This is a genomic window from Streptomyces sp. NPDC006687 (genome assembly GCF_040636215.1).
GTDB lineage: Bacteria > Actinomycetota > Actinomycetes > Streptomycetales > Streptomycetaceae > Streptomyces.
On the sequence record NZ_JBEYJJ010000009.1, the window covers coordinates 217,664 to 273,494 of the forward strand.

The window sequence follows — 55,831 nt, forward strand, 5'->3', positions numbered from 1 at the left end:
CTGGACCTCTGGTTCGCCAACTCGGAGTTCTGAGGCCCCCGCCCGGGGGCCGGATCCGCGATGCGGATCGCCCCCGGGTGTGTCAGCGTGGGAGCGGACGTCCCGCGGGGGCGGGCCGGCCTGATCTGCTTGTCGTCGTCGCGCTGCGCGGCCTCGGGCTGAAGGGATCCTCTCGTGGCGTCTGCTGCTGACCCGCCGTCCCCGGCCCTCTCGGCCGAGGTCGCTCCCGCACGGGGAGGGCCTCCCGGGGAGGGTCCGACCCACACGTGGGCGGTGGGCCTGCTGATGGCGACAGCCCCCTGCTCGGTGCGCGAGGCGAAGCAGATCCTGCTGGCGGCGGCCGAGCTGGCCCGTGTCACGGCGGTGGAAGTGGCGGCGGCGATGGTCGCCGGCACCCTCGGGATGCCGATGCCCGTCGGGATCGAACGGGCCCTGCGCCGCGCCCTGGAGGCGGCCCGCACCCCGCCCCGTCGCGGCGCCGTGCAGACGGTGGGGATCCTGCCGAGCCGGCTGCGCACCGAGGAGGTCCTGTCCCGGCTGCGGGGCTGCCAGGCCCGCCTGGCCGCCGCCCCGACGGATCCGGCGACCCTGCGCGCGATGGACGACGTCGCCTACACCCTGTGCGTCCTGATGGGCCGCCCCAGCACGCACCAGGCGGTCCTGGCGGCGGAGGAACACCTGGCGGAGGCCGCCGACTGACACCGGCCCCGGGGCCCCGGTGGAGGGGCCCCGGGGGGCGGGTCACCAGCGGACGGGCAGCCGCTTCACTCCGCGGATCAGCATGCCGGGGACCCAGGGCAGCTTCGCCTCGTCGGCGTCCACGGTGAGCTCCGGGAAGCGCTCCAGCAGCGAACGCAGGGCGACCCGGCCCTCCAGGCGGGCCAGCGGGGCGCCGAGGCAGTAGTGCAGCCCGTGCCCGAAGGCGATGTGCCCGCGGGCGTCGCGGCGGATGTCGAAGCGGTGCGGGTCCTCGAAACGGGCCGGGTCGCGGTCCGCGTCGGCCATGGTGATCAGGACGGTGGAGCCCTTCGGGATCACCACTCCGCCCATCTCCACGTCCTCCAGGACGAGGCGCTCGGTGCAGGTCTCGACCGGGCCGTCGTAGCGGAGCATCTCCTCGATCGCACCGTCGAGCAGACCGAAGTCCGCACGCAGGTCGGCGAGCTGGTCGGGGTGGGCGAACAGCGCGCGCATCCCGTTGCCGATCATGTTGACGGTGGTCTCGTGGCCGGCGATCAGCAGCAGGACGCACATACCGATCAGTTCGGACGGCGAAAGCCGGTCGCCGCCCTCGTCCACGGCGTGGATCATCGCGCTGAGCAGGTCGTCACCGGGCTCGGCGCGCTTGGCTTCGATGAGCCCGGTCAGGTACCCGATCATCCCCTCGTACGCGGCGGCCTCGGCCTCCGGGCTGGTGCGGGCGACCGCCTCGTTGGACCAGCCGCGGAAGGCGTCGCGGTCCAGGCCGGGCACGCCGAGCAGCTCACAGATGACGGTCATCGGCAGCGGGAAGGCCAGCGCGTCGAGGAGGTCGCCCCGGCGCTCCTCGTTCGCCTCCATCGCGTCGAGCAGTTCGTCGGTGATCTCCTGGATGCGGGGCGCCAGCGCCTCGATGCGGCGCGGGGTGAACGCCCGGGCCACCAGGCGGCGCAGCCGGGTGTGGTGCGGCGGGTCGGCCATCAGCATGTGGGCCAGCGCCGGATTGTCCTGCTCCACGTTGATGATCTGGCTGATGTCGCCGGAGCCCATCCAGTCACGGCTCAGCCGCGGGTCGTTGAAGGCGGTGCGGCACGCCTCGTATCCGACGATCAGCCACCGGTCCTCGCCGTCCGGCGTACGGACGTGATGGACGGGGCCTCGGTCGCGCAGCTGCGCGTAGACCGGATACGGGTCGCGGACGAAGTCCGGACTCAGTTCCAGCAGGTCGACCATCCCAGTTCCAAGCGACATCGCAATCCCCCTGAATGCACGTGTTGCCCTGCACAGTGACACACGCCGAATGCGTGTATCCCCCACAGTAGTCATGGGGTGAACGGGGAGACGGAGCGGGCCCTCTCCCGCTGCCCGGGAAGCAGCGGGAGAGGGCCCTGAGGGCTCTGACGCCTTGTCAGCAGCCGAAGTTGATACGCCGGAAGGTGGCGTAGTGGTCGGCGGTGTAGTAATCCTCCTGGTACTGCCGTCCCGTGACGATCCGTCGGGCGCCGCGCGTGTACACGCCGGGGGTGATCACCGTGTACTCGTGGTAGTAGCCGCTGCTCTGCGCCGGCAGGACGCCCTCGCGGTTCTGGAAGACGACGCCGTCCTGGGAGTACGGGAAGGGGCCGCCCTGGTCGATGAGTTCGAGGGTGTCGTACGCCTCGGCGGGCAGGGCCGAGTAGCAGACGCTGCCGACCGAGGCGGCGACGGACGCGGGGGCGGAGGCGGGGGCGGCCGTGGCGGCCGGGCCGGTGAACAGGGTGGCGGCGACGGCGGCCGCGGCGGCCAGGGCCGCGAAGCGGGGGGAAATCCTCATGCGCCCCACACAACGCGCGTAGAGCGGGGGGCGTCAACGCCAACTGGCGGGTGTTCCACGCCTGTTCACCGAGGTGGCACCGGGTGCGACCCCAACTCCCCCGATGCTTAAGGCGCCGTTTTCCTGAAGGTGTCGTTCCGCGCGGCAGTCCTGCCGCGGACGGCGCCCCGGGGCCGCCCGGGCGGGCGGCCCCGGGGCGCGGGTCATGCGCCTGCGGCGGGGTCCGTGCCGTGGTCCTCGGGGAGGCCGGTGCCGCCCAGGCGGGTGAGGAGGCCGCTCAGTTCCCCGATGTCGCCGGCGGCCCACTCCGGACCCCCGAAGACATCGGCGGCCACCTGCTCGGCGGCCTTGAGGGCGTCGGCCAGCCGCTCGCGCCCGGTGTCGGTGAGCGCCGCGTACGCCACGCGGGCGTCACGGGCGTCGGCCTCGCGCACCACCAGGCCGATCCGCTCCAGGGGCGCCAGCCCGCGGGTCACGCCCGAGGCCGTCAGCCCGAGCGCTCCGGCGAGGTCCACCCGCCGCATTCGGCCGCCCTCGGCCCGCCCCAGGTGCAGCAGCACCAGGAAGTCGGCCAGGCTCACCCCGAACAGGGCCCCCAGTCGCGAGTCGAACCGCCGCACCAGGGCGGTCTGGGCCTTCACCAAGCGCAGGGACACATCCAGCACATCACTCATTGCTACCTCCTTGACTCCTCAAGCATATCCCAGAAGCTTGCGGAGTCAAGGACTTGTGCGGTTCCCTACGGCCGGGAGGCCGGACCGTCGTCCCCGTGATCGGCCGGGGAGAGGTGGGCGACGACCTCGGCGAGTTCCTCGCACGCCTCCTGGATCTTGAGCCGGACGTTGTTCTGCTCGGTGACGAGGGCCGCCAGCAGCAGACCGGTCAGCGCCGCCGCCCCGTTGAGGGCCTGGAGGTTGACCATGAGCTCCAGGAGGCTGCGGCCGGTGAACGGCCCGGCGTGGTCGGTGGCCGCGCCGATGGACAGGACGGACACGAGCAGGGCGCACGGCGCCGCTCCGGCCAGCTGGAACCGCACGGCGGCCCAGATGAGCAGCGGGAACACCATGAACAGCAGGGACAGGCTGCTGTGCGTGACGATGACGGTGGCCACGGCGGTCGCGGCCATCAGGGCCACCGCCTCGGCCACCCGGTAGGGGTCGCGCGGCAGCCGGGCCCCGCGCAGGGCCAGCAGCAGCGGGGTCACCAGCAGCACCCCCATGGCGTCCCCCGTCCACCAGGCCGCCCAGGTCGGCCAGAAGCTGCTCATCGGCAGGTTGCCGGTCAGCACCAGGGTCCAGGCCCCGGCGGTCGCGCTGAGCAGCATCGGCACCAGACCGCCCAGGAAGACCAGGGCCAGCCCGTCGCGCAGCCGGTCCAGCTCGGGCCGGAAGCCCACCCGGCGCAGGAGCAGCAGGGCGCACACCGGGGCCAGCACGTTGCCCGCGACGATGCCCAGGTCGGCGAGGTGGAACGCGGAGATCGTCTCGATGGCCAGGTAGGTCCCGAGGGCGAATCCCGGCCAGACCCGCAGTCCGAACCAGAGCAGGGCCGCCACGGCGATGCCCGTCGGCGGCCACAGCGGGGTGACGACCGCGCCCGCCACCACCACCTGCCGCAGCAGGCCCAGCCGGCCGGTCGCGTAGTAGGCGGCAGCGACGGCGAGGACCAGCAGGAGCGTTCCGCACGCACGGCGCCACCGCCACGTACGGCGCCGTTGCAGGGGGCGCACCACAGCATCAGACAACAGCACGGGCGTCCCGGCCCGGTGTGACACGCGTCAGGCCATCCCGGGGGCCGGTCCGCCCCGGCCGTCCGGCTCGTGCGGGTGGCTCGCGCCGGCGGGGGCGTCGTGGCTGAGGACGAGGACCGCCGCGTCGTCGGCGTGGCCGGTGGAGTCGGCCACCTTCATCACCTCGGCGGCCAGCTCGCCCGGGTCGCCGCCCGCCCGCTCCCGGACGATCCGGGACACCCGCTCCAGCCCCGCCTCGATCGGGAACGACGGCCCTTCCACCACGCCGTCGGTCAGCAGAACGATGGACCCCGCCGCGGTCAGCCGGCGCCGGGTGACCGCGTACGCGGCGCCGGGGGTCAGTCCGAGCGGGGGCCCGCCGGCGTCCTCGGCGATGCCGTGGCGTCCGTCGACGGTGGCCCAGACGGCCGGGACGTGCCCGGCCCGGGCGCCCTGGAGCTCGCCGGTGCGCGGGTCGAAGCGCAGCAGGCTGCAGGTGGCGAAGAGTTCGCAGTCCATCGACAGCAGGACGTCGTTGGCCCGGCCCAGCACCTCCCCCGGGTCGGTGACGACGGCCGCCACGGCGCGCAGGCAGACCCGGACCTGTCCCATGAAGGCGGCGGCCGCCACGTCGTGGCCCTGGACGTCGCCGATGGAGAAGGCGAGGCCCCCCTCGGGGAGCCGGAAGCCGTCGTACCAGTCGCCGCCGATGTCGAGGCCGTGCTGGGCGGGCGCGTAGCGGGCGGCGGTGCGCAGACCGGGCAGGACGGGCAGGGAGGCGGGCAGCATCTCGCGCTGGAGGGCTTCGGCCAGCTCCACCCGGGCGTGGTTCAGCTGGGCGCCCTCCCGCGCCTGGGCGGTGAGCCGCCCCAGCATGGTCAGCAGATGGGCGCTGTCCGGCCGAGGGGGCCGCCGGCGCGGGGTCACGGACGACTCCGGGGTATGTCCATCTGCCTCTCTGCTCCCGCTGTGCGAAAGACCCAGGCACATCATATTCGGGCTCGCCGCAGGCCGCCCGGCGGCGGAGTCCGGCGGGATCCGGCCGGGTGCCCGGCCGGGGCTCCCCCGGCCGTACGGGAGGCCGCGCCGGGATCCTCGTACGGCCTCGTACGAAGAAACGACGAGTTCCGGCCGCGTCGCCGCTGACGGGACATCAGGCCCGCCCGGCCGCCTGGGTACGCTTCGTGATCACCCCGGCCGACCACCGGGGCCCCTGGAACCGCACCCCCCAGCCGAGGAGCAACGTGCCCCTGCCCGCGAACCGCCGTCCCCTGAACCGACGCCTGGCCGTCAGCGCCGCCCTGCTGGCCGTCGTCGCCGGTGTGGCACCCGCCACCGCCGCCCACGCCGCGACCGCCCCCTCCGCCGGGGCCCTGCGCACGGCCGGACCGGCGCTGCCGGCGCCGGACATGGAGGCCGTCGACCAGGCCCTGCGCAACACCCTCGCCGCCGGAGCCCCGGGCGCGCTGGCCCGGATCACCGAGGGCGGCCGCGCCCTCACCGCGACGGAGGGCATCAGCGACAAGGCCACGGGCGCGGCCATGGACACCCGGGCCCGCTTCCGGATCGGCAGCGTCACCAAGACCTTCTCGACGGTCGTGCTGCTCCAGCTGGTGAACGAGAAGAAGATCGAGCTCGACGCCCCGGTCAACCGCTACCTGCCCGGGCTGCTGCCCGACGACCGGATCACCGTGCGCCACCTGCTGACCCACCGCAGCGGGCTGTCGGACTACACGAACGCCATGTTCGACAAGACCGTGCCCGGCTTCGAGGCCGTCCGCAACCGGGTGTTCAGCTACCAGGAGCTGGTGAAGCTCTCGCTGGCCGAGCCCCGGACGGCCGAGCCCGGCGCTTCCTACCAGTACTCGAACACCAACTTCGTGGTCGTCGGCATGCTCATCGAGAAGGCCACCGGCCACCCGGTGGCCAAGGAGTACGAACGGCGCATCATCAAGCCGCTGAAGCTGCGCGACACCTCGTACGTGCACCCCGGTACGCAGATCGCCGGCCTGCACACCCACGGCTACCTCACCCCGGACGAGGCCGGCGCCCCGCTGGTCGACTCCACCGAGCAGACGGTGTCCTGGGCACAGTCCGCCGGTGCGATGATCTCCAGCCCGGCGGACCTCAGCACCTTCATGTCAGCCCTGGTGAGCGGCAAGCTGGTGGCGCCGAAGCTGCTGGACCAGATGCTGACCATGACCCCGACCGACGCGGCCGGGACCCGGTTCTACGGGCTGGGCCTGCGCCGCTACGACCTGTCCTGCGGCACCTCGGTGTACGGGCACACGGGCACGGTGCAGGGCTTCTACACCTACGCGTTCACCACGCGTGACGGCGCCCGCAGCATGACGGCCATGGCGAACACCTCGAACCGGGGCACCGCCAACACGGCCCTGGGCGCCACCCTGGAGGGGGCGTTCTGCGGCAAGAAGCCGGCCGCCGCCGCCAAGGCCCGCGGCTTCGCGTCCGCCCCGGCCGACGTGGACCTGCCGGAGCGCGACGTCCGCTGACCTCCTCCGCCCCCGGGGGCCGTCGCCTGGGGATCAGTCCCGGGTGGCGGCCCCCAGGGCGTAGGCGAGGGCGCCGAGGGCCAGCCAGGACGTGGCGAACAGCCAGCCGCCCACCACGTCCGAGGGCCAGTGCACCCCGAGGTAGACGCGGCTCAGGCCCACGGCCGCGCCCCAGAGGACGACCAGGGCGACGGCGGCCCGGGGCGGGCGCGCGGAGCCGCGCAGGCGCAACGCCGCGAGCATGATCCCGGCGGTCAGCGCCCCCGCGGTGGCGTGGCCGGACGGGAAGGCCCAGTCCGTGGCGTGGACGGCCCAGTCGGCGGCCGGCGGCCGTGGCCGGGCCAGGAGGTACATCACCACGCGCCGTACGGCCTGTCCGGTGGCGAGGCACAGCACGAAGGCGGCGACGGCCGTGAGCCGCTGCCGGGCGGTGCGGCCCGCGTACAGTCCCGCGAGGACGGCCAGGGCGTACGGCACCGCGCCCGTGCCGGTGTCGGTGACGGCCCGGGCCACGGACAGCGCGACCGGCGGACGGTGCCCGAGGGCCCAGGCGTGCGGGCCGGAGTCCCAGGGCAGCGGCCCGGCCGGTGCGAGCGTCACCCACAGGGCGAGCAGGGCGAACGCGGCCGAGGCGGCGAGCGCCGTCCACCCGGCGGGGGGAACCTTCCGCAGGCGGGCCGGCCGCCGCGCGTCGTGGGCGGGGTCGGCCATGCGTACCCCTCTCGCGGTCGGTCCACGTCGGAGGGACGGGGCGTGGTCCCGTCCGCCTCCCCCGCACTGTAACGAGCGCGACGCGTGTGACGGCCGTGACCTGCGGACCGGGGCGCGTCGCACGGGCTTCGGAAGCCGGTGGCGGAGGCCGGTGGCGGAGGCCCGAACCCGGGGTCCGAGGCCGTCGGCCAGGACCGCTGTGGACGCCGGGGTCCGAGGCGGCCGAGGCCGGTGGCCGAGGCCCGACCCCGGGGACCGAGGCCGCAGGCCAGGACCGCTGTGGACGCCGGGGTCCGAGGCCGGGGTGGGGCGGGCGCCGGTGTCAGAGGCCGATCCAGTAGCGCCGCTTGGGGCCGATCAGGGTCTCGCGTACGTCTTCCAGAACCCCGCCCGCCCGCTCGATGGTGCGCTGCGAGGGCTCGTTGCCCGGGTCGCAGGTCAGCAGGACCCGGTCCATGCCCATCAGACGGGCCTCGTACAGGACCTGGTCCAGCGCCCAGCCGGCCAGGCCGCGCCCGCGCGCCGAGGGGCGGACGCTGTAGCCGATGTGGCCGCCCGCGTCGAGGAGGAAGGCGTTGAGGTAGTGCCGCAGGTCGATGGCGCCCAGGTAGGTGTCGCCCTCGGCGATCCACCAGTAGGTGGCGTGGACGCGGCCCTGTTCGACGGCTGCCGTGCGGTCCGCCTGGCGGTGCAGCCGCGCGGTCCAGTCGGCGAAGCCTTCCGGCGTGTCGACCTCGTCGGCGGAGCCCAGTCCGGCGCCGTCCATCGGGGCGTCCGGGTCCCATTCGGCCTGCGCGTCGAGCCAGGAGGAGTGCAGGCGCGGGGAGGGGGCGATCAGTGCGGGCATGACCCGACCGTAACAGTCCGGTCATCGCGGTATTCCGCGCGGCGAGGGGGCGGCCCTCCTCCCCGGAGCCCACCCCGCGGGATCCGGCCGCGCACCGGTCGGATAGTTTGCCGTCCGTTTACCCCTCGGAACCCCCACACGTCCGTCGCCCGGTACCGAGGACGCCCGCGCCACCAGGAGCTCCGCCCATGCACCCTCCGATACGCCGCCCCGCGCGCACGGCCGCCCTGACCGTCGCCGCTCTGTTGGCGGTCCCCGCCCTGGCCGCCTGTGGCGGCGGGGCTCCGGCGGCGATGAAGTCCCCGGCCCCGTCCGGCACGCCCTCCGCCGCCCCGTCCGCCGCGCTGCCGGCCGCCCTGACCGGGCAGAAGCCGGCCTGGGCGCCCTGCCACGCGCCGTCCGCGGCCCAGGGCGGCGGCAAGGCCCCCGGCGAGGGGTGGGAGTGCGCCACGATGAAGGCGCCCCTGGACTACGCCGAGCCCGGCGGCGAGACCCTGGACGTGGCGCTGATCCGCAAGAAGGCCACCGACGCGGGCAAGCGCCTGGGCTCGCTGGTGTACAACTTCGGCGGCCCGGGCGCCTCGGGCGTCAGGACGCTCCCACACGCGGCGGACGAGTACGGGAAGCTGGGCGCCGTCTACGACCTGGTCAGCTTCGACCCGCGCGGCGTCGGCGACTCCGCCCCGGTCGTGTGCCTGGACGACAAGGCGCTGGACGAGGGGCCCGGCCCCTCCGGCGACGACCCCCTGGCCCCCGTCCGCACGTACACGCAGGCATGCCGGCGCAACGCGGACAAGGTCCTCCCCCATGTCGGCACGGCCGACACCGCGCGGGACATGGACCTGCTGCGGCAGGTGCTCGGGGATCCGAAGCTGAACTACTTCGGCATCTCCTACGGCACCCAGCTGGGCGGGGTCTACGCCCACCTGTTCCCGAAGAACGTCGGACGCACCGTCTTCGACGCCGTGGTGGACCCCTCCGCGGACGAGCTCCACGCGGGCCTCGGCCAGGCCAGGGGGTTCCAGCAGGCGCTGGAGCACGCCATGGAGTACTGCCGCGAGAAGTACGCCGCCCAGTGCCCCACCGGCGCCGGCGCCGCCGAGGGCAACCAGCGGATCAGCGAGCTGCTGGGGAAGCTGGACAAGGAACCGGCGCCCACCCGCGGCGGCCGCAAGCTCACCTCCGACCTCGCCCTCACCGGGATCGCCGCCACCCTCTACGACAAGCGGACCTGGGACTACCTCGTCCAGTCGCTGGCCGAGCTGCGCCGGCTGGGCACCGGCAACAACCTCCTGGCCATCGCGGACGCCTACAGCGGGCGCGGCCAGGACGGCCGGTACAACAACACCGACGCCGCCCACACCGCGATCGGCTGCGCCGACACCAGCCACCGCTACACCGTGCAGGAGATGAGGGCCCAGGAACCCGCCTTCCGCTCGGCCTCCCCGGTCTTCGGGCCGTTCATGGCCAAGGGCCTCCTCGCCTGCTCCGAGTGGCCGGTGCGCGGTACGGCCGACACCCCGCAGGTGGCCGCCGCGGGCGCGGCCCCGATCCTCGTCATCGGCAACACCGGCGACCCGGCCACCCCGGTCGAGGGCGCGAAGCGGATGGCCGACGCCCTCGGGCGCGGGGTCGGCGTGAACCTGACCGTGAAGGGCGAGGGGCACGGGGTCTACGGGAACAACACCTGCGCGACGGAAGCGGTCGACGCCTTCCTGACCGGCGGCACCCTGCCGGCCGACGGCACCGTCTGCCCCTGAGTTCCGTTTTGCCCCCCTGTCCGGGCCGTGGCCCCGGCTCCCTTACCGACCTGTGTTCGGGTGCCGGGACCGCGCCACCTACACTTGTGCCGCCCGGCCGCCGGTGCCGGCTTCAGGGGAGCGACGTCCTAAGTGAGCAGCACCAGCAGTGAAGCGCCGATCTACGACCGGCTCGTACGCGAGCGCGGCGACGTCCCGGGGCAGGTCCGCCGGGAAGCGGAGGAGATCCTGCACCACCTGGCCCAGGTGATGGCGGGCCGGCCCCCGTCGGGCGGCCTGCCCGGCTGGCGCACCCTGTAACCGCACCGCCCCGCCGGTGGCGTTCCACGCCATGGGGGGCGGGCGGAGTGTGGGGGTGGCGCACATCGGCAGCGGCCGCGCGGGTCCCTAACGTTCGGACCATGACGAACGGATCTTCCAGCATCGCGTCCGGCTCCGGCATACCCGGCTCCGCCCTGCCCGGACCGGCGGGCCGGGTGGCCCTGGTGACCGGTGGCGGCAGCGGCATCGGGCGCGCCTGCGCCGTGGCCCTGGCCGAAGCGGGCGCCTTCGTGCACGTCGTGGACGTGGACGCGCGGGCCGCGCGGGCCGTGGCCGGGCGGATCGGCGGGACGGCCCATCCGGCCGACCTCGCGGACCCGGACGCCGTCGCCTCCCTGCCGGCCTCGGTGGACATCCTGGTCAACAGCGCGGGGCTGCAACACGTCGCACCCCTGGAGGAGTTCCCCCCGGAGCGGTTCGAACTGCTCCAGCGGGTGATGGTGCACGCCCCGTTCCTCCTGCTGCGCCGGGTCCTGCCACACATGTACGGGCAGGGGTGGGGGCGGGTGGTCAACATCTCCAGTGTGCACGGGCTGCGGGCCAGCGCCTTCAAGTCCGGATACGTGGCCGCCAAGCACGCGCTGGAGGGGCTCAGCAAGGTCACCGCCCTGGAGGGCGCCCCGCACGGGGTGACCAGCAACTGCGTGAACCCCGGCTACGTGCGCACGCCGCTGGTGGAGCGTCAGATCGCCGCCCAGGCCGAGGTGCACGGCATCCCCGCCGAGCGGGTCGTCGAGGAGGTGCTGCTGCGGGGCTCCGCGATCAAGCGGCTGATCGAACCCGAGGAGGTGGCGGCGGTCGCCGTGTGGCTGTGCGGGCCGCACACCGGGCACGTCACCGGTGCCTCGCTGCCGATGGACGGCGGGTGGACGGCCGGCTGACCTGCTCGGCCGCCGCTTTGCGCACGGCCCGGCCGGGGGGATCCTGGGAACGGGGATCGGCCGCGAAGGAGGCAGGCCATGACACACGCCGAGGAGTGGAGGGTGGACCTCTACCTCGTGGAGGAGGACGGCACCACCAGGGCCCGGGCCGTGCTCGACAACGGGAGGACGACGCTGACCGGCAGCGGGACGGCCCGGTGCAATCCGCAGGACGTCGACGTGCCCGCCATCGGTGGCGAACTCGCCGCGAGCCGGGCGATGCGCGACCTGTCCTCCCGGCTGATGCGCGCCGCCGATCGCGACCTGGCCGCGCTGGGCGCCGTACCCGTCCCGCCGCGCACCGGGTACGGATGGCCGGACGACGCCCGCCCGTAGCGGCGGCCCGGGCGGGAGCGGTCAGCCGCTGCGTTCGCTGCGCCGGCACCAGCGGCGGACCAGGACGAACAGCCCGGCCAGGGTGGCCAGGTACGCGAAGGTGAAGGCGGCGATGAGGGCGGGCGCGGAGGTGGCGGCGGCCAGGGGCAGCAGCGTGAGGGCGACCACCGTCAGCGCGCAGACGGTACGGGTCAGCGCTCCGTGGCGCTCCTCCCCCGGCCGGCCGTCCCGCTCGGGTTCCTGGGGGAAGAGACCGGTCCCGAACGCCATCGCGCGCTCGAAGCGGGGGTCCGCGCCCAGGGTCCGCTCGATCGCCGTCAGGGCCCTTCTCTCCCGGTGCGAGAGCCGGCTCCCGTCCATCACGGCCTCCTGCACGTCGGCGACCGGCTCACGCCGGTTCGCGGGGCTGTAGCCGGGCGTCTTCCCCGCCCCGCGCGGCCCATGCGCCCGCGAGCCGGGCCCCGGCCTCAGCGGTAGTGGGCTGCGGCCTCCGCGAAGGGCACGGCCTGCCCGGGGACGGAGGCCAGCAGGGCGACCCACGAGAGGTCGGCGAACTCCAGGTCCATGCGGCCCCTCTGGAGGGCGCCCGTGGGCCTCGCGCGGACGGCGGCGACGGCCGAGCGGGGTACTTCCCAGTACTCCTTCATGACCGGGGTCGACTGCCACAGGTGCGAGACGTCGGTGAGCCCGAACCAGCGCCGGTCGGTGACGGCGAGGACGCCGTCGACGGAACCGCGCGCCCCGGCCCGGCTGATGAGGAAGTGGCCGGCCGCGCTCTCCCAGCCGCCCTCCATGCTCGTGCCGGACTGCGGGCGGGCGCCGGGCTGGTCCACAGCGTGCGCCGGCCGGTCCGCGGCGGCGGGCCGCGAGCGCCGGGGGTCGACGCGGTTGCGGACCAGCTGGGCCAGCGGCTTGGGCAGCTTCGCCTCGATCCGGCGGTGCAGCGCGGAGTGGTCCTCCGGGGGGAGCAGCTCCTCGGGCGGGGTGGGCACGCCCGGTGCGAGTTCGTACGCGCACACGGCGACGAGGTGTTCCCCCGCACGCAGGAAGGGCCGGACTTGTTCGCGCCTGTCCTGGTTCAACGGGCTTGCTCCTGTCGTGCGTCAGGCCGGGGGTGACCGGCGGTGCCGCCGGGATGGTCGTGCCCGGCATGGACGGATTCTCCCCCATGCGCGGCCACGGATGATCATCGGGGGGTACCGGAAACGGATACCCGGCTGGGGTACCGGCGGTAACCCTCGCGGGGGTGCGCGCACGGGTCTGCGCGCGCTCGGCCGGGGGCCTCAGAGGGGGTCGGTGTCGAGGAAGAAGGCCAGGGGGTCGGGTTCCCCCTGCCCCTCGGCGCCCGGCAGTGCCAGCTCCGCCCAGATGACCTTGCCCTCGGGGGTGTAGCGGGTGCCCCAGTGCTCGCTGAGCTGCGCCACCAGGAACAGTCCGCGGCCGCCCTCGTCGGTGGTGGCGGCGTACCGCAGGTGCGGGGCGGTGCTGCTGCCGTCCCAGACCTCGCAGGTCAGGGTCTGGTCGTACAGCAGCCTCACCCGTACGGGGCCGCTGCCGTGGCGTAGCGCGTTGGTGACCAGCTCGCTGAGGATCAGCTCCGTGGCGAAGCCGAGCTCCGACAGGTCCCACGCGTCGAGGGTGCGGGCCGCCGCGCCGCGGATCTCCCCGACCGCCCTCGGCTCGCGGGGCACCTCCCACTGGACGACCCGGTCCGCGGCCAGGGTGCGGGTGCGGGCGACGAGCAGGGCCACGTCGTCGGCCGGGCGGGCCGGCAGCAGCAGGTCCAGCACCTCGCGGCAGGTCTCGCGCGGGTCGCCGTCGGAGCCGCTCACCGCCGTGCGCAGCAGCTCCAGCCCCTCGCCGATGTCGCGGCCGCGCTCCTCGATCAGCCCGTCGGTGTACAGGACGAGCCGGCTGCCCTCCGCCAGCACCAGTTCCGCCGTCTCGAAGGGCATGCCGCCCAGGCCGAGCGGGGGTCCGGCCGGCAGGTCGACGATCTCGGTGGTGCCGTCGGGGGCGGCCAGCAGGGGCGGCAGGTGCCCGGCGCGGGCGATGGCGCAGCCGCGGGAGACCGGGTCGTAGACGGCGTACAGGCAGGTCGCGCCCAGGACGGAGCCGCTCGCGCCGTCGCCGTCGTCGTCGTGGTCGATGCGCTGGACCAGGTCGTCCAGGCGGGCGAGGAGCTCGTCGGGGGCGAGGTCGAGCGAGGAGAAGTTGTGGACGGCCGTGCGCAGCCGTCCCATGGTCGCGGCGGCGTGCAGGCCGTGTCCGACGACGTCCCCGACGACCAGGGCGACCCGGCAGCCCGGCAGCGGGATCACGTCGAACCAGTCGCCGCCCACCCCCGACTGCGCGGGCAGGTAGAAGTGCGCCACGTCCACGGCGCTCTGCTCGGGCAGGGCGCGGGGCAGCAGGCTGCGCTGGAGGGTCACGGCGAGGGCGTGCTCGCGGGTGTAGCGGCGGGCGTTGTCCATGCTGACGGCGGCCCGGGCGACCAGCTCGACGGCGAGGGACAGGTCGTCCTCGTCGAAGGGCTCGGGCACCTGCGACCGCCAGAAGTTGACCACGCCGAGGACCACGCCACGGGCAATGAGGGGGGCCGCGATCAGCGAGTGGATCCCGTAGTCGAGGATGGCGCGGGTGCGCTCGGGGTCCTGGGCGAGCCAGCCCGGCTCGGCGGAGAGGTCGGGCACCAGCTCCGCCTCGCCGGTGCCGTAGCCGCGTGCCTGGGGCGTGGACGGCAGGAAGTCGATCAGCAGGCCCCGGGGGTAGAGGGGGTGGTCGGAGCGGATGCCGCTGACGGCGGTGCGCCGCATGTCGGCGCCGGGCCCGGGCTCGTCGCCGTCGAGGACCGGTTCGGCCAGGTCGACGGTGGCGAAGTCGGCGAACCGGGGGACGGCGACGTCGGCGAGCTCCTCGGCGGTGCGGACGACGTCGAGGGTGGTTCCGATGTCGCCGCCCGCGTCGTAGAGCAGCTTCAGGCGGCGGCGGGCGGTCTCGGCGCGGCTGGTGAGGACCTGCATCTCGGTGGAGTCGCGGATGGTGACGGCGGTGCCACCGTCGGCGCGGCCCCGGGGGTGGGTGCGCCGCTGGTTGACGACCAGGAGCCGGTCGCCGGTCTCGACCACCTCGTCGGTGGCCACCCGGCCGGACAGCAGCAGCTCGGCCATCGGGCGGTCCAGGCCCGGTACGTCGCCGATGGGCCGGCCCTCGGCGTCCTCGGGGAGGCCGAGCAGCCGTTTGGCCTCGTCGTTGGCGAGGAGCAGCCGTCCGTTCCCGTCGATGATCAGCACCCCTTCGCGGACGGCGTGGAGCACCGCGTCGTGGTGTTCGTACATGCGGGTCATCTCCAGCGGCCCCAGACCCCGGGTCTGGCGGTTCAGCCGTCTGCTGATCAGGGCGGTGCCGGCGGTGGCCAGGGCGAGGGCGGTGGCGATGGAGAGCAGGATGACGGGGAGCTGGCGGTTGACGACCCCGGTCACGTTCTTCACGGTCAGGCCCGCCGAGACCAGCCCGACGACTTTGCCGTCGGGTGCGGTGACGGGCACCACGGCCTGGATCTCCTTGCCGAGGGGGCCGTTCACGCCCTCGGTGTAGGTGTGGCCGGCGAGGGAGGGCCCGATGTTTCCGACGAACCGTTTCCCGATGCGGTCGGGCTTCGGGTGCGTGTAGCGGATGCCGTGGGTGTCCATCACGACGATGAAGTCGACGCCGGCGTCCTTGCGGGTCCGCTCGGCCAGGGGCTGCAGGGCGGTCGTCGGGTGGGGTGACTTCAGCGCCTCCTGGAGGCCCAGGGAGTGGGCGAAGGTCTGGGCCACGGCCACCGAGCGGTTGCGCGCCTCGCGGTCGGAGTCGTGCCGCGACTGCAGCACGAGGGCCAGCAGCGCTCCGGCCGCGAGCAACACCACGATCGCCACCTGGAGGACGAATACCTGTCTGGCGACGCTTCGGGATCGGCTGCCTAGAGGTGACCGCACCGACGTGCCCGGCACGGGTGGCGAGAAGGGGTCACGCCCCCAGTTGTAGCACTTCCGGGCGTCCGCGGCCCCCGCGCGGCGGCGCGCCGCTCCGTGGCGTCGCCCCGGCCGGCGCCGCGGCCCCGTCCCGTCAGGCCGGAGAGGACGCCGCGGGACAGTCCGGGTGGCCCCAGCGAGCGCCCAGCTTGGCGATCTTCTCTCCGGCCGCGTACGGCTGCCCGCAGGGGCAGGTCCCGCGGAACTTCGCCGTGATGGTGCGCCCGCCGCCGGAGCGGGCCGCGCCGCCCCCGGAGGCCGCCTTGCGCGCGGGGGCCGTACGGGAGGGGGTGGTGCGAGAGGGGGCCGGTACGGGGACGGTGGTGGCGCCGTGGGCGGTGCCGGCGGGTTCCTGGCTGACGGCGGCGTCGCTGGCGGCCTGGTCGGCGATGGCGTTCAGGTGGTCGCCGTCCTCCTGGTGGGCGGGGACGTAGCGGAACTCCACGTCCCGGTCGGCCAGCAGCGCGTCGATCCGCTCGACGAGCTCGCGGTTGGCGACGGGCTTGCCCGCGGCGGTCTTCCAGCCGTTGCGCTTCCAGTTCGGCAGCCACTGGGTGACGGCCTTCATGGCGTACTGGGAGTCCATGCGCACCTGGAGCGCGGTCCCCGGCTCCACGGCCTCCAGCAGCCGCTGGAGGGCGGTGAGCTCGCCGACGTTGTTGGTGGCCCGGCCCAGCGGGCCCGCCTCCCAGCGCTCGGGCCGGCCCTCGGCGTCCGCGATGACCCACGCCCATCCGGCAGGGCCGGGATTTCCCTTGGCCGCCCCGTCACAGGCGGCGATGATCCGATCAGACATCCCCCGATCTTGCCCTATCCCGCCCCCCGGCTCCGCCACTCCCCCTCGGGGGCGCTGCGCCCGGGGGGTGGGGCGGCGGGCCCGGGGGCGCTGCGCCGGGGCAGTGGCGGTGGCGGCCCCGTGGGCGGCTGCGCCGCGGTGCAGCCGGGGGGCGGCGGTGCGGGCCAGGGACGGCAGTGCGGGCCAGGAGGCCGGCGGACGGCACGGCGCGCGGGCCTTGCGCACCGGCCGCTGCGCCGGGGGCAGGGGCGGCGGCCGGGGCTCGCGGACTGCAAGACGCACCGGCCTTGTGCGCCGGCTGCCGGGTCCCCCACACCCCGGTGCCCCTGCCCCCGGCGCAAGCGGGGCGGCGGCAACGGGCCGGCGGACGGCACGGCGCGCTGGTCTGGTGCGCCGACCACCGGGCCCACCACGCCCGGGGGGCGCTGCGCCGGGGCGGTGGGGGGCCGCGGACGGCAGGGTGCGCTGACGTTGCGCATCGGCCGCTGGGTCCGCCCCGCCCCGGGACGTTGCGCTGAGGGCAGGGGCGGCGGCCCGGGGCCGGTGGACCGAAAAGCGCGTCGTGCGCCGGATCCGCCACTCCCCCGGGGGCGCGGCGGTGGGGGCGGGCGGCGGCCCGGGGCGCTGCGCCGGCGGCAGGGGCGGCGGCCAGAGGCCGGCGGACGGCAGGGCACGCTGGCCTCCGCACCGGCCTCCGGGTCCGCCACAGCCCTGGAGCGCTGCGCCGAGAGCCCGGGCAGCAGCCAAGGACCGACCGACGGCAAGGCACGCTGACCACCCCACCGCCCACCACATCCGCCACACCCCGGGAGCGCGGCGCCGAGAGCCCAGGCAGCAGCCAAAGACCGACCGACGGCAAGGCACGCTGACCACCCCACCGCCCACCACATCCGCCACACCCCGGGAGCGCGGCGCCGAGAGCCCGGGCAGCAGCCAAGGACCGACCGACGGCAAGGCGCGCTGGCCTCCGCACCGGCCGCCGGGTCCGCCACGCCCCGGAGGCGCTGCGCCGAGGGCGGGGGCGGCGGCCCGGGGCCGGTGGACCGCAAGGCGCGGCGGCCTTGTGCGCCCGCCTGCCGGATCCGCCGCTCCCCCGGGGGCGCTGCGGCCGCGGCAGCGGGGGGGGGGGGGGCGGCGGCCCTCGCCTCGGCGGGGGCCGCCGTACGGGCGCCCGCGCCCGGGGCGGAGCCCCGCCGGGCTGCCGCCCCGCAGCGGCCCCCGGCGCGCCGGGGGGCGGTCGGCAGCGGGCGCGGGGACGCGGCCGGAGGCGGACGGGGCGGCGCTGCGGGAGGCGGGACCCAGGGACACCGCGGCGGCGGACAGGCACCGCCGTATGATCGAGTTCGCGTCGGCCCCGTCCGGGGCGGGGCGCACCTGCCGGCCCTCCCCCGACAGACAGGCGAGGACGTGTACACGACCGTCACCAAGCTCGCGGACGGCCGCGAGCTCATCTACTACGACACCGCCCCCGGCCAGGACCGCACCGCCGTGGACCGGCGCCCGCTGGACCGGGTCGAGAGCAGCCCGGAGCTGCGCCGGGACCCCGCCACCGGCGACTGGGTCACCATCGCCGCCCACCGGCAGACCCGCACCTACCACCCGCCCGCCGACGCCTGCCCGCTGTGTCCCTCGCGCGAGGGACGGCACAGCGAGATACCGGCCGACGACTACGAGGTGGCCGTCTTCGAGAACCGTTTCCCCTCCCTCTCCGGCGCCGCCGGCCGCTGCGAGGTGGTGTGCTTCACCCCCGAGCACGAGGCCGGCTTCGCCGACCTGAGCCCCGGGCGGGCCCGGCTGGTGCTGGACGCCTGGACCGACCGGACCGCCGCGCTCTCCGCCCGCCCCGGGGTGGCGCAGGTGTACTGCTTCGAGAACCGGGGCGCGGAGATCGGCGTCACCCTGCCCCACCCGCACGGCCAGATCTACGCCTTCTCCACCCCCACCCCCCGCACCGCCAAACACCTCGCGGCGGCCGCCGCGCACCGGGCGGACACCGGGCGGAACCTCTTCGAGGACCTCCTCGCCGAGGCCCGCGCGGCCACCGAGCGGGTGGTCCTGGCCGGTGAGCACTGGACGGCCTTCGTCCCGTACGCCGCCCGCTGGCCCTACGAGGTCCACCTCTACCCCCACCGCCGGGTGCCCGACCTGACCCGTCTGGAGGAGGCGGAGCGGGCCGAGTTCCCCGGCCTCTACCTGGACCTGCTGCGCCGCTTCGACCGGCTCTTCGGGTTCGCGGAGCCCACCCCGTACATCTCCGCCTGGCATCAGGCGCCGCTGACCGGCGGCGGCGAACTGGCCCTGCACCTGGAGCTGTTCACCGTCCGCCGGACCGCCGACAAGCTCAAGTACCTGGCGGGGACCGAGTCCGGGATGGACGCGTTCATGAACGACGTGGCTCCGGAGACGGCGGCGCGGCGGCTGCGGGAGGCCGGGTGAACGCGCGGGTGCGCCAGGAGTTCGAGCGGATCCACGGCCATGCCCCCGAGGGGCTCTGGGCGGCCCCGGGCCGGATCAACCTGATCGGCGAACACACCGACTACAACGACGGGTTCGCCCTGCCCATGGCCCTGCCGCAGACCGCCGTGCTCGCCGCCCGGCGGCGTGCGGACGGGCTGCTGCGGCTGCACAGCGCCCAGGGCGACGGCCGGGTCACCGAGCTGCGGGTGGCGGATCTCGCCCCGGGCGCGGTACCGGGCTGGGCCCGCTACCCGGCCGGGGTGGTGTGGGCGCTGCGCGAGCGGGGGCTGCCCGTCGGGGGCGCGGACCTGCATGTGGACAGCACGGTTCCGACGGGGGCGGGGCTGTCCTCGTCGGCGGCGCTGGAGTGCGTGGTGGCCGTCGCGTACGAGGAGCTGTACGGGCTCGGGCTGGGGCGGCCGGAGCTGGCGCGGGTGGCCCAGTACGCCGAGAACGCCTTCGCCGGGGTGCCGTGCGGGGTGATGGACCAGATGGCCTCGGTGTGCTGCGCCGAGGGCAGCGCCCTGCACCTGGACAGCCGGAGCCTTGAGGTGCGGCAGGTGCCCTTCGACCTCGCCGGTCACGGGCTGCGGCTGCTGGTGCTCGACACGCGCGTCAAGCACGACCTGGCCGACGGAGCGTACGCCGCCCTGCGGGCCGGCTGCGAGCGGGCGGCCCGGCTGCTGGGCCTGCCCGCCCTGCGGGACCTCGGGGAGGCGGAACTGCCCGGGGCGCTGGGGCGGCTGCCCGCCGACCTCGTACCGCTGGTGCGGCACGTGGTCACGGAGAACGCGCGCGTCACGCGGGCGGTGGACAGCCTGACGGCGGGCGAACCCGAAGCACTGGGACCTCTCCTGACGGAGGGTCACGCCTCGCTGAGGGACGACTACGGGGTCTCCTGCCCGGAGACGGACCTGGCGGTGGAGGCCGCGAACGCGGCGGGGGCACTGGGAGCCCGTATGACGGGGGGCGGCTTCGGCGGCTCGGTGATCGCCCTGGTCCCGGCCGCGACGGCCGCGCACATCACCACCGCCGTGACGACGGCCTTCACCCAGGCCGGCTTCCGCCCCCCGAACCCCCTGGAAGCCACCCCGTCCCAGGGCGCCACCCGCCTGGCGTGACCCGCCCGCCCCGCCCGCCGGGTACCGGGCGGGGCCGGGGGGATCGTGCCTACGATGGGCGGGAGCCGGTGTGGCAGGGCCTGCGTGCCGGTTGGCCGAGCGGGCAGGGCGGAGGAGCATGGCACAGGCCGGTGATGTGGCGCGGACCGTCATCCTCACGGTGGACGACGACCCCGGGGTGTCCCGTGCCATCGCCCGTGACCTGCGGCGGCGCTACGGGGGCGGGTACCGGATCGTGCGGGCGGAGTCCGGGGGCTCCGCGCTGGAGGCGCTGCGGGAGCTGAAGCTGCGGGGCGATCTGGTCGCCGTGATCCTCGCCGACTACCGGATGCCGCAGATGAACGGCGTCGAGTTCCTGGAGCAGGCCCTCGGGGTGTACCCGGGGGCGCGGCGGGTGCTGCTGACCGCGTACGCCGACACCCATGCGGCCATCGACGCGATCAACGTCGTCGACCTCGACCACTACCTGCTGAAGCCGTGGGACCCGCCCGAGGAGAAGCTGTACCCGGTAGTGGACGACCTGCTCACCGCCTGGCGCTCCAGCGACCACCGGCCGGTGCCGGCCACCAAGGTGGTGGGGCACCGCTGGTCGGCGCGTTCTTCGCAGGTGCGGGAGTTCCTGGCCCGCAACCAGGTGCCGTACCGCTGGTACTCCTCCGACGAGCCCGAGGGGCGGCGGCTGCTGGAGGCGGCCGGGGCCGACGGGCTGCGGCTGCCGCTGGTGGTCACCGCCGAGGGGGTGGCGCTGATCGAGCCGGAGGCGGCGGAGCTGGCCGCCCGTGTGGGGCTCGCGACGACCCCGGCCGCCGCCTTCTACGACCTCGTCGTCATCGGCGGCGGCCCGGCGGGGCTGGGTGCGGCGGTGTACGGGGCGTCGGAGGGGCTGCGGACCGTCCTGGTGGAGCGGTCTGCGACGGGCGGGCAGGCCGGGCAGAGCTCCCGCATCGAGAACTACCTCGGCTTCCCCGACGGGGTCTCCGGTGCCCAGCTCACCGAGCGCGCCCGCCGCCAGGCGGCCCGCTTCGGCGCCGAGATCCTCACGGCCCGCGAGGTCACGGGGCTGGAGGTGAGCGGGCCGGCGCGCGTGGTGCGGTTCTCCGACGGCTCCTCGGTCACCGCGCACAGCGTGATCCTGGCGACCGGGGTGTCCTACCGGCAGCTGGAGGCCGCGGGCTGCGCGGACCTCACCGGCTGCGGGGTGTTCTACGGCTCCTCCCTCACCGAGGCGGCCTCCTGCGAGGGGCAGGACGTGTACGTCGTCGGCGGGGCCAACTCGGCCGGGCAGGCGGCGGTGTTCCTGGCGCGGGGTGCGAAGTCGGTGACGCTGCTGGTGCGCGGGGAGTCGCTGACGGCGTCCATGTCGTACTACCTGGTCCAGCAGATCGAGGAGACGCCGAACATCACGGTGCGGCCCCGGACCGTGGTGGAGGAGGCGCACGGCGAGGGCCATCTGGAGCGGCTGACCCTGCGGGACGTCGTGTCGGGGGCCAGGGAGGACGTCGACGCGCAGTGGGTGTTCGTCTTCATCGGCGCGGCCCCGCTGACCGACTGGCTGGACGGGACGGTGCTGCGCGACGGGCACGGGTTCATCCTGGCCGGCCCCGACCTCACGCCGGACGGGCGGCCGCCGGCCGAGTGGCCGCTGGACCGGCCGCCGTACCACCTGGAGACCAATGTCCCCGGTGTGTTCGTGGCGGGCGACGCGCGGGCCCAGTCGGCGAAGCGGGTGGCGTCCGCCGTCGGGGAGGGGGCGATGGCCGTCATGCTCGTCCACCGTTATCTGGAGCAGTCATGAGCGGGCCGTCATGAGTACCCGGGAAGTGTCCTGCGATCCGCGGGAGATCGCCTCGCTGTTCCTGTTCGAGAAGCTCTCCCCGGACCAGCTCGGGCGGCTGTGCGCCGAGGGGCACGTGGAGCGCTTCGAGGCCGGCCCGGTGTACACCGAGGGCGAACCGGCCACCTGCTTCTACGTGATGCTGGAGGGCACGGTCGTCCTGTACCGGAGGGTCGGCGCCGACGACGTGGAGGTGAGCCGGACCTCGCAGCCCGGCGTGTACGCGGGGGCCATGCAGGCGTACCTGGGCGACCGGGTGCCGCAGACGTACGTCAACTCGATGCGGGTGACGGGCCCGACGCGTTTCTTCGTCCTGTCGGCGCAGTCGTTCGCGGACATCATGCAGGAGTGGTTCCCCATGGCGGCGCACCTGCTGGAGGGGCTGTTCTTCGGTGCGAAGGACACCCAGCGGGCCATCGGGCAGCGGGAACGGCTGCTGGCGCTCGGCTCGTTGTCGGCCGGTCTCACGCACGAGCTCAACAACCCGGCGGCCGCGGCCGTCCGGGCCACGGCCGCGCTGCGCGAACGGGTGGGCAAGATGCGGCACAAGCTGGCCGTCATCGCCCGGGGCCCGTACCCGCGCGAGGCCCTCGCCGAACTCATCGAGATCCAGGACCGCACCGCCGAACGGGTCGCCAAGGCGCCGGTGCTGAGCCCGCTGGAGGCCGCCGACCGGGAGGACGGGCTGGCCGACTGGCTGGAGGACCACGGCATCCCGGAAGGCTGGCGGATCGCGCCGGTCTTCGTCCAGGCCGGGCTGGACACGGACTGGCTGGAGCAGGTCGCGGCGACCGTGGCCGAGGACGTCCTGCCCGGGGCGGTCGGCTGGCTCAACTACACCGTCGAGACCGAGCTGCTGATGGACGAGATCGACGACTCCACCACCCGTATCTCGCACCTGGTGGACGCCGCCAAGCAGTACGCGCAGCTCGACCGCGCCCCGCACCGCGAGGCCGACGTCCACGAACTCCTCGACAGCACCCTGCTGATGCTCTCCGGCAAGATCGGCCCCCGGGTGCGGGTGGTCAAGGAGTACGACCGCACCCTGCCCGCGGTGCCGGCCTACCCGGCGGAGCTGAACCAGGTGTGGACCAACCTCATCGACAACGCGGTGTCCGCCGTCGGCGGTGCGGGCGGCGAGGGCACCCTGACGGTCCGCACGGCGCGCGAGGGCGACCGGCTGCTGGTGGAGTTCCGCGACACCGGGCCGGGGGTGCCCGCGGAGATCCGCGACCGTATCTTCGACCCGTTCTTCACCACCAAGCCGGTGGGCGAGGGCACCGGGCTCGGCCTGGACATCTCGTGGCGGATCGTCGTCAACAGGCACCACGGCAGCCTCCAGGTGGAGTCGGTCCCGGGCGACACCCGCTTCCGGGTGCTCCTGCCGCTGACCGCTCCCGAGGGGGAGACCGGCACCGGATCCGAACGTACGGAGGAGACCGCATGACCGGCAACGACGGAATCGGGACGGACGCCATCGGCCCGGGTGTCCCGCCCAGCGGCACCGGGTGCGCGGACTGTGACGCGGTGGGCGGCTGGTGGTTCCACCTGCGGCGCTGCGCCGAGTGCGGCCATGTCGGCTGCTGCGACTCCTCCCCAGCCCAGCACGCCACCGGCCACTGGCGGGCCACCGGGCACCGGCTGGTGCAGAGCTTCGAACCGGGCGAGGGCTGGTTCTGGGACTACGCCACCGGCACCCTGTACGAGTCGGGGCCGGAGCTGGCCCCGCCGGACGCCCACCCCGCCGGCCAGCCGGCCCCCGGCCCGGCCGGCCGCGTACCGCAGGACTGGCCGGACCGGCTCCACCGCTAGGCGGGGGGACCCCTGCCGGCCCGGAACGCGGAGCACCTGGACAATGGCGGTGACCCGTTGTTCCGTCCTCGAAGGGCCGCGCCATGGATGACGCCTCACCGCCGGACCGGCGGCGGACGCCCCGCACCACCACCACCCCGGCCGCCGAGGCCCGTATCGAGGGGGCAGCCCATGTCCTGGTCGCGCCTTCGGCGTTGTCCGGCGAGGACGTGGTCAGGGAGTTCCTCGGGTCGGTGATCACACCGGAGGAGCTGGCGTCAGGGGCGCCCGGTCTGGAGGGGAAGACGGTCTACCTGTGCGGCGACGTGTCCGGGATCAGTGGCCGCCAACTGGATGGGGCGGCGCGGGTGTTCGTCGTCCGGGAGCTGTCGCACGGTGACGTCGGCGGCCCGTGGGCCCGCGTGGGCCTCGGCCGGGTCCCCCTGCGGGTCCATGGCGCCGGCGTGTACTACCGGCGCTTCTTCGACCCCGCCGAGGAGCACTTCGGGCGGATCCGTGCGGAGCACGTGTTCCAGTCGCTGACGGAGTCCACCAAGCCGGGCACGGCGCACCGCAGCGGGATCTACCTGACGCCCGTCACCCGGAGCGCGGACGACGGCCTGCACTTCCGCCTGCTCCGGTGCTCGACGAACCTCTCGGGGCCGACCGAGGACTTCGGCCCGACCGACACGCACATCGTCGAGGCGCTGAACCGGGAGGCCGCCGCCGTCTTCCGGGACCAGGCACCGCTCAACCACGTCCTCGCCCAGATCTACCACAACACCCTCGCGGCGCCCGGACGCAAGCAGGCCAAGGCCAGGATCTCAGCCCACGCCGACAAGACGAAGGACATGCCCGTGGGCGGCATCATGGCCTTCTGCACCTTCTACGACGGGCTCGACCGGCTCCATCCGCTGCCCGAAGACCCCTTCGACTACGGGGTGAAGGGCGTCAGCGGGCTGACCCGGCTCCGCTTCCGCCTCAAGGACCCGGCCGAAGGGGGCGCGCTCCCGGCGCAGTTCACGGTCACCCTCCACCCCGGCTCGGTGTTCTTCATGCCGCTGTCCACCAACCGGCTGTACACGCACGAGATCCGGCCGTCGCCGTTGGACGCCGCGCTGCTCCCGACCCGCCTGGGCTACGTGGTGCGCTGTTCGGGCACCGAGGCCGTCCACCGGGACGGCCGTACCTTCCTCAAGACCGCCGGGGAGCTGGTGCCGCTGCGGCCGGCCACACCGGCGGACATGACGGCGCTGCGCGGGCTGTACGCCGAGGAGAACCGGACCTCGTCCTTCATCGACTACCGGGACGCGTTCCACTTCAGCATGAACGAAGGAGACTACCGTGCCCCTCGGGTCCCGGATCTCGGATGAGGTCATCGTGCGCGCGGTCCCGGCCGGGGGCGACCTCTTCGCGGAGCTGTCGGAGTCGACCCGCTGGGAAGACCTGGGCAAGGGCCGGCAGGGCGCCGTACTCACCCGAACCGGAGGGACGGCCGACCGCGGCGTCCCCCTCGTCCGCACCACCGCTCAGTACAGCGGCCCAGCGCAGCCGTTCGGCCCCGTGCACGAGCGGCTGGCCCGGCAGGTCCGGGAACACGCGGGGCTGCCGGCCGGCTTCGACAACGCGCTGGCCGAGCGCTACACGAACGCCTACCGGACCATGGGCAGCCACAGCGACCAGGCCCTCGACCTGGCCGACGGGTCGTTCATCGCCGTCTTCTCCTGCTACGAGTTCCCCGAGGCGGGCCCGCTCCGGAAGCTGGTCTTCGAAACCAAGGGATCCGATGCCGAGAGGTTCGAGATCCCGCTGACCCACCACGGCGTCGTGGCGTTCTCCGTCGACTCGAACCGGCGGTTCCGGCACAAGATCGTGGCCGAAGCACCTGTCCCGGCGGCGGACAACACCTGGCTGGGCGTGACCTTCCGCACCTCGAAGACCCTGCTGCGCTTCCGCGACGGCCACGCCCACCTCCCCGACGGCCCGCGCCTCGCCCTGGCCGACGACGACCAGAGGCGCGAGTTCTACGGCCTGCGCCGCCGCGAGAACCAGGAAACGGACTTCACCTACCCCCCGCTGACCTACACCCTCAGCCCCAGCGACCTGACCCCGCCCGCCTGACCGTGCGGGAGGGGGCGGGCGGGCAGGCCGGGCACCTTTCAGGCGGCCGGGGTCCGGGTGCGGCTGAGGATGGCCTCGGTGTCCACGCCGGGCGGGAGGGTGCCGTAGGCGGCGCCGTGCTCGCCGCCGAGGCGGGAGGCGCAGAAGGCGTCGGACACCGCTGCCGGGGCGTGGCGCACCAGGAGGGATGCCTGGAGGGTCAGGGCCATGGTCTCGGTGAGCCGGCGGGCGCGGTACTCGGCCTCGGCGGGGTCGGCGAGCTGCTTGTGCAGGCCGGCCACCGCCGCGTCCAGGTGCCGGTCGGCGCCCGCCGCCCGGCCGACCTCCGCGAAGAACGCCTCGACGGTCTCCGGCTGGCGGCCCATCGCCCGTAGCGAGTCCAGGGCGGCCACATTGCCCGAGCCCTCCCAGATGGACGACAGCGGCGCCTCCCGGTAGAGGCGGGGCATACCGGATTCCTCGACGTAGCCGTTGCCGCCGAGGCATTCGAGGGCTTCGGCCGCGTGCGCGGGAGCGCGCTTGCACACCCAGTACTTGCTCACGGCCAGGCCCAGCCGGCGCAGCAGCACCTCGTCCGTGTCCCCGCGTGTCACCCGGTCGGTGGCCCCCGCCAGCCGCAGGGCGACGGCCGTCGCGGCCTCGGACTCCAGGGCCAGGTCGGCGAGTACGTTGCGCATCAGCGGCTGGTCGATCAGGGCCTTGCCGAACGCCCGCCGGTGGGTGGCGTGGTGGACGGCCCGGATGACGCCGAGCCGCATACCGGAGGCCCCGCCCAGGACGCAGTCCAGGCGGGTCATGTTGACCATCTCGATGATGGTGGCGACCCCGCGCCCCTCCTCGCCGACCAGCCAGCCGAAGGCCCCGTCGTACTCGATCTCGGCGGAGGCGTTGGAGCGGTTGCCGAGTTTGTCCTTGAGGCGCTGGAGCAGCAGCCGGTTGCGGGTGCCGTCGGGCAGGACGCGGGGCAGCAGGAAGCAGGACAGGCCGCCCGGGGCCTGGGCCAGGGTCAGGAAGACGTCCGACATGGGCGCCGAGGTGAACCACTTGTGCCCGGTCAGCCGGTACGTGCCGTCCGCGGCCGGTACGGCGGTCGTGGTGTTGGCGCGGACGTCCGAACCGCCCTGCTTCTCGGTCATCGACATGCCGGCGATCAGGCCGCCCTTAATGTCGGGACGGCGCAGTCCGAAGTCGTAGGTGCGGGAGGCGAGCAGCGGCTCCAGCCACTCGGCGAGGGCGGGCGCGGCGCGCAGCGCCGGGACGGCGGCGTAGGTCATGGACACCGGGCAGGTGTGGCCGGCCTCGACCTGGCTCCAGACGATGAACTTGGCGGCGCGCGCGACGTGCGCGCCCGGCTCGTCCTGCGCCCAGGGCGCCGCGTGCAGCCCGTGCGAGACGGCGGTCCGCATCAGCTCGTGCCAGTACGGGTGGTACTCGACCTCGTCGACGCGGTGGCCGTAGCGGTCGTGGGTGTGCAGGACGGGCTCGTTCTCGTTGGCCAGCCGGCCCCATTCCGCCGCCTGCTCGGATCCGGCGAGGACGCCGATCCGGTGGAGTTCGGGCGCGGCCCAGCCGGCCCCCTCGCGGTCGAGGCCCTCCAGGAGGGCCGGGTCGGCCGCCGCGTCGTATCCGTGGTGCGGCGGGACCTGGTTGGTGACCTCATGCGTCTGCGGCATCGTGTCCTCCAAGGGCACGCAGGGTGAAGGTGATCAGGCCGGGGATGACCTCGTCCGGGGCGGCGTCCCCGTCGGCGAGGGGTCCGACGAGCGCTTCGGCGATGGCGCCGACGAGTGCGGCGGCGGTCAGCTCGGGGGCCTGCGCGGGCAGTTCACCGGCGGCCGTGCCCGCCGCGATCCGACGGGCGAACACATCGCGGAACGCCCGGCGGAAGACGAGCCGTTCGGTGTCGACGGCCGGGTCGGCCGGCTCCGCGAGCAGGGCGAAGGCCCGCCGGGGCGCCTGGAGCGCCCGCGAGGCGAAGGTCTCGGCGGCCGCGGCCACCCGCTGCGCGGCGGTTCCGGGGCGCTCCGCGGCGGCGGTCACCGCGGCCACCTCCCGTGCCGCGAGGGTGCGGAAGAGGGCGGCGGCGAGCTCGGACTTGCCGGAGAACGACTGGTAGACGCTGCCGGTGGAGATGCCGGCCTCGGCCGCGATGGCGGCGACCGAGCAGCCGGCGTACCCCTGGCGGGAGAGCAGGCGGACGGCGGCCTCCAGGATCCGGTCCCGACGGGCGTCGAGGCGGGCCTGCACGACGGGCGGGCGGCGATAGGGCATGAAAGTATTGAAGCAGCGATTCACTGCTTCACACCAGACCCCCGCCGCCTGCGACGAGCAAGCGGCGGGGGCCGGGGGCGGGCGGGGTCAGTCGCGCGGCGAGAGTTCGGCCATGGCGCTCCAGCCCTGGCCGGGGACCTCGACGTGGATGATCTCGGGGGTGGTGGCGATGGCCCCGGCGAGGGTCTCCATACCGGCCTTGAAGTGCTCCGACGCCACGTGCGCGGCGCCGGCCTCGGCGTCGGTGAACGCCTCCAGCAGGGTGTACTTGTTCGGGTCGTCCACGCTGCGGGACCAGTCGTAGAAGAGGTTGCCCGGCTCGGAGCGGGTGGCGCGGGTGAAGTCGTCGACGAGGCTGAGCCAGTTGTCGCTGTGCTCGGGGCGGACGTCGAACCTGACGGCGATGAAGATCATGGGACCAGCCTGGCATGCCGGACGGTCTCCACGCACCCCCGGCACACCCGCCGCCCGCCCGGCGCCCGGCCACCCGGCGCCCGCCCAGCCCAGGCACCGTCGACAGACCGTCACCGGGCGGCCACACTGGGCGCGGAGGTGCGCACATGACCCAAGGCGACCGGTCCGCCGACATGCGGGCGACCGTACGGGAGACGTACGGCCCCGCCGACCTCAGTTCGGTACCCGTCTTCGCGGGCGGCTTCATCAACTTCGGCTACTGGCGGCCGGAGGACCTCGACGGGCCGCCCACGGTGGAGGACCGGATCCGCACCCAGCGGGACCTGTACCGGCACGTGCTGGACACCGCGGCGCCGCCGGCCGGGGGCAGGCTGCTGGAGGTCGGCTGCGGGCTGGGGGTGGGCTGCGCCCTCGCCCTCGAGGAGTACGGGCCGGCGCAGGTCACCGGTATGGACATCCACCCCCAGCAGCTGGAGCGGGCCCGGCGGGCCAACGCCGGGCTGCTGGACGGGGCCGGGCCCGGGCGGCTGCGGCTGGTGCGCGGGGCGGCCGAGGACATGCCGTTCGAGGACGCCGCGTTCGACTGCGTCTACAGCGTGGAGGCCGCCCAGCACTTCGACGACCTGACGCGGTTCGCCGAGGAGAGCGCCCGGGTGCTGCGGCCGGGCGGCAGGGCCGCCGTGACCAGCTTCTTCGCCACCGGCCCGGAAGCGGCACCGCGGCTGGCGGAGCTGCTGGACACCTTCGCGGACGGGCTGGACATCGCCCGCCCGCCCTCCGAACTCACCGGTGCCTGGGGCCGCTCCGGGCTGACCGACGTCCGCTGCGCGTCCATCGGCCCCTCCGTCTGGCCCGGCTGGGACCACTGGCTGTCGGCCCAGTGGAAGCCGGGCACCTGGCCGAGGAACTTCCTGCTCGCCTGGGAACAGGGCCTCCTCGACTACTACGTGATCACCGCCACCCGCCCCCGCCCTTAGGAGCGTCCGGCGTCAGCTGTGCCGGCGCCGGCGGCGGCCGATCATGACGATGAGGGCGATGACCGCGGCCACGACCAGCAGGAGGACGAGGACGCCCACGACCAGCGCCGCCGTGCCGAGCTTCCCGAGGAAACCCTTCTTCTTCTTTTTCTTGGGCTTGCTCTTCCCGTCCTTCACCGCGGCCGTCGCGTACGAGGGCGCGGCCGCGGCGCGCGCCTCCCCCGCGGATCCGGCCGTCGGTCCGGCCGGGGCGGCCGCCAGGGCCGCACTGCGGGCCGGGGCGGCCCGGTGGCCGGTGAGGCCCTCCGCCGCGTTCGCCGGCAGCGGGGCCAGGAACAGCCCTGCCAGCAGCAGGACCGGTATCACTCGGGCCATCACACTCGTCCTCACACGCTCTCCTGTTTCTCGCATCCGTGATCCGGCCATCCTGGGCCCGCGGACCGGAGGAAGCAACCTCCTCGTCCCCACGCGGTGTGAGGGGCGGCGGGGTCAGCGGGCGGGGCGGGTGGGGGCGTCGCCGCTACGGGAGCGGGGGGAGGTGGATGTCCACGACGCAGATGTCGTCGCGGTGGTGGGCGCGGCCCGCCGCCAGCGTGCGCGCGAGGGTTTCGGCCTTCCCCTCTCTGACGAGGCGGGCCGCGGTCGCGGCGAGCAGGGTGAACCCCTCCTCGATGTCGACGGAGGGGTCCTCGACGAGGCCGTCGGTGTACAGCAGGAGGTGGTCGCCCGGCCGCAGGTCGATCATCTCCTGCCCGTAGGTCACCTCGGCGATGGCGCCGAGCAGGTTTCCCTCCGGCTGGGGGAGGTAGTGGGCTTCGCCGTCGCGGACCAGCAACGGCGGCAGGTGTCCGGCGCGCACCCAGCTCAGCCGGTGTCCGGCGGGCTCGTAGCGGGCCATGACCATGGTCGCGGTGGCCGCGCCGGCCGTGTCGGTGGCCGTGTGGAGCAGGAGCGCGTTGAGCCGGCCCAGCACATCGGGGAGGGCCGAGCCGGTGACGGCCATGCCCTTGGCGGTGAAGCGGAGTTGGGCCATCGTGCCGACGGCGGCCAGGCCGTGGCCGGCGACGTCGCCGACGACGAAGAGGGCGCAGCCGTCGGGGAGCTGGATGGCGCTGTACCAGTCGCCGCCCACGTTGACCCCGGCGTCGGCCGGCAGGTAGGCGACGTCCACCCGTAGTCCGGCGAGTTCCAGGGACTGTTCGGGGATGGGCAGCAGGGTTTCCTGGAGCCGGGCGGCGAGGGTGCGTTCGGCCCTGAGCATGCCCCGCTGGACGAGGTTGGCGCGTTCGCTCTCGCGCAGGGCGATCTCGGTGTCGCGCTGGGTGGTGGCGTCCTGGACGAAGCCGTGCACCTCGACGGGGGTGCCGTCCATGTCGACCCGGGCCTCGGCGACGATCCTCAGGTGCCGCACCCCGCTGTCGGTGGTGATGCGGAAGGTCTCGTCGATGGCCGCGCCGTCCTCCAGCAGCCGCTGGACCGCCCGGCCGAGCCCGGGCAGGTCCTCCGGCAGCACGTGGGAGGGGAGTTCCTCCAGCGTCATGGGCCCCAGGGCGGGGTCGCGCCGGAAGACGGTGTAGACCTGGTCGGACCAGGTGATGGTGTCGCTGGTGAGGTTCCAGCTGGCCCAGCCGAGGTTGCCCAGGCGCTGGAGGTCGGCCAGCCGGCGGACCTCGTGGTCGCTGGTGTCGTGGCGGATCCAGGAGACCACCAGCCGGTCGCCGAGGCGGTTGGCGCGCACCGAGTAGACGGACCGGCGGGGCACGCCCGCGGCGGCCTCCTCGTAGGTGAAGGGCAGTCCCTCGTAGACCGTCCCGGTCGCCAGGGTGTCCAGGTAGCCCTCCCACAGGGGGCTCCCGGCCACGGTGGGATACGTCTCCAGGATCATCCGGCCGACCAGCTCCTTGCCGCGCCGGCCCGCCACGTCGACCGAGTCGGCGGCCGCCGCGTCGATGCGGAAGTCCTCCACCGAACCGTCCGCCGAGCGTACGGGGCTCAGCAGGACGGCGGGCCCGGCCAGCACGTCGAAGATCTGCTGGACCGCCATCACGTCCTCCTCCGCCGAGGTCGCGCCCGGGGTCCGCGGCGCGCCCAGCGCCGGTCCGCACAGCCGGACCACCCGGCGCAGCAGACTGCGGGTCCGGGGGGCGAAGGGCCCCGGCGTGCTGCGGAAGAAGCCCACGGCGGTCGTGGCGGGCGTTCCCGGTACGGGGATCCAGGCGCGTGACGGCCAGCGTTCGGGCGCGCCCCCGATGAGCACGTAGTCGGCCGCGTACCGCTCCTGGTCCTCCAGCCAGACGGGCCGCTCCTGGGTCAGGGCCTCCAGGGCCGCGATTCCGACGAGCGGCGGGATGCGGCTCCACTGCTCGGCCGTGCCCCGGTCGACCCCCGCGTGCCCGGCCAGCTCCAGGTTCCCCGCGGCGGCGCGGGTGTAGATCATGACGGCGTCCACGTGTTCGCACTCGCCCAGGACCGTGCGCAGCAGCTGCGCCACCTCGTCCCCGCCGCTGGTGGTGGCGAGCGACCGGGCCAGTGCGGCCAGGAGCGCGCGCCGTCCGTGGTCGGAGGCGTCGGCGGTCGCGTACCTGCCGGTGCGGAACACCGCTGCCGGCTCCTGGCCGGGATCGGCGCCGGCCACCGGGGCCGGGGGCCGGCCGGTGCTGCCGAGAATCAGCCAGCACTCCTCGACGAGGGTGCTGTGGTGGGACTCCGCGCGGTGCTGGAGGAGCTCGTACGCCTCCTCCGCGGAAACGCCCTGCTGGGCCATGAGCACGCCCTTGGCCCGCTCCAGGACGGCCGCCATCGCGGCGCCCGCTTCGAGGTCCTCCACCTCCGCGCGCAGCCTCGCGACCACCTTCGCCAGGGCCAGCTTGTCCGCGGCGGTGACCTCGGGCGGGGGCGTGTCCTCGTCGTCCATACGTCGAGGATGCCACTCCCCCTGGAGCGGGGTTCCCGCCGCCACGGGCGGCCCCGGCGAAGCGGCCGGATCCGGCCGGTGGCCCGCCGGGTTCACGCCGGGCTCACAGCGGGCGCCGGTAGCGGAGTTCGGTCAGGGTGACCTCGTCGTAGACGTCGTCCTGGGTCCGGCCGTCGGGCTCGTAGCCGGAGCGCTCGTAGAAGCGCAGGGCCCGCTCGTTACCGGCGAGCACCCACAGGGCGGACGCCGTGAAGCCCTCGGCCCGCATCCGGTGGTGGGCCTCCTCCAGGAGCCGGCGGCCGACACCGGTGCCGATCAGGTCCGGGGCCACGTACAGGGCGTACACCTCGCCGCTCCCCGCCGGGTCGGGTGCCCCGCCCGGCGGGGGCCCGTAGCAGAGCCAGCCCACCGGGCCCCGGCCGTCGGCGACGGCCACGAGGTCCCGCGAGGTCCGGCCGGGGCGGGAGAACCACTGGCGGCGCCGGGCGGCGTCGTCCTCGACCGTCATCGCGTCGAGGCAGGTCCCGGGGACCAGGCCGGCGTAGGCCGCCTGCCAGCCGCGGACCCTGATCCGCGAGACGGCCTCGATGTCGGCCTCGTCCATGTCGCGTACGTGTGTCACCGGGTCACCCTAACCGGGGCCCGGCGGGACGGGTCAGCCGGTGGCGGGGGCCTGGGCCCGGGCGGTGCGGGCCGGCCGCTGGCGGGGGCCGCCGATCCGTTCGCGGGCGAAGACGATCTCGGCCATCCGCCGCTCCGGGCCGCGGCGGCGCAGGAGCAGGTGGCCGAGGAAGGCGGCCGGGCCGAAGAACACCTGGGCGGGGACGAGGGCCGGGGCGTGCCCGGTGACCGCGCCGACGAGGTGGAGCGTGGCCACCGGGGCCACCGCCCCGAAGAGCACGACCAGCGCCATCGCGGTGCGCAGCCCCGCCTTCCCGTACGCCTTGTAGGCGGCGGTGGTGAACAGGGCGTAGGCCAGCAGGTCGCCCATGCCGAGGACGGCGCCCAGGTCCTCGCCGACGCGCAGGCCGGCCGCGGGGGCGAAGGGGTAGCCCTGGACCGCGTCGGACAGTTCCTCGGTCAGCGGGACGACCCAGGCGAAGAACGCGTCGTAGACGGTGAGGGCGAGCAGGAACCAGGCGACGTTCTTCAGCCGCATCCCGCCCTGGACGTTGATGTTGGTGGCGGAGACGACGACCAGGGCGACGACGCAGCTGTTGGCGGTCCAGTACGGGGCGGAGGTGTCGCCGAAGGCGAGGTGCGCGGCGAACACGGAGGCGACCAGCGCCGCGATCAGCGCCCAGCGCAGCCGTCCGTCGCCGATGACGGGCTGGTAGCCGACGGACAGCCCGCCCGCGAAGGCGAGGGCGAGCACGGCGGGCAGGACGGCCCCGGGCAGGGCGAGGTAGAGGTAGGGCAGCGCCAGGACGAAGCCCATCATCAGGAAGATGTCGGCGCCGTTGAAGACGCCGATCGGCGGCCGGGGGGTGCGGACGGTGCGGAAGTAGCAGACCGCGCCGGCGCACACCGCGAGCGCCAGGGCGCAGCTGACCGCGAGCTGGAAGAAGACCGTCATGCGTGGCTCCGGGTGAAGGTGTGCTCCAGCAGGTCGCAGCGGAGCGGGAAGCGGCGGGCCGCCTCCGCGTCGTCCAGGGGCAGGACGGTGACGTCGGCGTCGATGCCCTGGTCCCGCAGCCGCCGGCACGCCTCGGCCGCGTCGAGTTCCTTGGAGACGACTTCCACGTGCAGCCGTCCCGCGTCGGTGACCTCGGCCCGGTGGCGCAGCGGGAACGGCAGGCCGGGGGTGCCGTCGAGGGCCTCCACGATGTCGCGCGGGGTGACGAGGGCGTCGGCGGTGCGGTGCAGCTGTCCGGCCTTGCCGAGGATGTGGGAGACGGCGGGGACCGCGGCGAGCTCGCAGTCCGGTTCGCCGTCCAGGGTGCGGACCACGTCGCCGGTGTTGTACCGCAGGACGGGCATGCAGGCGCGGTAGGGGAAGTACGGGGTGACCGTCAGCTCGCCGAGGCGGCCGGGGCCGGCGGGCTCGCCGGTGTCGAGGTCGAGGACTTCGGTGTAGCCCATGTTGGGGTCGAGGTGCAGGTGGTGGTGGGTGCAGGTGCGGCCGCTGACGGGCAGCAGCTCGGTCATGCCGAAGGCGTCGCCTACGGTCCCGGCGCCGAAGGTGTCGCGGAGGGCGGCCGCGAGGTTCCGCGAGAGCACCTCCCCGCCTGCGTAGACGGCGCGCAGCCCGAAGTCGTCGGGGCCGTGGCCGCGTTCGCGGGCGGCGGTGACCATGCGGCCCAGGTAGCTGGGGTTGCCGGTGAGGACGGTGGGGCGGGGTCCGGAGCGGCCGAGGAGGTGCTCGACGGACTCCTCGGGCGGTATCTGGCCGACGACGTGGCAGGCGGCGTTGGCGAGGCGGCACACCTCGACGTCCTCCTGTACGGCGGCCGTGGCCCGGGAGCTGAGGTTGATCTGCATCCGGTCGCCGGGGCCGAGGTCGCCGCGGAGCACCAGGGACAGGGCGATCAGGGCCGGCCACAGTTCCATCTCGTAGCGGGAGAGCCAGATCTGGACGGGGGTGCCGGTGGTGCCGGTGGTCTGCGTCACCAGGTAGGGGGTGTCGCACAGGAAGTCGGCGGGGCGGGCGATCAGGTCGGCCTTGCGGGTCACCGGGATATGGGTGAGCGTCTCGGTGGTGACGGTGGCCGGGTCGGTTCCGGCGAGCCGCTCGCGGTAGAACGGCGAGCGCCGGGCGAGCCGGCGCACGGTGCGCTGGAGCGCCCGGTTCTGCAGGTCCCGGCGTTCGGCCGGGTCGGTGAACGGTCCGTCGGCCAGTTCGTCGACATCGTCGCCGAGCGAGCCGAACTCCTCCAGCGTCACGAGCGCGTCCGCGACCAGCCGTTCCACGGCCCTGACGTTCAGCCGGCGGCCGAACACCATGGAGGTGGCCACCCGCACCTGCCGGACAGCGGTCTCCAGCACTGATGCCTCCCTCGCCTCGAACCTCGGACCCCGCGTCTCGGACAGGACGAAGGGGCGGGGGCGGCACGGGCCGCCCCCACCCCCGGTGCGTGCGTCAGCTGGCGGAGCAGCTGGAGAAGAAGACCGCCGTCAGCGCACCCATGACGTACTTGAACTGCTTGGCGCTCGTCTTGATGGCGCTCATATGTGCCTCCCCTGTTTGCTGTGGGGGGACGAACGCCTGACTTCCACTGGAGTTCCGGCATCGCGTCCCTTGACGGACAACACAGTGGCGCGATCGCCGCGAGCGGGCAATGATCGGGTCCATTCAACGGACCGGCCAGTGGCGGGAACCATACCGACACCCCAACTGACCTGGTCCTAACGGGGATTGTGGGGGTCGTCCGATCGACGGCCCCGGCATGGAAGGGGTGACCCTCATGGCCAGATCCGGCGCGGAGGGACGCGGCGTGCTGGAAGGCGCGTTCGCACTCATGGAGGTACTCGCGCATGACGACGAGGTGGGGCTGACCCGGCTGGCGAGCGACGCCGCGCTGCCGAAGGCCACCGCCCACCGGCTGCTGGGGCAGCTGGTCGCGCTGGGCGCGGTGCAGAGCCACGACGGGCGTTACCGGCTGGGTCCGCGTACGTTCCGGCTGGGGCAGGCGTGGCATCCGGCGCGGGCGCTGCGGGCCGCTTCGGCGCAGCCGCTGCGGGAACTCGCGGCGGTGAGCGGCGGGGTGAGCCTGAGCCTGTCGGTGCCGGAGGCGGGGCACATCATCGTCGTCGGCGGGATGCGGGGCGCGGTGGACGAGGTCTTCCCGCTGCGTTCGGGGGTGGTGCTGCCGCCCGGCAGTGCGGCGGAGCTGGTCCTGGCGGCGTCCGCCCCGGGGGCGGAGCCGCCCGCGGGGCGGGCGCGGGCGGCCTGGGCGCGGGAGGCCGGGGGGATCCGGGAGCGGGGGCTGGCCTTCGACCGCGAGCAGTGCGTGGACGGGCTGTCGTGCGTGGCGGCCCCGGTGCACTCGGCGTCGGGGCAGGTGGTGGCCGCCGTCGCGGCGACCGCGCTGGACGCCGGGCTGATCCCGCCGCTGGGCGATGCGGTGCGCCGGGCGGCGGCGGTGATCAGCGGCAGGCTGGCCCGTCTGCCGGAGTCCGCTTCGCGGCCGCCGCGCGGGAGCGGCCCGCCGGTGGCGCACCGGGGGGCGCGGGAGCCTGCGGTGGCGGCGGAGCCGCTGGGGTGAGGCGGTGGGCTCCGGCCGTGGGATGAGGCGGTGGGCGGAGCCGCTGGGGTGAGGCGGTGGGCGGAGCCGCTGGGGTGAGGCGGTGGGCGGGGCCGCTGGGGTGAGGCCGGGCGCTGAGGCGCCCGTTCCGTATCCGGGTCCGGGGGCTCGTCGGAGGGTTCGGCGCAGCTGGTGGAATCCATGCGTCCGCACCCCTTGACGGGCCCCCAGGGCCCTCACATACTGGCGGCCAAATCGATTTGGCCCCTGCGATCAGGCCCCTGCGCCCGATCGGCCCGGGCCGAAGCCGGAGCGAGCCGAACGGAGCTCGAACGTGTCCCGTCCCCGCACTCTCCCCCACCCCGTGGACCAGTCCCGCCCACTGAGCCGGATCCTCCTGTTCGGTGTCCAGCACGTCCTCGTCATGGCGGCCACACCCGTCTCGGCGATCTTCCTGATGAGCGCGACCCTGCACCTCGATGCCCGGCTCACCGTCAACCTGCTCTCGGCGGCCTTCGTCCTCTCCGGGATCGGCTCCCTGATCCAGTCGCTGGGGCCGTGGAAGTTCGGGCCACGGCTGCCGTTCGTCATGCTGCCCGGCGGCGCCCCGCTGATCCTCTTCCTGGCGATAGCCGAGGAGCACGGCGTACGGACCGCCACCGGAGCGGTGATCATCAGCGCCCTCTTCTCCTTCGTCCTCCTGCCGGTCTTCTCGCGCCTGCTGAAGTTCTTCCCGACCCTGGTCATCGGCACGATGATCGTCATCGTCGGGGTCAACCTGGTGAAGGTCGGCGCGCTGCTCGTCACCGGGCGCCCCGGGCAGCCCGGATTCGCCGACCCCACCAACCTGGCCCTCGGCCTGGCCACGATCGGCTTCACCGTCGCCCTCTACTGGCTGTTCACCGGGGTCCTGCGGCAACTCGCCGTGATGCTGGGCCTGATCGCCGGCAGTGTGCTGGCCTTCGCGCTCGGACGGATCGACTTCGGGGGGCTTACCGACGGCGGCTTCCTGAGCGCCCCGCAGTTCATGCCCTTCGGCACCCCCCAGTTCGACCTGCTCGCCGCGCTGCCGCTGATGCTGTACGGGCTGGCCTCCATGGCGGAGGCCACCGGGCAGACCGTCATCAACGCGGAGACCGTCGGCAAGGAGATCGACCCGCGCACCGACGTACCGCGGACCATCCGCGGGGACGCGCTGGTGTCCGTCCTCGCCGGCTTCCTCGGGCTGCCGCTGATGGTGACCAGCGGGGAGAACATCGGCATCGTGCGGGTCACCGGTGTACGCAGCCGCTACGTCACCGCGGCCGCCGGCGCCGTGCTCATCGCCGTCGGCTTCCTCGCGCCCGTCATCCGCGCCATCAGCGTCATCCCGTCCGCCGTCGTCGGCGGCACGGCCATGGTCGTCTTCGCGGTCATCACCGTACTGGGGGTCCAGATGCTCGGCCGGGCCGAACTCGACCGCCATTCCCACGCGTTCGTCTGCGCCGTCGCCCTCGCGCTGGGCCTGCTGCCGATCCTCGTTCCGGGGGTCTACGCGGGGCTGCCCTCCGGTGCGCGGATCCTGCTGGAAAGCGGGGTGGCCGTCGGAGCGTGCACCGCCGCCGTCCTCAACGTGCTGTTCCACCACGTACGGCCCCGGCTGGCCCGCGGCCGCGCCGCCGCGCCGCCGGCCCTCGCCCCCGCCGAAGCGGGCGGCCCCACTCCCCTGCCCCATGTGTGACCCGTACGCGAAGGACGAGATGAGCACCCTCCTGATGAGACACGACACCACCCCCGACGGCCCGCTGGGCCCCCACCACCTGACCGGAGGGGTCCAACTCCTGTGTCCGGCCGCGGTGATGACCCCCGAGGGGCCGCAGGAGGGATACGCGGCCGTCGTCGCCGGCGGCACCTTCAGCGACGTCGGACCGGCCGCCCGGCTGGAGCGGGAGCATCCGCACCTGGAGCCGGTCCGGCTGCCCGGGCACCTGCTGATGCCGGGGTTCGTCGACGCGCACCACCACCTGACGCAGAGCTTCGGCTCGGCCCTCGCCTTCGGTGAACCGTCGGAGATCTTCCGCCGCGTCTGGGTCCCCCTGGAGGGGGCCCTGGACGAGGAATCGGCCTACATCGCCGCCAAGTTGTCGGCACTGGAATCCCTGCGGGGCGGGTTCACCACCGTCGCGGAGGCCGGGACCCGGGCCCCGGTGGACGCCGGGGTGGTGGCCTCGGCCGCCGCCGACGCCGGGATCCGCTGCGTGCTGGGACTCGTCTGCAACGACCTCCCCGACGCCTCGGACGCCGCGGGGGCGGGAAGCCCGCGCGAGGTCCTGGCCGCCGCCGAGAAGCACCTCGCCCGGTACGAGGGCGCCGAACTGGTCCACCCGTCCCTGGCGGTGTCCGTCCCCGAGGCCGCCACGGAGCGGACCCTGCGCGGCACCGCCCGGCTGGCCGCCGAAGCGGGAGCCGTCGTCCAGATCCACGTCAACGAGCACCTCGCCGCCGTGGAACGCTCCCTCGTCCGGCACGGTCTGCGCCCGCTGGAGTACCTGGACGCGGTCGGCGCCCTGGGACCGCAGCTGCTGGCCGCCCACGCCACCCTGGTCACGCCCGCCGAGCTCACCCTGCTCGCCGACTCGGGCGCGGCGGTGAGCTACAACCCCGTCGCCAGCGCGTGGAAGGGCAACGCCGTGGCACCGGCCACCACCATGGCCGAACGCGGGATCCGCTTCGGCCTGGGCACGGACGGCACCCGCGGGGACGCCTTCCGTCTGGTGGACGCCGCCGAGTTCGCCCAGCGCCTGGTCTACGGCCTGGCCACCGGGGACTCCTCCTGCGGCGCGGGCTGGTCCTGGCTGGAACGCGGGGGCCCGGGCGGCGCCGACGCCGTCGGCCTCGGGGCGCTCACCGGCCGGATCGCCGCCGGGGCGGCCGCCGACTTCCTGCTCGTCGATGTGGGCGGGCCGGAGATGCGGACCTCACGGGACCTGCCCTGGGAGCTGGTGCGGCGCGGCAACCGCGACCAGATCACCGCCGTGTTCGTGGCCGGCCGGCTGCGGATGTGGCGGGGCCGGCCGGTCGGCTGGGACCACCGCCCGCTGCTGGAGCGGGCGGCCGAGCTGGCCGATCAGGTGGTCGCGCGGGCCGGGGTGACGCGGGCCCACCCCACCTCCACGGCCGCGCGGGCCCGGAGCGGCGTCCGGTGAGCGCGGTGACGGTGGCGGTGCTCGCGCTGGTCGTGGCGGGCGCCGCGTTCGTCCAGGGGACCAGCGGGCTCGGGTTCGCGCTGGTCGTGGCGCCGGTGGCGGGTCTGCTGGACCCTTCGCTGCTCCCGGTGTTCGTCCTCGCGTCGATGATCCCGCTCAACGTGTACGTCGTCTGGCGCGAGCGGCACGCGGTGGACCTGCGGGGTGCCGGCTGGATCTCGGCGGCCCGGCTCGTGGCGACCCCCGGCGGGCTGCTGCTGCTGTGGGCCGTGCCCGGGCAGCGGCTGGGCCTCGTCGTGGGGACGGCGACCGTACTGGCGGCGGCGGTGAGCCTGGCGGCGCCGGCCTTCGTCCCCGGCCGGGCCGCCTACCTGGGGGCGGGGCTGGTGACGGGCCTCACCGAGACCGCGACCGGGGTGGGCGGTCCGCCGCTGGCCCTGGTCTACCAGCACCGCCCGCCCGCGGAGCTGCGGTCCACGGTGGCCCTGTGCTTCCTGGTCGGCGAGGTGGTCTCCCTGACGCTGCTCCTGGCGACGGGTCAGGGCACCACGGCTCAACTGGGCTGGGCCGCCGCGCTGTTGCCCGCGCTGGCCGCGGGGGCGTGGCTGAGCCGGCTGGCGCACCACCGCATCGACGCCGCGCGGATGCGCCCGCTGGTGCTGGTGTTCGCGCTGGTCTCCGGAGTGGTGCTCATCCTGGCCGGTTGACGCGCAGCGAGGAGGCCCGCGCGATGACGCGCGGCTCGGGCGCCGGCGCTGCCGCGGGGCTCTGCGCGGCGGGGGCGTGGCCGGGGCCCAGCCGGGAGAGGAGCAGTTCCACGGCGTCGGCGGCCGCGCGGTCCAGGTGCAGGTCGACGGCGGTGAGCGGGGGGTCGCAGGTGCGGGCGCGCGGCCCGTCGTAGCGGGTCGCCACGAGCACGTCCTCGGGGACGCGCCGGCCGCTGTCGCGGATCGCGCGGACGGCGCCCACCGCGAAGACGTCGACGAGGGCGCAGACGGCGTCCGTGTCGGGGTGCGCGGCCAGCAGTGCGGCGCAGGCGTCGTAGCCGGCCTGTTCGCCGCCCTCCTCCGGGGCGGTCACGACCAGCGGTTCCCAGCCGCCTTCGGCGGCGGCCCGTTCGTAGGCGGCGCGGGCGTCGACGGAGGAGTGGCGGGCGCCTGCGCCGATGAGGAGCGCCGGCCGGCGGGCGCCCTGCTCGCGCAGGTGCTCCAGCAGCAGGCCGGTGACAGTGGCACCGCGCAGGTCCACGAAGGGGGCCTCCGGCCGGGCCACCTCGCGGCCGAGCGCCACGTACGGCAGCCCGCGCTCGCGCAGCTGCGCGACGGCCGGGTCGTCCTCGCCGGGCTCGACCACGACGGCGCCGTCGATGTCGAGGGAGTGCAGCGGGGATCCGGTCTGGACGGGCGGTACGAGGACCAGGGCGTAGCCGTGCAGCATCGCCCGTTCGGCCGCGGCGGCGGCGATCTCCATGTAGAAGCCGAGCCGGGAGGGTCCGGCGGCCACGGCGAAGGGCATCGAGGAGGCGAGGGCGATGGCCTTGGCCTGGCCGTTGCGCAGCCGCTGGGCGCGCAGGTTGGGCCGGTAACCGAGTTCGGCGGCGGTCTGCTTGATGCGTTCGCGGGTCCGGGGGTCCACCTTGCCCAGCCCGTTCAGGGCGTGGGAGACGGTGGTCGGTGACACCGAGGCGGCCCGGGCGACATCGGCGATGGTCGGCGGCCTCCTGCGGGGGACACCGGCGGAACCGGAACTGGGCATCTGGGACTAGGCTCCTCACTCGGCCGGGGTCGGCTCCCTCATCTTCGCCGACCGCCGGCCCGTGCTCCAGTCCCGCCCTGGAGTCGGCCGCTCAGCGGTACCGGTAGATGATCCGGCCGCGGGTGAGGTCGTAGGGGCTCAGTTCGACGAGCACCCGGTCCTCGGGGAGGATCTTGATGTAGTTCTTGCGGATCTTCCCGCTGATGTGCACGAGCGCCTGGTGCCCGTTCTGCAGCTGCACCTTGAAGTTCGCGTTGCGCAGGCACTCGACAACGGTGCCCTCGACCTCGATGCCCTTGGATACTTTCGGCAAAATCTCTCGTTTCTCGTGTTGTCCCGGTTCACGGCGCACGGTTGGTCCGCGACGGTGAACAGTCCGTGCTGACGTTACCCGGCGCGGGCTCCCGGTCCAACCACGTTTCGGGTCACTGCTCCTCGGCGTCGCCCTGTGCCGCGGGGAGCCGGCCCTTGATGACGTCCATGACGGAGCTGTCGGTGAGGGTGGTGACGTCACCGAGGCTGCGGTGGTCGGCGACGTCGCGCAGCAGGCGGCGCATGATCTTCCCGGAGCGGGTTTTCGGCAGCTCGGGCACCACCAGGATCTCCCGGGGCCGGGCGATGGGGCCGATCTCCCGTCCCACGTGGGCCCGCAGTTCGTCGGCGATGGCCCGGCCCCCGTCACCGCCAGCGTCCTCGCTGCCGTCGGTCGCGCCGGCGCGCAGGATGACGAACGCGACGATGCCCTGGCCGGTCGTCGGGTCCGCCGCGCCGACGACCGCCGCCTCGGCCACCTTGGGGTGCGAGACGAGTGCGGACTCGACCTCCGTGGTGGAGATCCGGTGCCCGGAGATGTTCATCACATCGTCGACCCGGCCGAGGAGCCAGATGTCACCGTCCTCGTCCTTCTTCGCGCCGTCCCCGGCGAAGTACCGGCCCGGGAACCGCGACCAGTAGGTGTCCAGATAGCGCTGCCGGTCGCCCCAGATGGTGCGCAGCATCGCCGGCCACGGTTCGGTGAGCACCAGGTAGCCGCCGCCCCCGTTCGGCACCGGGTCCCCGTGGTCGTCGACCACGTCCGCGGCGATGCCGGGCAGCGGGCCTAGCGCCGAGCCGGGCTTGCACACGCTGAGTCCCGGCAGCGGGCTGAGCATCTGCGCCCCGGTCTCCGTCTGCCACCAGGTGTCCACCACCGGGCAGCGGTCGCCGCCGATGACGCGCCGGTACCAGATCCACGCCTCGGGGTTGATCGGCTCGCCGACCGAGCCGATGATCCGCAGGCTGGTCAGGTCGAAGGCGGCGGGGATCTCCTCGCCCCACTTCATGAAGGTCCGGATGGCGGTCGGCGCGCAGTAGAGCAGGCTGACCCGGTACTTCTCGATGATCTCCCACCAGCGGCCCTGGTGCGGGGTGTCGGGGGTGCCCTCGTACATGACCGAGGTGGCGCCGTTGGCGAGGGGGCCGTAGACGATGTACGAGTGGCCGGTCACCCAGCCGATGTCGGCGGCGGTCCAGAACACGTCCCGTTCGGGTTTGAGGTCGAAGACGGCCCAGTGCGTCCAGGCGACCTGGGTCAGGTAGCCGCCGGAGGTGTGCAGGATGCCCTTGGGCTTCGCGGTGGTCCCCGAGGTGTACATGATGTACAGCGGGTGCTCGGCGTCGAAGGGCTGTGGCTCGTGGTGCGGGGACTGGCGGTCCACGAGCTCGTGCCACCACACGTCCCGGCCCTCCGTGAAGGGCACGTCCTGGCCCGTACGCCGCACCACGAGCACGCTGCGTACCTCGGGGCAGCCGGCCACGGCGCTGTCGACGGCGGGTTTCAGCGCGGCGGGGGCGCCCTTGCGGTAGCCGCCGTCGGCGGTGATCACCACGCGGGCGTCGCAGTCGAGGATGCGCCCGCGCAGGGCGTCGGCGGAGAAGCCGCCGAAGACGACGGTGTGCGGCGCCCCGATCCGGGCGCAGGCGAGCATGGCGACGGCCGTCTCCGGGATCATCGGCATGTAGATCGCGACCCGGTCGCCCTCCCGGACCCCCAGCTCGGTGAGGGCGTTGGCAGCCCGGCAGACCTCGTCCTGGAGCTGCGCGTAGGTGATCGTCCGGGTGTCGCCGGGCTCGCCCTCCCAGTGGAACGCGACCCGGTCGCCGTGGCCCTCGGCGACGTGCCGGTCCACGCAGTTGAAGGCGACGTTGAGGCGGCCGCCCGTGAACCAGCGGGCGAACGGCGCGTCCGACCAGTCGAGTACCTGGGTCCACGGTTCGGCCCAGTCGAGCGCGCGCGCCTGGGTCTCCCAGAAGGCGAGCCGGTCGTGCGCCGCCGCGCGCAGGGTGTCCTCCGTGACGTTGGCGGCGGCGGCGAGGTCCGGCGGCGGCGGGAAGCGGCGCTCTTCGTGGGACAGGTTGGACAGGGTCTGGTCGCTCATGGCCACTCCTCACTCCTCCGGCGGCGCCGCGGGAGTCACGGCCCCTGTTCCGGCCCGGCGGCGACAGGGCCGCCGAGCGGCCATACCGGCAGTACGGTGCGCCGGAACGTGCTGTTCGTGACGGTGGCGAACGAGGCGTACCAGGCGATCAGGGCGGTCAGCAGCCCCACCCAGCCGCCGGCCCGGGCCCAGCCGTCGGACTGGGTGAAGGCCGCGACGGTCAGCAGCAGGAAGGTCAGGCTCAGCGTGACGAACACCCCGAGGACCGCCCCGGTCGTGCGCGCCGCGGCGACCGTCATGTACACCGTGAAGATGGTCCAGGCCAGCAGGAACAGGCCGGTCGCCTGGTAGAGCTGGGGGACGCGCAGCAGGTGCGGGACCACGCTGCGGGCGAAGGCCCAGTAGGCCAGCCAGAAGCCCCCGAAGGAGGCGAACGCCGTCGCGGCGAAGGTGTTGCCGCGCCGGAACTCCCACATGCCGGCGAGGAGCTGGACGATGCCCCCGTAGAAGAGGGCGAGGGGCAGCACGACGGCCTCGACCGAGCGGTTGATCAGGCCGGCGTTGAACCAGCTCAGGACGAACGTGGTCATCGCGAAGGCCGCGAGCCCGAGCGCGCCCGGATCCGCGGTGGCCGCGGGGGGCGCCGGCGGGGCAGGCACCTTCGGGGGGAGACCGGATTCCGCTGCGTTGCGGCCGGAGACTTCCACGACGGCTCCTCTCTGACGGGCGCCGCCCGCGCCGGGCCCGCCCGCGCCCGTCCGGGGGCGCGACGCCAGGAGCCCGGCACGCCTCGTCGTGCGGCACCCGCTCGTCCGCGGCCCGCGCCGCCGTCCCGGCGGCCCGCCACCGCATGCTGCACCTTTCCCGCAGGAACCAGCCCAAACAGGCCATACCGGACCCGCTCCGGCGGCCGGCGGCGACGGGCGGCGGCCGCCGCGTCACGCACCCGCCGGATCGCGACGGCCGCCCGGCCCGGCGGCGCGGGCGCCGTGGCACGTACCGCACCCGCCCGTAGCCCCCTCGACCCCGCCCGTCACAACGCCCCCACCGGGAACGCAAGCGGGCTGACATGCAGTCACTTCGGAAAAACTTTTCCGCTGACGCCTATCGAATGGCCACCGGCTGGGAATGCTGCGGGTGCTCTCCCGCCCCGGCCCGACGTCCCGTCAGCGTCCCGCCCGGGCGGGCCTTCCGTTCACAGCTCTCGGGAGGTAACACGCCATGCAGTCCACCCCCACCGCCCCCGCGGCCCCCACCCGCCGCGGCCTGCTCGCCGGGCTCGGTCTGGCGGCCACCGCCCCGCTCCTCCTCGGCTCCGCACCCCGCCCCGCCGGCCTGGACCAGCCCGCGCGGCCACCGGTCCAGGCCGGAGGCCGGACGATCCTGCTCCGCAGCGCCTCCCTGGTCCTCACCATGGACCCCGCCCTCGGCAGCGGCCCCCTCGGCGCCGTGGAGAACGCCGACGTCCTGATGCGCGGGGGTGCCGTCGCCGCCGTCGGCCCGGCGCTCGCGGCGCCGGCCGGCTCCTGGGTGGTGGACGCCTCGGGCAAGCTGGTCATGCCGGGGTTCGTCGACACCCACAACCACCTCTGGCAGGCGATGATCCGCGGCGGCTGCACCGACCGGGACCTCTTCGGCTGGTTCCGGGCGTGCACCGACCCGCAGCGCGGCCTGCTGACCCCCGAGGCCCTCCACAGCTTCGTACGGCTCGCCGCCCTCGATGCCGTGCAGTCGGGCGTGACCACGCTCGTGGACTGGGTGGACATCTTCTCGTACGACCTCGTCGAGAGCTACGTACGGGCTCTGGCGGGCACCGGGCTGCGGTTCACGTACGCCCTGTACCCCCCGGCCCCCGACGGGGCGCTGGCCGCGAAGGTGAAGCGGGAGCTCGTCGACCCGGTGCCGCTCGGCTCCTTCCAGATCGCCACGCACGCGGCGCGGGCCGCCGAGTCCGCCAACCGCGCCCACTGGGAGACCGCCCAGGAGCTGGGGGTGATGCTCAACTCCCATGTGCTGGAACGCCCCGAGATGCGGGCCGACGATCCCGTCGGCGTGCTCGCGGACATCGGCGCCCTGGGTCCCCGGCTCCTGATGAACCACGCGGTGCACCTCTCGGACGCGGAGATCGCCGCCGTCGCCGAACACGACGTACGGCTGGCCCACTGTCCGCTCAGCAACATGCGGCTGGCCTCCGGCATCATGCGGCTGTCCGACCTCGGACGCAGGGGGGTCAAGGTCGGGCTCGGCCTGGACGGCGGGACCGACGACACCTCCGACTTCCACGCGCTGATGAAGACGGCCGTCGGCCTGCAACGTGCCCGTACCACCGACGCCACGGTCTTCCCGCAGGTGCGGGACGTGCTGCGGATGGCCACCCTGGGCGGGGCCGAGGTCCTCGGCCTCGCCGACCGGGTAGGCTCCCTGACCCCCGGCAAGCGGGCCGACCTGCTGGTCATCGATCCGGCCGCCCTCAACTTCGCGCCCCGCTTCGACTGGACTGGGCAGATCGTGTTCAACGGGCGCCCCGAGAACATCGAGGCGGTGTTCGTGGACGGCCGGCCCCTGAAGCTCGGGGGCCGGCTGGTCGACGTGGACACGGCGCGGGTGGTGCGCGAGGCCGAGGCGGCCGCCACCCGGCTGCGCGCCGCGGGTTAGCCGACGGGGGCGGGGCCGTGGCGGCCCCGCCCCCGTACGCCCCTCTGCCGTCCAGGCGTCAGGCGGTGCAGCGGATCATCGTCAGCGGCGGGTTCGAGGCGTGGTCCGCCCAGAACTCCTCGCCGAACTTCTCCACCCCGGCCCGGGCGATCTCCAGCGGGACCCACTCGACGCCGGTGAACCCGGCGGCCTCCAGGGTGCGTTCGTACGTCTCCTTCGACGGGACGACGGCCTCGAAGGACACCGGCGGGTCCAGCAGGGCGGTGAGGCGGATGCCCCGCCCGATCTCGTTGTCCTTGCCGGTCGCCTCGCACAGGAACCCGTACTTCTCCAGCGACGGGCCCTCGAAGTCGAACGCCGGGTCCATCACGAACAGGAAGAAGGCACCGCCGGGTACCACGCTGCGGCGGATGCGGTGCATCATCCGCTCGATCTCGGCGACATCGGCCGCGTAGTTGAACGCCTGCACGGCGATGGCGACGTCGAAGGGCTCGCCGAACTCCCGCAGGGTGGCCGTGTCGGCGACCTCGTAGTCGATGCCCAGGGGCTCGGCCCGTTCGATCGCGAAGGCCGCGTCGACCATGGCGCCGGAGATGTCGAACCCGAGGACCCGGGACGCGCCGCGCCGCCTGAGCTCGCGGCTGTAGAACCCGGTACCGCAGGCGATGTCGAGCACGGACTTGCCGGTGACGTCCCCGACCAGGGCGAGGAAGCTCGGCACCTCGCCGTAGCGGATGACCGGCAGGGTCTTGAAGCCCTCGAACGCTTCCCCGATGCCGTCGTACAACTGACCACTCATCGTGGTTCCCCCTCGATTTGTGGCGTCGGCTCCCATGACGAGCCGCGGCCTTCGAGGAGAGTCTCCTGTGCCGTGCGCGGGACGTCGCACTGGCGGAACGTACGAAGATCACGGGGGCTCCTCCGCGATGGCTCCAACGCCTCCCCGCGCCCGATGCCGCGACCCGTCTTACGATGGCCGCAGAGGACTCGGGGCAGTCGACGGCCGGTCTGTGGCCGGCGGGAAGCGGGCACCCATGGCTGAGCGGCTCAAGAAGTCAGGGCTGATCGGCGAGCTCTCGGCGGAGTTCGCCGGGACCATGATTCTCATCCTCTTCGGTGTCGGCGTGGTGGCCCAGGTGGTCGCCGGCGGCGGCCTCACCACTCCACCGGGGGGACTGGGCAACCACGACAGCATCGCCTGGGCCTGGGGCCTCGGCGTCACCCTCGGCGTCTACGTCGCCGCCCGGCTGAGCGGCGCGCATCTGAACCCCGCCGTGACCGTCGCGCTGGCGGCCTTCAAGGGGTTCCCGTGGAGCCGCGTCGCCCCGTACGCGCTGGCCCAGACGGCCGGCGCCTTCGTGGCCGCCCTCATCGTGCGGTGGAACTACTGCGAGGCGCTGGCGAAGTTCGATCCCACGCACACCATCAAGACGCAGGGCGTGTTCTCCACGCTGCCGGCCAACGGCAATCCGAACCTGCCGGTCACCGAGTGGGGAGCGCTGCGCGACCAGATCATCGGCACCGCGATCCTCCTGCTGCTGATCCTGGCGGTCACGGACCTGCTGAACACTCCCCCCGGCGCCAACCTGGGCCCGTTCATCGTCGGCCTCATCGTGGTGGCGATCGGCATGGCCTGGGGCACCGACGCGGGCTATGCCATCAACCCGGCGCGTGACTTCGGTCCCCGGCTGGCGAGCTTCCTCACGGGATACGGCGGCGCCTGGCGCGACCAGTACGGGAACTTCTACTTCTGGGTGCCGATCGTCGGTCCGCTGATCGGCGGTCTGCTGGGAGCGGGTCTGTACAAGTTCTTCATCGGCCGGTTCCTGCCGACCGCCGAGCCCGAGCCGCCCGGACGCGTGCCGGCCCCGGACGAGAGCTGATCCGACCCGCAGCACGCACCCGAGAGAGGCGGCAACCCCATGGCTGACTTCGTCGGCGCAGTGGACCAGGGCACCACCAGCACCCGTTTCATGATCTTCGACCATGCGGGCAACGAGGTGGCCCGGCACCAGCTGGAGCACTCGCAGATCCTGCCCCGCTCGGGGTGGGTCGAGCACGACCCGGTCGAGATCTGGGAGCGCACCAACTCCGTGATCCAGAACGCCCTGCGGCACGGAAACCTTTCCGCGACCGATCTGGCGGCCATCGGCATCACCAACCAGCGGGAGACGACCGTCGTCTGGGACCCGCGCACCGGCCGCCCCTACTACAACGCCATCGTCTGGCAGGACACTCGGACCGACTCCATCGCCGCGGCGCTGGACCGCTCGGGCCAGGGCGACGTCATCCGGCGCAAGGCCGGGCTGCCGCCGGCGACGTACTTCTCCGGCGGCAAGATCCAGTGGATCCTGGAGAACGTCGAGGGGGTCCGCGAGGCCGCCGAGCAGGGCCACGCCCTCTTCGGCAACACGGACTGCTGGGTCCTGTGGAACCTCACCGGCGGCCCCGACGGCGGCATCCACGCCACCGACGTCACCAACGCCAGCCGCACCATGCTCATGGACCTGGAGACCCTCGACTGGGACGAGGAGCTCCTGGGCTTCTTCGGCGTGCCCCGGGCGATGCTGCCGGCCATCCACCCCTCCTCCCACCCCGAGGCGTTCGGGCAGGCCCGCACCTCCCGGCCGCTGCGGGCCGCCATCCCCATCACCGGGGTGCTCGGCGACCAGCAGGCGGCCACCGTCGGCCAGGTCTGCTACGCCCCGGGCGAGGCGAAGAACACCTACGGCACCGGCAACTTCCTGGTACTCAACACGGGTACGGAACTGGTCCGCTCCCAGCACGGCCTCCTGACCACGGTGGCCTACCAGTTCGCGGGCCAGCCGGCGGTCTACGCCCTGGAGGGCTCCATCGCCGTCACCGGTTCCGCGGTGCAGTGGCTGCGCGACCAGCTGAAGATCATCAGCGATGCCGCCGAGACCGAACGCCTGGCCTCCACCGTCGAGGACAGCGGCGGCATCTACTTCGTGCCCGCCTTCTCCGGCCTGTTCGCCCCGTACTGGCGCTCCGACGCCCGCGGCGCGATCGTCGGGCTGGCCCGCTACCACGACAACGGCCACCTGGCCCGGGCGACGCTGGAGGCCATCTGCTACCAGAGCCGCGATGTGGTGGAGGCCATGGAGCAGGACTCCGGGGTCCATCTGGACGTGCTCAAGGTGGACGGCGGTGTCACGGCCAACGACCTGTGCATGCAGATCCAGGCCGATGTCCTGGGCGTCCCCGTCAGCCGTCCGGTCGTGGCCGAGACGACCGCGCTGGGCGCCGCCTACGCCGCCGGCCTGGCGACTGGCTTCTGGCGGGACACCGACGAACTGCGCACCCACTGGCAGGAGTCCAAGCGCTGGCAGCCCCAGTGGTCCGAGGAGCAGCGTGCGGAGGGTTACGCGGGCTGGAAGAAGGCGGTGGAGCGGACCCTGGACTGGGCCACGGTGGAGTAGCCGCCGGGGAAGGGACGTCAGGGGCGGCGGAGGCGGGTCGCCAGGACCGCCATCGCCGCCATCAGCGCGGGCAGGACCAGCATCGCCCAGCGCAGGCTCGATGCCTCCGCGAGCGCCCCGATGACCGGCGGCCCCGCGAGGAAGCCGACGTACCCCACCGCCGAGACGGCGGCGAGGGAGGAGCCGGTCCGCTCGGGCCACAGGGCGGCGGCGTGGGCGAAGACGAGCGGGATGACCGCGGCCAGTCCCAGCCCCAGCAGGGCGTAGCCGACGAACCCGGCCGCGGTGGTCGCGTCGAGGATGGGGACGAGGGCTCCGGCGCCGGCCAGCGCCGCGCACAGGAGCGTGAAGCGGACGGTGCCGAGGCGGGTCCGCAGCCGGTCGGCGGTGAGGCGGCCGAGGACCATGCCCGCGGAGAAGACGGCGTACCCCAGGCCGGCCGCGCCCGCTGAGGCGCCGGTCTCCTCCTTCAGGTACACCGCCCCCCAGTCGTTCACCACCCCTTCCCCCATCAGCGCGCAGAACGCCACCAGCCCGGGGACCCACAGCCCCGGTCCGGGCAGGGCGAACAGGGGGTCCTTGCGGGCGGCCGCCGCGGCGGCCCGCGGCGGGTCGGGAGCCAGGGCGGTGGCCGCGGCCCCCGCCACCACCAGCAGGACGAGGGCCGCCACCCTGAAGTGCGTCCGGACGCCGACCCCGGCGGAGGCCGCCAGGCCCCCCGCCGTGGCGCCGGCGATGCCCCCGAGGCTGAACATGGCGTGGAAGCCGCCCAGCACCGGCCGCCCGTAGGCCCGTTCGACGAGGACGCCCTGGGTGTTCATGGCGACGTCGACGGCCGTGTTGCCGCAGGCGAACACGGCCAGCGCGGCCGTCAGCACGGCGAGGTCCGGGACGAGGGGCAGGCTGACGAGGGCGCCGAGGTAGGCGGCCATGCCCAGGCACAGGACCGTACGGCTGCCGTACCGGGCCACCAGACCGCCGACCAGCGGGAGCCCGAGGAACGCGCCCCCGCTCAGCCCGACGAGGGCCACGGCCAGTTCCCCGGCGGACAGCCCCAGCCGCTCCTGCACGGCGGGGACCCGGGCCGCCCAGGTCGCGAACGCGGCTCCGGTGACGAAGAAGACCGCGCAGACCGCCAGCCGCATCGTCCGCGGATCGCGGCCCCGGTCACGGGTGGCCCCTGCCGTCCGCCGGCCCAGGGCCCCGGGCTCGTTGCGCATCTGCGTCCGTCCCCTTGTCGTTCGTTCCCGCGTTCTTCCTGCGTTCTTCCTGCGTCCTGAGGGTCAGCTCGCCGTATCCGCCGTCCGCCGGGTCAGGGCGATCAGCGCCTGGCGCTCCTCGACAAGGACCTTGTACAGCACATCGGCATAGCGCCGCATGGTCCGTACGTCGTTGGGCGGCCCGAAGGAGCTGAAGCTCTGCCCGAGCACCAGGCGGCGCAGGCAGATGTCCTCGCTGACGGGGTACTGGGCGGGATCGTAGGTGTGGCCGGGGCTGGCGTGTCCGCAGCTCCAGGGGCAGCCACGGCCGTAGCCGCGCAGTTCCCGGAACAGCGTCTGGCCGGGTACCGGCTGCGGCTGCCAGCGCATGATGCCCAGCCCCTCGGCGCTGACGGCCTGGGCGAGGGCGTCGCGGAAGGCGGCGACGGGGAGGCCGTCGAGTCCGAGTTCCTCGGGCATGACCAGCAGCGGATAGAAGAAGTAGACGTGCGTGCGGTCCTCGGGGACGGCCGGGGTGCGGATGCCGGGCACGCCCGCCAGCGCCCGGGTGAGCGCCGCGCCGTTGGCCTGCCGGACGAGGGACATCTGCGACAGCCGGGTGAGCTGGGAGCGGGCGAAGGCGGCGGCGAGGACGTCGATGCGGTAGTTCCAGCCCATGATGCGGGCGTTGTAGTCGCGGCTCTGGCCCGGGAGTTCCTCGCCGAACATCAGCACGCGCCGCGCCAGCCGGTGCTGCTCCTCGTCGCGGGTGGCGAACAGGCCGCCCTCGCCGAGGGCCGAAAGGGTCTTGGACCCGTTGAGGCTGGCACCGCTCATGGTGCCGAGGGATCCGACCGGGCGGCCCCGGTACTCGGCGCCGTGGGCCTGGGAGGCGTCCTCGATGAGGACCAGTCCGTGGCGGTCCGCGATGGCCCGCAGGGCGTCGTGGTCGGCGGGGAGCCCGTTGAGGTCCACGGCGACGATGGCGCGGGTGCGGTCGGTGATCCGCTCCTCGACCAGGGCCGGGTCGATGTTGAAGGTGTCGCGGTCGGTGTCGACGAACACCGGGATGGCGTTGGCCTGGAGGACGCAGGAGGCGGAGGCGAGGAAGGTGTCGGCCGGTACGAGGACCTCGTCGCCCGGTTCCACCCCGGCGGCCGCGATCGCCATGTGGAGGGCCGCGGTACCGGAGTTGGCGGCGAGGACGTAGGGCATGCCGGTGAACTCGGCCCATGCCTCCTCCAGCTCGGTCACCGTACGCATGGGCCAGTGCCAGGGGGTCGCCTGGTCGAGCGCGTCGAGTACGGCCTTGCGGTCGGCGTCGGCGATCTGCGGCCAGGGGGCGGGCTCGTGGCCGGCGAGCAGCGGGGTACCTCCGTCGACGGCTAGCACGTCGGTGCCTCCTCACGGGCCCCGAGGGCGGCGGCCGGCGTGAGCCGGCGGCGGGCGGGGGGCTCACGCCGGAACACCGCCCGGGCGGAGGGGATCTCGGGGAAGGGGCCGAGCAGTCCGGCCAGGCCCGCCAGTCCCTCGGCGAGGGTGACGCGCGGGGAGAAGCCCAGCCCCCGCAGCCGGCTGACGTCGGCGAGGAGGGTGAAGCTGTCGGCCAGGCTGGAGGTGTCGGCGTCCAGCAGCGCCGGGCGTCCGGTGGCCGCGCCGACCGCGTCGGCCAGCTCGCGCATCGAGACGGCGGTGCCGGTGCCCAGGTTGTAGGTCTCGCCGTCGGCGCCGCGGGCGGCCAGGGTCACCAGGGCCCGGCACAGGTCTTCGACGTGGATGAAGTCGCGGCGCTTGCGGTCGATGTCCCCGACGACGGGGATGGGCTGCTCGTTGAGGTGCCAGCGCAGGAACTGCGAGACCTCCCCGCCGGCCCGGCGCGGGTCCTCGCCGGGGCCGTAGACGACGAAGGACCGGCCGATGACCACGGGCAGCCCGGCCGTGGCGTGCAGGCTGCGCAGGGTCAGTTCGCCCGACAGCTTCGAGGCCCCGTACGGCAGGAAGGGCTGGGTGGGGTGGTCCTCGCGGATCGGGCTCTGGAGCGGGGTTCCGTAGACGATGGCGGAGGAGAGGTAGACGAGGCGGCCGACGCCCAGTTCCAGGCAGGCGGTGCCGACGTTGCAGGTGCCGAGGGCGTTGAGCTGGAAGTCGCGGCGAGGGTCGGCCACCGACTCGGTGCCGCTGGCGTTGCCCGCCAGGTGGAAGACGGCGTCGGCGGCCTGCAGCGCCAGCAGGGTCTCGCCGTAGTCGCGCAGGTCGGCGCGGATGTGGCGGACGCCGGGGAGGTCGGCGAGGCCCGGGGGAAGGGGCGCGTGGTCGACGACGGTGACCTTGCGGGACAGCAGGCTGAGCGCGGTGACGAGGTGGCGGCCGACGAAACCGGCTCCACCGGTGACGGCCACTTCCTCGTAGAAGGGTTCGGGGGGTTCGGGGGTTGCGTCGGGTCCGGCGGTGTCGGGGCCGTGGTGCACGATCGCTCCGTTCACGGTTCGAGGCGTGGGGACGTCAGGCGCGGGGCGGGCATCTGACCGGCGGTCACCCGGGGCGCACCCGTCCGTCGGCGCGCACCTGGTGGTGTGCGCTGCGGCGGTGCTCTTCGACCCTGGCCCGATCTCACAGTGATGCTCACGCACCTGATCGGTTACGGCTCGACCAGTTCACCACGATTCCTCCCCGGCGGCGCAAGGGGTGCCGGGGAGACTGGCCGAGACTGCCCGCCACCCGGCCGCCCGGCGGCAAGAAGAGCGGAAGCGGTATGTTTTGCTGATCGCCGAGCCCGGACGGGGACGTTCCGCCCGAACCGGAAGCAGGGGGAGCATGTCCGGCGGTGCGGCCCGGATGGCTGGTTCCCCGGGCTGCGCCGCAGGTCCGCGACGGTGGGCATCCAGGTGAACTCACCTCGGCCGTACGGCGTCTGACGGGGGCTCGCGCGGTACTGCGGGTCACCCTCAAGCGGAACACCACCGCGCTGACCTGCGTCGTCTCGTAGGCCAAGATCGCGTGGTCCACCATACGGTCAGCCCCTTGCCGGGAGACCGCACCCGGGCAAGTATTCCTATCAATCCGATGGGAAAAGTGGGGATAGGGCGCCGTCTTCCTTCCCGCGCACTCCCCCGCGCCGGCCCGGCGCCACCCGACAACGTCCCGGAGCAGCCGACATGACCACCGCCGTTCCTTCCGACGCACGGCGCCGTGCGCTGCTGCGCACCGCCCGCGACGTGGCGGACGACCTCGCCGCGGACGCCATCGCCCGCGACCAGGCGGGCAGGCCGCCGGCCGACGAGACGGCCCGGCTGCGCGAGGCCGGCCTGCCGGCCGCCCTCACCCCGCCCCGCCCGGACCGCGGGGCGGACTGGCGCACCGGGTGCGCCGTCATCCGGGAGATCGCCACGGCGGACGGCTCGGTGGGCGAGCTGCTCGCCCGGCACTACGTCCACACCTGGAGCGGCCGCTTCTACGCGACCGGCCCGCGCGCCACGGCCCTGGAGGAGGAGTCGGTCCGCGAACAGTGGCTGTGGACCGGGGCCGTGAACGGCCCCGACTCCGAGGAGGAGGCCGGCCGGCCGGGCCTGCGACTGAGGCCGCGTACCTCGGGCTACGTCCTGGACGGGCGCCGGCCCGTGGACACCGCGCTGGCCGTCGCCGACCAGCTCGTGGTGGACGCCGCCTGCTCCGCGACGGGTGACGTCCTGGTGGTAAGGATCCCGGCCGGCACACGGGGCCTGGCCTTCGAACCGGCCCGCGACCGGCTCGGCCAGCGCGTCGCCGGAGCGGGCGAGGCCGTCTTCGACGGGGTCGCCGTCCCGCCCGGGCAGGTGCTGGGCCGGCGGCCGTACGACGAGGAGTCGGCCACGCCCTTCACCGAGCTGGCCGAGCCGGCGCTGCGGCTCGCCCTGTGCCACGTCGGCCTCGGGATCGCCGAAGGCGCCCTCGTCGAAGCGCGCGACCTCAGCAGGAGCGGGCGCGCCCACCGGCTGCCCGGGGAGGACCCGGACCTCTTCCTGGCGTACGGGGAACTGGCCTCCGCCGCCCAGACGGCGACCGCCGTCGTCGAGCGGGCCACGGAGGTGATGGCGCGGGCCCTCGACGCCGGCGCCCGGCTCGACGGGGAGGAACCGGCCGGCGTGGCCGCCCTGGTGGCCACGGCCGAGACGGTGACCTCGAAGGCCGCCCTGCACATCACCGCCCGGGTGCTGGAGTTCGCCGACGCCCCCGGCCTGGACCGGTTCTGGCGCAACGCCCGCGTCCTGACCTCCCAGCGCCCGGCCGTCCACCGGCTGCGGTCCATCGGCGAGCACTACCTCAACGGCACCCACCGCGCGGTGGCGGCGGCCTTCCGCTGAGGCGCGGGGCGCCCGCTCCCGGGCCGTACGGGATAATGCCCGTATGCGGATCTCAGCCAGGGCGGACTACGCGGTACGTGCCGCACTGCAGCTCGCCGCGTCCCAGGAGGACGGCCCCCTGAAGGCCGAGGCCATCGCCGCCGCCCAGGACATCCCGCACAAGTTCCTCGAGGGAATCCTCAACGACATGCGCCGGGGCGGTCTCGTCCTCAGCCAGCGCGGCGGCAACGGGGGCTACCGCCTGGCCAGGCCCGCCGGAGCCATCAGCATCGCGGACGTCATCCGTGTCGTGGACGGG

Annotated in this window: 51 protein-coding genes (2 of these 51 cut by a window edge); 24 read left to right on the forward strand and 27 right to left on the reverse strand. The window is 74.2% G+C overall.

Annotation, left to right across the window (positions count from 1 at the left end; genetic code table 11):
- Together ABZ716_RS14645 and ABZ716_RS14650 are read left to right on the forward strand one after the other, a co-directional pair.
- Positions 1–33: the 3' end of a maleylpyruvate isomerase family mycothiol-dependent enzyme gene (locus ABZ716_RS14645; RefSeq protein WP_358959080.1), read on the forward strand. It extends 732 nt beyond the left edge of the window; 33 of the gene's 765 nt are visible here — the last part of the coding sequence; the start codon falls outside the window, past its left edge; its stop codon occupies positions 31–33.
- A gap of 252 nt (positions 34–285) precedes the next feature.
- Positions 286–699, forward strand: a complete 414-nt coding sequence (locus tag ABZ716_RS14650) for a DUF5133 domain-containing protein (RefSeq protein ID WP_351890517.1) — start codon at positions 286–288, stop codon at positions 697–699.
- A 42-nt stretch (positions 700–741) separates the two neighbouring features.
- On the opposite strand, the gene ABZ716_RS14655 is transcribed toward ABZ716_RS14650, so the two are convergent.
- From ABZ716_RS14655 to ABZ716_RS14675, 5 genes are all read right to left on the reverse strand, one after another.
- Complete coding sequence (locus tag ABZ716_RS14655; protein ID WP_358810743.1) at positions 742–1,950, reverse strand: cytochrome P450; 1,209 nt, start codon at positions 1,948–1,950, stop codon at positions 742–744.
- A gap of 157 nt (positions 1,951–2,107) precedes the next feature.
- Positions 2,108–2,512 carry a ribonuclease domain-containing protein gene (locus ABZ716_RS14660; protein WP_358959082.1) on the reverse strand — a complete coding sequence of 135 codons (405 nt, stop codon included), beginning with the start codon at positions 2,510–2,512 and terminating at the stop codon, positions 2,108–2,110.
- Positions 2,513–2,715: 203 nt separating this feature from the next.
- Complete coding sequence (locus ABZ716_RS14665) at positions 2,716–3,186, reverse strand: MarR family winged helix-turn-helix transcriptional regulator (RefSeq protein ID WP_358959084.1); 471 nt, start codon at positions 3,184–3,186, stop codon at positions 2,716–2,718.
- A 65-nt stretch (positions 3,187–3,251) separates the two neighbouring features.
- Positions 3,252–4,241 carry an MASE1 domain-containing protein gene (locus ABZ716_RS14670; RefSeq protein ID WP_358959086.1) on the reverse strand — a complete coding sequence of 330 codons (990 nt, stop codon included), beginning with the start codon at positions 4,239–4,241 and terminating at the stop codon, positions 3,252–3,254.
- A gap of 48 nt (positions 4,242–4,289) precedes the next feature.
- The gene (locus ABZ716_RS14675; protein WP_358959158.1) at positions 4,290–5,117 is read right to left on the reverse strand and encodes a PP2C family protein-serine/threonine phosphatase; all 828 of its coding nucleotides are present in this window, start codon (positions 5,115–5,117) and stop codon (positions 4,290–4,292) included.
- A gap of 368 nt (positions 5,118–5,485) precedes the next feature.
- On the opposite strand from ABZ716_RS14675, the gene ABZ716_RS14680 reads away from it, so the two are divergent.
- The gene (locus ABZ716_RS14680) at positions 5,486–6,754 is read left to right on the forward strand and encodes a serine hydrolase domain-containing protein (RefSeq protein ID WP_358810739.1); all 1,269 of its coding nucleotides are present in this window, start codon (positions 5,486–5,488) and stop codon (positions 6,752–6,754) included.
- A gap of 33 nt (positions 6,755–6,787) precedes the next feature.
- On the opposite strand, the gene ABZ716_RS14685 is transcribed toward ABZ716_RS14680, so the two are convergent.
- Positions 6,788–7,465 (reverse strand): phosphatase PAP2 family protein, encoded by a 678-nt coding sequence (locus ABZ716_RS14685; RefSeq protein ID WP_358959089.1) that lies wholly within the window; start codon positions 7,463–7,465, stop codon positions 6,788–6,790.
- A gap of 322 nt (positions 7,466–7,787) precedes the next feature.
- Positions 7,788–8,312 (reverse strand): GNAT family N-acetyltransferase, encoded by a 525-nt coding sequence (locus tag ABZ716_RS14690; RefSeq protein ID WP_358810737.1) that lies wholly within the window; start codon positions 8,310–8,312, stop codon positions 7,788–7,790.
- A 188-nt stretch (positions 8,313–8,500) separates the two neighbouring features.
- Between ABZ716_RS14690 and ABZ716_RS14695 the strand changes: the two genes are divergently transcribed.
- The 4 genes from ABZ716_RS14695 (at position 8,501) to ABZ716_RS14710 (ending at position 11,649) form a co-directional block, all read left to right on the forward strand.
- Positions 8,501–10,072 carry an alpha/beta hydrolase gene (locus tag ABZ716_RS14695; RefSeq protein ID WP_358959091.1) on the forward strand — a complete coding sequence of 524 codons (1,572 nt, stop codon included), beginning with the start codon at positions 8,501–8,503 and terminating at the stop codon, positions 10,070–10,072.
- Positions 10,073–10,204: 132 nt separating this feature from the next.
- Positions 10,205–10,372 carry a hypothetical protein gene (locus ABZ716_RS14700; protein ID WP_351890495.1) on the forward strand — a complete coding sequence of 56 codons (168 nt, stop codon included), beginning with the start codon at positions 10,205–10,207 and terminating at the stop codon, positions 10,370–10,372.
- 101 nt (positions 10,373–10,473) lie between these two features.
- The gene (locus ABZ716_RS14705) at positions 10,474–11,274 is read left to right on the forward strand and encodes a 3-hydroxybutyrate dehydrogenase (RefSeq protein ID WP_358959093.1); all 801 of its coding nucleotides are present in this window, start codon (positions 10,474–10,476) and stop codon (positions 11,272–11,274) included.
- 78 nt (positions 11,275–11,352) lie between these two features.
- Complete coding sequence (locus ABZ716_RS14710; RefSeq protein ID WP_358810734.1) at positions 11,353–11,649, forward strand: DUF1876 domain-containing protein; 297 nt, start codon at positions 11,353–11,355, stop codon at positions 11,647–11,649.
- A gap of 21 nt (positions 11,650–11,670) precedes the next feature.
- Here the strand turns inward: ABZ716_RS14710 and ABZ716_RS14715 are convergent, their stop codons facing one another.
- From ABZ716_RS14715 to ABZ716_RS14730, 4 genes are all read right to left on the reverse strand, one after another.
- Positions 11,671–12,009 (reverse strand): DUF3040 domain-containing protein, encoded by a 339-nt coding sequence (locus ABZ716_RS14715; RefSeq protein ID WP_358810733.1) that lies wholly within the window; start codon positions 12,007–12,009, stop codon positions 11,671–11,673.
- A gap of 107 nt (positions 12,010–12,116) precedes the next feature.
- Entirely contained in the window at positions 12,117–12,731 is a 615-nt protein-coding gene (locus ABZ716_RS14720) for a hypothetical protein (RefSeq protein ID WP_358810732.1), read from the reverse strand.
- 201 nt (positions 12,732–12,932) lie between these two features.
- Positions 12,933–15,626 carry a SpoIIE family protein phosphatase gene (locus ABZ716_RS14725; protein WP_358959095.1) on the reverse strand — a complete coding sequence of 898 codons (2,694 nt, stop codon included), beginning with the start codon at positions 15,624–15,626 and terminating at the stop codon, positions 12,933–12,935.
- Between the two features lie 130 nt (positions 15,627–15,756).
- Positions 15,757–16,458, reverse strand: a complete 702-nt coding sequence (locus ABZ716_RS14730; RefSeq protein WP_358810730.1) for a ribonuclease H — start codon at positions 16,456–16,458, stop codon at positions 15,757–15,759.
- Positions 16,459–17,865: 1,407 nt separating this feature from the next.
- Here ABZ716_RS14730 and galT point away from each other — a divergent pair.
- The 7 genes from galT to ABZ716_RS14765 all read left to right on the forward strand — a co-directional run bounded on the left by galT (position 17,866) and on the right by ABZ716_RS14765 (position 25,782).
- Entirely contained in the window at positions 17,866–18,894 is a 1,029-nt protein-coding gene (gene galT, locus ABZ716_RS14735) for a galactose-1-phosphate uridylyltransferase (RefSeq protein WP_358959097.1), read from the forward strand.
- Positions 18,891–20,036: a galactokinase gene (gene galK, locus ABZ716_RS14740; RefSeq protein ID WP_358959099.1), complete on the forward strand. Its 1,146-nt coding sequence runs from the start codon at positions 18,891–18,893 to the stop codon at positions 20,034–20,036. Before galT ends, galK begins: the two co-directional genes overlap by 4 nt.
- Before the next feature lie 118 nt (positions 20,037–20,154).
- Positions 20,155–21,831 carry an FAD-dependent oxidoreductase gene (locus tag ABZ716_RS14745; RefSeq protein WP_358810718.1) on the forward strand — a complete coding sequence of 559 codons (1,677 nt, stop codon included), beginning with the start codon at positions 20,155–20,157 and terminating at the stop codon, positions 21,829–21,831.
- A gap of 10 nt (positions 21,832–21,841) precedes the next feature.
- Positions 21,842–23,317, forward strand: coding sequence for an ATP-binding protein (locus ABZ716_RS14750; protein ID WP_358959101.1), 1,476 nt, complete (start codon positions 21,842–21,844; stop codon positions 23,315–23,317).
- Entirely contained in the window at positions 23,314–23,682 is a 369-nt protein-coding gene (locus ABZ716_RS14755) for a UBP-type zinc finger domain-containing protein (protein ID WP_358810716.1), read from the forward strand. The genes ABZ716_RS14750 and ABZ716_RS14755 overlap by 4 nt, the downstream gene beginning before the upstream one ends.
- Positions 23,683–23,765: 83 nt before the next feature.
- A complete protein-coding gene (locus ABZ716_RS14760) occupies positions 23,766–25,034 on the forward strand; it encodes a hypothetical protein (RefSeq protein WP_358959104.1) in 1,269 nt (422 codons plus the stop codon).
- Entirely contained in the window at positions 25,006–25,782 is a 777-nt protein-coding gene (locus ABZ716_RS14765; protein WP_358959106.1) for a hypothetical protein, read from the forward strand. The genes ABZ716_RS14760 and ABZ716_RS14765 overlap by 29 nt, the downstream gene beginning before the upstream one ends.
- Positions 25,783–25,820: 38 nt before the next feature.
- On the opposite strand, the gene ABZ716_RS14770 is transcribed toward ABZ716_RS14765, so the two are convergent.
- The 3 genes from ABZ716_RS14770 to ABZ716_RS14780 form a co-directional block, all read right to left on the reverse strand.
- The gene (locus tag ABZ716_RS14770; RefSeq protein WP_358959108.1) at positions 25,821–27,455 is read right to left on the reverse strand and encodes an isovaleryl-CoA dehydrogenase; all 1,635 of its coding nucleotides are present in this window, start codon (positions 27,453–27,455) and stop codon (positions 25,821–25,823) included.
- Entirely contained in the window at positions 27,439–28,053 is a 615-nt protein-coding gene (locus tag ABZ716_RS14775; protein ID WP_358810712.1) for a TetR/AcrR family transcriptional regulator, read from the reverse strand. The genes ABZ716_RS14770 and ABZ716_RS14775 overlap by 17 nt, the downstream gene beginning before the upstream one ends.
- An 87-nt stretch (positions 28,054–28,140) precedes the next feature.
- Positions 28,141–28,467, reverse strand: coding sequence for a putative quinol monooxygenase (locus tag ABZ716_RS14780; RefSeq protein WP_358810711.1), 327 nt, complete (start codon positions 28,465–28,467; stop codon positions 28,141–28,143).
- Between the two features lie 146 nt (positions 28,468–28,613).
- Between ABZ716_RS14780 and ABZ716_RS14785 the strand changes: the two genes are divergently transcribed.
- Positions 28,614–29,444, forward strand: a complete 831-nt coding sequence (locus ABZ716_RS14785) for a methyltransferase domain-containing protein (protein ID WP_358810710.1) — start codon at positions 28,614–28,616, stop codon at positions 29,442–29,444.
- 12 nt (positions 29,445–29,456) lie between these two features.
- Here the strand turns inward: ABZ716_RS14785 and ABZ716_RS14790 are convergent, their stop codons facing one another.
- From ABZ716_RS14790 to ABZ716_RS14810, 5 genes are all read right to left on the reverse strand, one after another.
- Complete coding sequence (locus ABZ716_RS14790; RefSeq protein WP_358810709.1) at positions 29,457–29,819, reverse strand: hypothetical protein; 363 nt, start codon at positions 29,817–29,819, stop codon at positions 29,457–29,459.
- Positions 29,820–29,964: 145 nt separating this feature from the next.
- Positions 29,965–32,358 carry a SpoIIE family protein phosphatase gene (locus ABZ716_RS14795; RefSeq protein WP_358810708.1) on the reverse strand — a complete coding sequence of 798 codons (2,394 nt, stop codon included), beginning with the start codon at positions 32,356–32,358 and terminating at the stop codon, positions 29,965–29,967.
- A gap of 103 nt (positions 32,359–32,461) precedes the next feature.
- Positions 32,462–32,980 carry a GNAT family N-acetyltransferase gene (locus tag ABZ716_RS14800; protein WP_358810707.1) on the reverse strand — a complete coding sequence of 173 codons (519 nt, stop codon included), beginning with the start codon at positions 32,978–32,980 and terminating at the stop codon, positions 32,462–32,464.
- A gap of 33 nt (positions 32,981–33,013) precedes the next feature.
- The gene (locus ABZ716_RS14805; RefSeq protein WP_358959111.1) at positions 33,014–33,934 is read right to left on the reverse strand and encodes a hypothetical protein; all 921 of its coding nucleotides are present in this window, start codon (positions 33,932–33,934) and stop codon (positions 33,014–33,016) included.
- Entirely contained in the window at positions 33,931–35,343 is a 1,413-nt protein-coding gene (locus tag ABZ716_RS14810; RefSeq protein WP_358959113.1) for an AMP-binding protein, read from the reverse strand. Before ABZ716_RS14810 ends, ABZ716_RS14805 begins: the two co-directional genes overlap by 4 nt.
- Before the next feature lie 419 nt (positions 35,344–35,762).
- Between ABZ716_RS14810 and ABZ716_RS14815 the strand changes: the two genes are divergently transcribed.
- From ABZ716_RS14815 to ABZ716_RS14830, 4 genes are all read left to right on the forward strand, one after another.
- Positions 35,763–36,563: a helix-turn-helix domain-containing protein gene (locus tag ABZ716_RS14815; RefSeq protein WP_358810704.1), complete on the forward strand. Its 801-nt coding sequence runs from the start codon at positions 35,763–35,765 to the stop codon at positions 36,561–36,563.
- 343 nt (positions 36,564–36,906) lie between these two features.
- On the forward strand, positions 36,907–38,262 hold the full coding sequence (locus ABZ716_RS14820; RefSeq protein ID WP_358959115.1) for a uracil-xanthine permease family protein: 1,356 nt from the start codon (positions 36,907–36,909) through the stop codon (positions 38,260–38,262).
- Positions 38,263–38,281: 19 nt separating this feature from the next.
- The gene (locus ABZ716_RS14825) at positions 38,282–39,727 is read left to right on the forward strand and encodes an amidohydrolase family protein (RefSeq protein ID WP_358959118.1); all 1,446 of its coding nucleotides are present in this window, start codon (positions 38,282–38,284) and stop codon (positions 39,725–39,727) included.
- Positions 39,724–40,434 carry a sulfite exporter TauE/SafE family protein gene (locus ABZ716_RS14830; RefSeq protein WP_358959121.1) on the forward strand — a complete coding sequence of 237 codons (711 nt, stop codon included), beginning with the start codon at positions 39,724–39,726 and terminating at the stop codon, positions 40,432–40,434. The genes ABZ716_RS14825 and ABZ716_RS14830 overlap by 4 nt, the downstream gene beginning before the upstream one ends.
- Here the strand turns inward: ABZ716_RS14830 and ABZ716_RS14835 are convergent.
- The 4 genes from ABZ716_RS14835 to ABZ716_RS14850 all read right to left on the reverse strand — a co-directional run bounded on the left by ABZ716_RS14835 (position 40,418) and on the right by ABZ716_RS14850 (position 44,606).
- Positions 40,418–41,482, reverse strand: a complete 1,065-nt coding sequence (locus ABZ716_RS14835) for a LacI family DNA-binding transcriptional regulator (RefSeq protein WP_358959123.1) — start codon at positions 41,480–41,482, stop codon at positions 40,418–40,420. The two genes, ABZ716_RS14830 and ABZ716_RS14835, sit on opposite strands and share 17 nt — an antisense overlap.
- 91 nt (positions 41,483–41,573) lie before the next feature.
- Complete coding sequence (gene infA, locus ABZ716_RS14840) at positions 41,574–41,795, reverse strand: translation initiation factor IF-1 (RefSeq protein ID WP_351890435.1); 222 nt, start codon at positions 41,793–41,795, stop codon at positions 41,574–41,576.
- 112 nt (positions 41,796–41,907) lie between these two features.
- The gene (gene acs / locus ABZ716_RS14845; protein ID WP_358959125.1) at positions 41,908–43,899 is read right to left on the reverse strand and encodes an acetate--CoA ligase; all 1,992 of its coding nucleotides are present in this window, start codon (positions 43,897–43,899) and stop codon (positions 41,908–41,910) included.
- Between the two features lie 35 nt (positions 43,900–43,934).
- Positions 43,935–44,606 (reverse strand): acetate uptake transporter, encoded by a 672-nt coding sequence (locus ABZ716_RS14850; protein WP_358959127.1) that lies wholly within the window; start codon positions 44,604–44,606, stop codon positions 43,935–43,937.
- A gap of 514 nt (positions 44,607–45,120) precedes the next feature.
- Between ABZ716_RS14850 and ABZ716_RS14855 the strand changes: the two genes are divergently transcribed.
- Entirely contained in the window at positions 45,121–46,554 is a 1,434-nt protein-coding gene (locus ABZ716_RS14855; protein WP_358959129.1) for an amidohydrolase family protein, read from the forward strand.
- Positions 46,555–46,612: 58 nt separating this feature from the next.
- Here the strand turns inward: ABZ716_RS14855 and ABZ716_RS14860 are convergent, their stop codons facing one another.
- The gene (locus tag ABZ716_RS14860; protein ID WP_358959131.1) at positions 46,613–47,353 is read right to left on the reverse strand and encodes a class I SAM-dependent methyltransferase; all 741 of its coding nucleotides are present in this window, start codon (positions 47,351–47,353) and stop codon (positions 46,613–46,615) included.
- A 235-nt stretch (positions 47,354–47,588) separates the two neighbouring features.
- Here ABZ716_RS14860 and ABZ716_RS14865 point away from each other — a divergent pair, with 235 nt between their 5' ends.
- Entirely contained in the window at positions 47,589–48,437 is an 849-nt protein-coding gene (locus ABZ716_RS14865) for an MIP/aquaporin family protein (RefSeq protein ID WP_358810696.1), read from the forward strand.
- A 39-nt stretch (positions 48,438–48,476) separates the two neighbouring features.
- Positions 48,477–49,994 carry a glycerol kinase GlpK gene (gene glpK / locus ABZ716_RS14870; protein WP_351890421.1) on the forward strand — a complete coding sequence of 506 codons (1,518 nt, stop codon included), beginning with the start codon at positions 48,477–48,479 and terminating at the stop codon, positions 49,992–49,994.
- A 17-nt stretch (positions 49,995–50,011) separates the two neighbouring features.
- On the opposite strand, the gene ABZ716_RS14875 is transcribed toward glpK, so the two are convergent.
- From ABZ716_RS14875 to ABZ716_RS14885, 3 genes are all read right to left on the reverse strand, one after another.
- Positions 50,012–51,214 (reverse strand): MFS transporter, encoded by a 1,203-nt coding sequence (locus ABZ716_RS14875; RefSeq protein WP_358959133.1) that lies wholly within the window; start codon positions 51,212–51,214, stop codon positions 50,012–50,014.
- Positions 51,215–51,277: 63 nt separating this feature from the next.
- Positions 51,278–52,585 carry a DegT/DnrJ/EryC1/StrS family aminotransferase gene (locus ABZ716_RS14880; RefSeq protein WP_358810694.1) on the reverse strand — a complete coding sequence of 436 codons (1,308 nt, stop codon included), beginning with the start codon at positions 52,583–52,585 and terminating at the stop codon, positions 51,278–51,280.
- Positions 52,579–53,676, reverse strand: coding sequence for an NAD-dependent epimerase/dehydratase family protein (locus tag ABZ716_RS14885; protein ID WP_358810693.1), 1,098 nt, complete (start codon positions 53,674–53,676; stop codon positions 52,579–52,581). Before ABZ716_RS14885 ends, ABZ716_RS14880 begins: the two co-directional genes overlap by 7 nt.
- A 672-nt stretch (positions 53,677–54,348) precedes the next feature.
- Here ABZ716_RS14885 and ABZ716_RS14890 point away from each other — a divergent pair.
- The gene (locus ABZ716_RS14890; RefSeq protein WP_358959136.1) at positions 54,349–55,533 is read left to right on the forward strand and encodes an acyl-CoA dehydrogenase; all 1,185 of its coding nucleotides are present in this window, start codon (positions 54,349–54,351) and stop codon (positions 55,531–55,533) included.
- A gap of 43 nt (positions 55,534–55,576) precedes the next feature.
- Positions 55,577–55,831, forward strand: the 5' portion of a protein-coding gene (locus ABZ716_RS14895; protein WP_358810691.1) for an Rrf2 family transcriptional regulator. The gene runs 204 nt beyond the window's last position; only the first 255 of its 459 coding nucleotides appear in the window; its start codon is at positions 55,577–55,579; its stop codon lies off the right edge, out of view.

Bases quoted from the DNA above. Each gene is read 5' to 3' on its own strand.
- ABZ716_RS14650 (WP_351890517.1), top strand. From the start codon at position 286: ATGGCGACAGCCCCCTGCTCGGTGCGCGAGGCGAAGCAGATCCTGCTG.
- ABZ716_RS14655 (WP_358810743.1), bottom strand. From the start codon at position 1,950: ATGTCGCTTGGAACTGGGATGGTCGACCTGCTGGAACTGAGTCCGGAC.
- ABZ716_RS14660 (WP_358959082.1), bottom strand. From the start codon at position 2,512: ATGAGGATTTCCCCCCGCTTCGCGGCCCTGGCCGCCGCGGCCGCCGTC.
- ABZ716_RS14665 (WP_358959084.1), bottom strand. From the start codon at position 3,186: ATGAGTGATGTGCTGGATGTGTCCCTGCGCTTGGTGAAGGCCCAGACC.
- ABZ716_RS14675 (WP_358959158.1), bottom strand. From the start codon at position 5,117: ATGCTGGGGCGGCTCACCGCCCAGGCGCGGGAGGGCGCCCAGCTGAAC.
- ABZ716_RS14685 (WP_358959089.1), bottom strand. From the start codon at position 7,465: ATGGCCGACCCCGCCCACGACGCGCGGCGGCCGGCCCGCCTGCGGAAG.
- ABZ716_RS14690 (WP_358810737.1), bottom strand. From the start codon at position 8,312: ATGCCCGCACTGATCGCCCCCTCCCCGCGCCTGCACTCCTCCTGGCTC.
- ABZ716_RS14695 (WP_358959091.1), top strand. From the start codon at position 8,501: ATGCACCCTCCGATACGCCGCCCCGCGCGCACGGCCGCCCTGACCGTC.
- ABZ716_RS14705 (WP_358959093.1), top strand. From the start codon at position 10,474: ATGACGAACGGATCTTCCAGCATCGCGTCCGGCTCCGGCATACCCGGC.
- ABZ716_RS14710 (WP_358810734.1), top strand. From the start codon at position 11,353: ATGACACACGCCGAGGAGTGGAGGGTGGACCTCTACCTCGTGGAGGAG.
- ABZ716_RS14715 (WP_358810733.1), bottom strand. From the start codon at position 12,009: ATGGACGGGAGCCGGCTCTCGCACCGGGAGAGAAGGGCCCTGACGGCG.
- ABZ716_RS14730 (WP_358810730.1), bottom strand. From the start codon at position 16,458: ATGTCTGATCGGATCATCGCCGCCTGTGACGGGGCGGCCAAGGGAAAT.
- ABZ716_RS14745 (WP_358810718.1), top strand. From the start codon at position 20,155: ATGGCACAGGCCGGTGATGTGGCGCGGACCGTCATCCTCACGGTGGAC.
- ABZ716_RS14750 (WP_358959101.1), top strand. From the start codon at position 21,842: ATGAGTACCCGGGAAGTGTCCTGCGATCCGCGGGAGATCGCCTCGCTG.
- ABZ716_RS14755 (WP_358810716.1), top strand. From the start codon at position 23,314: ATGACCGGCAACGACGGAATCGGGACGGACGCCATCGGCCCGGGTGTC.
- ABZ716_RS14760 (WP_358959104.1), top strand. From the start codon at position 23,766: ATGGATGACGCCTCACCGCCGGACCGGCGGCGGACGCCCCGCACCACC.
- ABZ716_RS14770 (WP_358959108.1), bottom strand. From the start codon at position 27,455: ATGCCGCAGACGCATGAGGTCACCAACCAGGTCCCGCCGCACCACGGA.
- ABZ716_RS14775 (WP_358810712.1), bottom strand. From the start codon at position 28,053: ATGCCCTATCGCCGCCCGCCCGTCGTGCAGGCCCGCCTCGACGCCCGT.
- ABZ716_RS14780 (WP_358810711.1), bottom strand. From the start codon at position 28,467: ATGATCTTCATCGCCGTCAGGTTCGACGTCCGCCCCGAGCACAGCGAC.
- ABZ716_RS14785 (WP_358810710.1), top strand. From the start codon at position 28,614: ATGACCCAAGGCGACCGGTCCGCCGACATGCGGGCGACCGTACGGGAG.
- ABZ716_RS14790 (WP_358810709.1), bottom strand. From the start codon at position 29,819: ATGGCCCGAGTGATACCGGTCCTGCTGCTGGCAGGGCTGTTCCTGGCC.
- ABZ716_RS14795 (WP_358810708.1), bottom strand. From the start codon at position 32,358: ATGGACGACGAGGACACGCCCCCGCCCGAGGTCACCGCCGCGGACAAG.
- ABZ716_RS14805 (WP_358959111.1), bottom strand. From the start codon at position 33,934: ATGACGGTCTTCTTCCAGCTCGCGGTCAGCTGCGCCCTGGCGCTCGCG.
- ABZ716_RS14815 (WP_358810704.1), top strand. From the start codon at position 35,763: ATGGCCAGATCCGGCGCGGAGGGACGCGGCGTGCTGGAAGGCGCGTTC.
- ABZ716_RS14825 (WP_358959118.1), top strand. From the start codon at position 38,282: ATGAGCACCCTCCTGATGAGACACGACACCACCCCCGACGGCCCGCTG.
- ABZ716_RS14835 (WP_358959123.1), bottom strand. From the start codon at position 41,482: ATGCCCAGTTCCGGTTCCGCCGGTGTCCCCCGCAGGAGGCCGCCGACC.
- acs (WP_358959125.1), bottom strand. From the start codon at position 43,899: ATGAGCGACCAGACCCTGTCCAACCTGTCCCACGAAGAGCGCCGCTTC.
- ABZ716_RS14855 (WP_358959129.1), top strand. From the start codon at position 45,121: ATGCAGTCCACCCCCACCGCCCCCGCGGCCCCCACCCGCCGCGGCCTG.
- ABZ716_RS14860 (WP_358959131.1), bottom strand. From the start codon at position 47,353: ATGAGTGGTCAGTTGTACGACGGCATCGGGGAAGCGTTCGAGGGCTTC.
- ABZ716_RS14865 (WP_358810696.1), top strand. From the start codon at position 47,589: ATGGCTGAGCGGCTCAAGAAGTCAGGGCTGATCGGCGAGCTCTCGGCG.
- glpK (WP_351890421.1), top strand. From the start codon at position 48,477: ATGGCTGACTTCGTCGGCGCAGTGGACCAGGGCACCACCAGCACCCGT.
- ABZ716_RS14875 (WP_358959133.1), bottom strand. From the start codon at position 51,214: ATGCGCAACGAGCCCGGGGCCCTGGGCCGGCGGACGGCAGGGGCCACC.
- ABZ716_RS14890 (WP_358959136.1), top strand. From the start codon at position 54,349: ATGACCACCGCCGTTCCTTCCGACGCACGGCGCCGTGCGCTGCTGCGC.